The sequence below is a fragment of the Bartonella sp. W8122 genome (assembly GCF_016102485.1).
GTDB classification, from domain to species: Bacteria; Pseudomonadota; Alphaproteobacteria; order Rhizobiales; family Rhizobiaceae; genus Bartonella; species Bartonella apihabitans.
Genome location: NZ_JACFOO010000001.1, coordinates 403701 through 461371, shown reverse-complemented (window position 1 = coordinate 461371; position 57671 = coordinate 403701). Strand labels below are relative to the sequence as shown.

Here is a 57671-nt window from a genome sequence, read left to right as displayed (position 1 = left end):
ACGCAGAGTTATCTGAGGTTTCCGGCACGCTTTGTAAGTTCGGGAAATATTGCGCTCACCGAGCCTGTCGAAAAAGACTTGAAAAAATACAAAATAGGCATTGTCCATAAAAGTGCTCATGAAGCCCTTTTTGCCGCCTATTTCCCCGATGTCAAATGGCAACCGTTCGACAATGATGAAAGCTTGCGGGCGGCGTTAAAAGCCAAAACCATTGATCTTGCATTCGGCGATGGAATGGGATTTTCGCAATGGTTGAACGATCCCCGATCGGAAAATTGTTGTCGCTTCGTAGGAGATGCCTATATTGCTCCACAATTCTTACAAAGTGGCCTTAGAATTGCAGTTCAGAAAGATAATCCGCAACTGGTTGACGCACTAAATTACGCATTGAAATCGCTGGAACGCAAAGGAAAACTCACGGAACTTTATCTACGTTATTTTCCGATAGGTTTTTATTGAGAACTCTTCGAAAAGCCTTTGAAAAGTCCTCGAATAATGGTGCTGTTTGCCAGCACCATTATCAAGCTTAGAGCACCACTATAAGCGGATGATGACTTTACCGAAATTTTTACCCTGAAGAAGGCCGATAAAAGCTTCAGGTGCATTTTCCAAACCTTCGGTAATATCTTCACGATATTTAAGGTGCCCCTTTTTCAACCATTCTTGTGCCTGAACAATGAATTCGGGTCTTTGCTGTTCGAATTCCCGTTCGATAAAACCGCGAACAAGCAAACTTTTTATAAGGATCGCTCTCATCAATTGCGGTACGCGATCAACTTCGTGGCCCGTATTCTTGATGCCGTTATATTGGGCAATCAAACCGCAAACAGGTATACGGGCAAAAGGATTTAAAAGGGGAAACACTGCGTCCCATACCTTGCCGCCGACATTTTCATAATAAACGTCAATACCTTCCGGACAGGCCTTGGCGAGGCGTTCGGCAAAATCGGTGTTTCTATGGTCAAGCATGACATCAAATCCCAGCACATCACGACCAAAGGAACATTTTTCCGGCCCGCCAGCAATGCCGACTGCCTTGGCACCTGCGATTTTTGCGAGTTGCCCAACCATGGACCCGACAGTTCCGGTTGCTGCTGCAACAACCACTGTCTCGCCCTTTTTCGGTTTACCAATATTGCGCATTCCGGCATAGGCAGTGAAACCCGGCATACCAAGAATACCCAAAGCAGTTGATAATGGCGCGTCAAAATTGTCGAGTTTTTTCAGCTTTTCACCTTTTTCAATGCTGTAACTTTGCCAGCCACTTGCCGATAAAACCTTATCGCCTTTCTTGAAATCTTTGTGGTTCGAGCTGACGACTTCCCCCACAGTGCCACCGATCATAACATCACCGATCGCAACCGGCTCATCATAGGAAGGCTCATCCGACATACGCTGACGCATATAGGGATCCAATGAAAGATAAAGAATCTTTATCAACACTTCGCCACTCTTCGGCTCCGGAAGCTTCACTGTTTCGAATGCAAAATTTTCTTTGACAGGCACTCCATGTGGGCGGGACGCGAGTACAACTTGTGTTGAACGGATTTCTTCCATTACTGTTTTTCCTTTCATATTTTCTAATCAAAAGATGAACTGAAGAAAGCCGGCTGTCAACAAACGTCAAGTAGCGATATCCTCAAGCGTTACCGCACTATTTCGGACGATTTGGCGTTTTCAGTGTAATGGGAGGAAGATTGATCTGATAATGGATAGAGATAATGCGGATAAAGGTGCAAACCGCAATTGCCGTCCAGATTGCAATAACCGGAGAGATAAGCCGCGCCGAGCCCAAAAGAACGATGGCGGAACCGACAATAGAGGCGCTTGCATAAATTTCTTTACTGAAGATGATCGGCGTGCGACCGGTCAGAATGTCGCGTACGCATCCACCACCAACAGCGCTTGCACAGCCGAGAATGATTGCTATCTGGATGTTATCTGTTACCTGATAAGCTTTATCCGAACCGAAAGCAGCAAAAAAACCAAGCCCCAAAGCATCAAGCCAAAGAGTTGGTTTTTCCATCCTGATAATCAATCCCTGACAAAAAATGCCGAGCAAGACTGCACCTATTATTGCAATAAAATATTCGATATTGGTGAGGCCTACCGGTGGCGTTGCTCCCAAACAAAGGTCACGCATGATACCGCCACCGCAGGCAGTGGCCATTGCGACTACAAATACGCCAAAAAAATCAAAACCGCGCCTTATACCGGCACTGGTACCGCTTAATGCAAACACAAAAGTCCCGATAACGTCAATCGAATGAAGAAGCATATGTCTACCTTCTCAAATTCCGCAACTATTGGCAGGTTTTTTAAACCTTGTCATTTTAGTGCAAGCACTCCGAAAGTGGCAATTAAACACCGGCGAGCACTCGTAAGCCTTGTGGTCATTTAATCTTTTTAAAGTCAAATTGAATGATCGGGCTCTAAAAATTATCTCTGTTGGCTCCGAGCAGGATTATATTTATTGACGTTCTTCAAACTTCACAACCGGACTTTCTTAACCCGCCTTACAAAACGGTGTAACTTGTTGATGAAAGACACGTTTTCAAACAGAACAAGATTGCCAATAAGGTCATACAAAAAACCGGAATATTTTTAAAAAATAAACGTGTTCGCCGGTCAACACAATTTCCGGTGCGGATAACGGGAGAGATGAAACGGAGCCCTGATAAAAGCTGTTTTTAATGCGTTATACGGCGTCAAAACGTCGAGAACTGTAATGAATTGTCAGGACACAAGTGATCCATAACAAAATTTAGCAGGATTTCAGCTTTCTTCGCCAAACTTGTCGTTTACAAGTTTTTCCAAGGCATCAAGCACTTCTGCTGCCTGTTGCCCATGTGTTGTCACGTCTATGGTGCTCCCTTGCGAGGCTGCCAACATCATCAGCCCCATAATCGAATTGCCACCAACGGTCTGACCATCTTTTTCCACTTCGACAACAGCGTCAAAACCGTCGACAGTTTGTACAAACTTTGCCGATGCACGAGCATGGAGACCACGTTTGTTAGAAATAACCAATTGTCGTTTAAAGGAGCTGTCCATTTTCCCGCACAGAACCCATTATCTATTCATCTGACAACAACATACTGGGAACATTGATATATTTGCGTCCGGCATCCTGTGCAGCTTTCAAAGCGTCAACCAATTCGATATCATTCGATTGTCGCACCGAGGTGAGTTTGATAAGCATTGGCAAATTGACACCGGCGATCACCTCGATCTTGCCTTCCTGCATGATTGAAATGGCGAGATTGGACGGTGTGCCCCCGAACATATCGGTAAGGATAATGACGCCCTGTCCATCATCGACCGAACCGACGGCTGCAACAATATCCTTACGACGTTGATCCATATCATCTTCAGGGCCAATACACACAGTGGCAAATTTCTCCTGAGGACCTACAACATGCTCTACCGCATGCAAAAACTCTTCAGCCAATCTGCCGTGCGTTACAAGCACGAGTCCGATCATTCACAATGCTCCTGTCACCAGCGTCCCACCGGTCTTGTTCCTTGGCACTCAACAGTGGGTTTTATATTCTGGCAGGGGTTTTCTTCTGTGCCAAGAAAAATTTTCGCACTATATAAAAAAATATTGTTTTTCAACATGATTTGACAGGCGAATCCGGTCTTTGCCAAGGTTTTTTGAAAGCAAATGCTTCGATAGCCTGACAAATTGTCAAGCTGTCAGCAGTATTCAAATCAGGAAGAACATAAAGTGGTAGTTCAATGCCACAATAAGTTATTTTATCATCCTCGGGATAACGTTTCGCCTCTTTCGATAAGCTCACAACAAAGTTGATTACCACTTCAGGCTCGAACGCCATGCGATATAAGCCCGCCCCTCTGATCTCAATACCACCGCGGAGTGTTTCTGGTGCCCGCCCATAGAGTTTTTTCTGCTTTAGAAATAATTCCGTATAGTCATCACTGACGAGGCAAGCATAATTTCCGGCCGATGATGCACGCTCAACAAGTGCCAGAGTAAGCGCCGATTTACCGGAAGCCGACGCACCTTTAAGCAAAACGCCTTTATTACCGAGGATTAAACAGTTTGCGTGAAGTGTGAGGGAGTGTTCGACGCTTTCAGACACAGATTCTTCCTTGTTTTAAAAGCAAATTGCTATTTTTCGAGCGGTAAAACAATGATGAAACGGGCACCTAGCTTTTTATCCGGTTCCTTGTCGGAATAGATATTCTCTGCTGTCAAAGTACCATTATGGGCTTCGATAATCTGGCGGCTGATCGAAAGCCCGAGGCCCGAATTTTTCCCGAAGGATTCAGCACCTGGCCGATCAGTATAAAAACGTTCGAAAATCCGGTCTATCTTTTCGGCACGGATTCCGGGTCCGTTATCTTCGACCGTCAATACGAGTTTAGAACCTTCCGCATGCATGGCAAGTTTTATCTTCCCGTTTTCATGCGGAATAAACGAGCGGGCATTTTCGATCAAATTGGAAACGACTTGGCCAAGCCGCAGATCATGACCGGCAACAATATATTTTTTACCGCCACTGCGCGGCTTTATATCGAGTTCGATTGTTGCCGAAACCTTGTTGCGACGAACCTCTCGCGAGGCTCTCACAATATTTTCAAGCATAGCAACCATGTCCACCTTGTCGGATGTCTCGCGCGCAAGTTCCGCGTCAAGGCGTGATGCGTCCGAAATATCGGTAATGAGACGATCAAGGCGGCGCACATCCTGCTGGATAATATCAAAAAGCCGTTCGCGCGCTTCATGCGTTTTGGCAAGCGGCAAGGTTTCCACCGCACTTCTGAGCGACGTTAGCGGATTTTTCAATTCATGGCTGACGTCGGCTGCAAATTGTTCAATCGCCTCGATACGTGTATAGAGCGCATCGGTCATATCGCGGATTGATGTTGACAAATGCCCGACTTCATCTTGCCTGTCCGAAAAATCCGGAATTTCAACGCGCTTGTTGGTGCCATGACGGACACGATCGGCCGCAGCCGACAATTTGCGCAAGGGATTGGCGATCGTATAGGCAAGAAACAGCGAGAGAACGAGAAGCACAGCCGCAACCACCGCAAAAACTTTAAAAATTGCGAGCCGCTCCGCCGTGACAATATTGTCGATATCGGATCCGGCTGTCGACAATAATAAAACGCCAACCACAGAATGATAACGCTGCACCGGAACAGCGACAGAAACAACCAACTCGCCTTGTGAATTCCGCCTTTGGGCTGTTGCCAGAATTCCGTTCATAGCTTTGACAACTTCCGGATAGACAGCACCGTTTCCACCAAGCTGGTCTTTGTCAACAGCTATATCATTGCCGTAAATCGTGTTGGTGAGCCAGTTTCTGAACCGTTCGATAAGACCGGGCTTATCTTCAGCAATAGGAGGAAGGTTATAACTTAAAACCTGACCACTTGAATAGAGCACCATTGAATCAAGAAGCAGGTTGGCATCCCGATCGTAAATACGGGCACGTGTTGTCTCCGGCGAAATGACATTGCGCAATAGTGGCGCAACACGTTCCGGATTAATCGGAAAATCCCAATTATCTGTCGATTCCGCTTTCGGAGTGATACTCTGTCCGGCTTGCAACTCCATGAGTTTTTCCGGATCAATCAGAATTGAATTGGTGTCAACCGTTGCCGAAGCGGCAATGGCACCGGCAATAATCTTGCCTTGCGTGCGCAATGATTCGATCTTGGCATCGATCAAACCGTCCCGAAACTGGTTGAGATACATAATGCCGGCAACGAGCACACAAAGAGCTGCAAGGTTGAGAATAACTATACGGCGTGTCAGACTTGAAAAGAGAAGTTGTTCGAAAAGATAGTGGCCACGCCTGCGCAAGCGCCCGAAACGGGTTGTCTTGCGGGAATGTTGCCCCTTTTTCGTCTTTTCCTCTGTGCCCGCTGTTGCTTCCTCGGAAACCATCCGGTCGCCCGCACCTTTCAGAACAAAACCATATGCCAGAACATATGGTTTTGCCGACTGTTAAAAAACTGACCTATCCCGCTATTCACCAAATAACCGGCTTTGATGAGCGGGATAATCGTTACACTTTATTACCTGCTTTATACCTCGCGAAACCGGTAGCCAACTCCGTAAAGAGTTTCAATCATTTCAAAATCGTTATCAACCTGTTTGAACTTTTTACGCAGCCTTTTGATATGGCTGTCAATGGTGCGATCATCAACATAGACCTGATCGTCATAGGCAGCATCCATCAGCGAATCACGACTTTTGACAACGCCGGGGCGCTGGGCAAGCGCTTGTAAAATAAGAAACTCGGTCACTGTCAGAATAACCGGTTCGCCTTTCCATGTACACGTATGACGCTCTTGATCCATAACAAGGTCGCCGCGTTCAATAGAGGTTGCGGCCTGCGCATTGGCTTTAGCAGGTTCACCGCGCGCTGCCGCACGCCTTAGAACCGCCTTGACACGCTCGACAAGAAGGCGTTGTGAAAACGGCTTGGTAATGAAATCGTCAGCACCCATTTTCAAACCGAAAAGCTCGTCGATCTCGTCATCCTTCGAGGTAAGAAAGATCACCGGCAAATCCGATTTCTGTCGTAAGCGCCGCAACAATTCCATACCGTCCATACGGGGCATCTTGATATCGAAGATAGCAAGATTGGGCGGACGCGCCATCAAGCCTTCAAGGGCCGAAGCGCCATCTGTATAGGTCTCGACACGGTAGCCTTCCGATTCCAGGGCTATCGACACTGATGTCAGAATGTTGCGATCGTCATCGACAAGTGCAATTGTCTGTGTCGTGGTTGCAATATCTTTCATAGTTTTCCGACTCTTTCTTGCGGTTTTTATTTTTAGAACGTTTCTTTGAGAAGCTTCGAAACATCCACATTCGTTATTAAACATACATTTTCTTTATATGGGTGTTGAAAACGCTTTTGCAAAACAAATGTGGTACAAATTGTGGCAAAGCTCACGAAAGTCTTTGATTTACCGAGGAAAAACACCCTTTCCGTTTTTAATTTTGTAAACGCCAAACAGCGCTTGAAGTTTCATTAACCCAGTTTTTAAAAAAATTAAATTTTTTTAAATCGATTAAATATTTGATATTTAATGCGTTTTCTGATTTTTGGAGGGCACACTCACAATCGTGTGGGGCATTTTTGCTTCGAAAGGCAATAGCGGAGGTACTATGAAAGAGACTGGTATATTCAATCCAAAGGCTTCACTCAAAAGCTTCGGTTTTAAAGATCTGGGCAATGTTTATTATAATTTTAAACCGCCTTTTCTTTATGAAGAAGCAATTCGTCGCAATGAAGCGAAATTGACAGCCGAAGGAGCGCTTGTTGCCTATACAGGCCAATTTACGGGCCGATCAGCAAAAGACAAGTTCATCGTTCGCACAAAAGAGACCGAACCCAATATCTGGTGGGACAACAACAAGCCGATGAGTCAGGAACATTTCGACCAGTTGTTTGCCGATTTTGTCGAACATGCAAAAGGGCGCGATCTATTTGTCGAAGATCTTATTGGTGGTGCGGATCATGAAAACTCCATCAGGGCGCGCGTTGCCTCAGAATATGCATGGCATGCCGTTTTCATCCGCAACCTCCTCATCCGTCCGGATGACAAAGCTCTGGAATCCTATGTTCCGCAGATGACAATTATCAATCTGCCGTCTTTCCGTGCCGATCCGAAGCGCCATGGAACACGCTCCGAGACAGTGATTGCTTGCGATCTTACCCGTCTTATCGTTCTGATTGGCGGTACATCCTATGCCGGTGAAATGAAAAAATCGGTCTTCACCGCATTGAACTATATTCTGCCTGAAAAAGGCGTTATGCCGATGCATTCTTCAGCCAATGAAGGTCCAAAAGGTGATACCGCTGTTTTCTTCGGACTTTCGGGAACCGGCAAGACAACGCTTTCGGCCGATGCAAGCCGCACATTGATCGGCGATGACGAACATGGCTGGGGCAATGATGGCGTCTTCAACTTTGAAGGCGGTTGTTATGCCAAGGTCATCCGGCTCTCTGCCGAAGCGGAACCGGTTATCTATTCCACGACCCAGCGTTTCGGTACCATTCTTGAAAACGTCGTCCTCGACAAAGACCGTGAACCCGATTTCAATGACGGTTCTCTGACTGAAAATACCCGTGCCGCCTATCCGATCTATTTCGTTGATAACGCAAGTAAAACCGGTAAGGGTGGACAGCCTAAAAACATCATCATGCTGACGGCCGATGCTTTTGGCGTTATTCCGCCGATTGCCAAATTGACACCGGCACAAGCCATGTACCACTTCCTGTCCGGCTATACAGCCAAGGTTGCTGGTACCGAAAAAGGTGTAACCGAACCGGAGGCAACGTTCTCGACATGCTTTGGCGCACCATTCATGCCGCGTCATCCTTCTGTCTATGGCAATCTTTTACGCAAGAAAATTGCCGAACACCATGTTGATTGCTGGCTCATCAATACCGGTTGGACTGGTGGTCCTTACGGAGTTGGCAGCCGTATGCCGATCAAGGCAACCCGCGCATTGCTGAACGCTGCATTGGACGGTTCGCTCAAAAATGTCGAATTCCGCAAAGACGAGAATTTCGGCTTTATGGTACCGAAGGCCGTTGCCGGAGTGGATTCGAAAATTCTTGACCCGCGTTCGACCTGGAAAGACAAAGCTGCCTATGACGAACAGGTCAAGAAACTTGCTGGCATGTTCATCAAAAACTTCGAGAAATTCATTCCGCATGTTGACGATGAAGTGAAAAACGCAGCCCCTAAGGCCTGAGTTCAAAAATAATCAAATGAAAGCCCGGTCCTTGTAACCGGGCTTTTTTATTGGCGCATCCACGTTATAATTGCAAAAATGGATAGCGAAAAAGGCGAACTTTTTATCAACGCAAAAATCCGCATACGCGAAAGCGATATAGCGGAAAATTTTATTCGTGCTTCGGGACCTGGCGGGCAGAACGTTAACAAGGTTGCTACGGCTGTACAATTGCGCTATTTCGCTTATCGGGCAGGCCTTCCCCACGATATATTCACCCGCCTCATAAAATTGGCCGGTCAAAAAGCAACGAAAGATGGAGAAATCCTCATCGAAGCATCGCGTTTCCGCTTACAGGAAAAAAACCGGCAAGATGCGCGTGCAAGACTTGTTTCACTCGTCAAAAAAGCGGCTGAACCACCGCCACCAAAGCGACGGAAAACAAAACCGACCAAAGGCTCGATTGAACGAAGATTGAAAGCCAAAAACATTCGTTCAGAGGTGAAAAAGGCTCGTTCAAAAGTAACTCCTGATTGAAATTTAAATTCCTGCTCTATGTCTTTCATTGAAAGACGGAACACGGGTTTCCGCTCTAACAATGTGCCGCTCCCTCTTCAAAAGGGCAAGACGCGCATTTTCTTGAAAGGAGAATGCAATGGGACTTTTTAATTTCGTAAAATCGGTTGGTGAAAAACTTGGGCTCGGGGAACAAGCCCCTGACGCACAGAGCATTAAAACAGCTTTGGATGGACTTAATCTTGGAACAGAAAATGTTAAAGTCGCCGTCGAAAACGGCAAAGCAATTCTGACCGGCGCTGTCAAAGATCAGGCAACACTGGAAAAAGCTATTCTTGCGGTTGGCAACCTTCACAGCATTGAATCGGTCAATACCGATAATCTCAAAGTAGAGAATGGCCAAAAATCGGCAAGCAACCAAACGGCACAAGCGAGCACTTCGAATACCTCTTCGGCCTCTCAACCGTCAGGTTCACAACCGGCAGAACCACATTTTTACGAAGTGAAAAAGGGTGACACTTTGTGGAAGATTGCTGAAGAAGTTTATGGAAAAGGTCATGGCGATAAAAACAAGATTATTTTCGAGGCAAACAAGCCTATGTTGAAATCACCTGAAAAAATCTTCCCCGGTCAAAAGCTTCGCATTCCCGACCTTAATCAGGCCTGATTATTTTATTACACCACACACCACACCCCACGCATCCCGAAAAGTGTGAAACGGTTTTCGGGATTAGATGCGTGGGAACTCAAAAACCTATCCCGAAAAGTGTGAAACGGTTTTCGGCCAAGATGCGTGGGCACTCAAAAACCTATCCCGAAAAGTGTGAAACGGTTTTCGGGATTAGATGCGTGGGTACTCTAAAACCTATCCCGAAAAGTGTGAAACGGTTTTCGGGATTAGATGCGTGGGTATTTTTCTCCTCCCCGACAACTGCGTAAATCTTGTCGGTGAGGATAGCGGAAGGCTGCAGCGGAAGACCTGAAGCAATTTTCGAAAATGCTATTGGGAAATGAAACACCTCTCAAAAATTGACCAATGCAGGCTTTTAAAAACAGGAACCAATTCGTCTTGAAGATCGGGCAAGGCGAATGTTGCTCGGCATCTTGAAGAGCGGTCACAGTCTGTTTATTTTCAAAGAATGGATTTTTATGGCTTTGATTATTTCCCGAACTATTTCGATCGCACCGGTCAGGAAAAACTGGTTGACGAGGTGAGAGAAATCGTCCGGCAAGCGCCATTATTTGTTCCCAGAATGCCAAAATCCGGAAAGCCGATGAGTGTCCGGCAAACCAATTGCGGAAAACTGGGCTGGGTCACCGATAAAGATCGCGGCTATCGCTATCAGGAAACGCATCCTCAAACGCAAAAACCTTGGCCGGAAATTCCCCGACAACTCCAGGAATTATGGCAAAAATTATCCGGATTTGGCGCTCCGCCGGAAGCCTGCCTCATCAACTTTTATTCGCCGGATGCACGCATGGGAATGCATCAGGACAAGGATGAAGGAGAACTTGCTGCACCTGTTATCTCGATTTCTTTGGGCGACACGTGTCTCTTTCGTGTCGGAACGCCAGTCAAAGGCGGGAAAACCCATTCCTTACGGCTGAATAGCGGCGATGTTATTCTATTTGGCGGTGATATGCGTCTTGCATTTCATGGGGTTGACCGGATTTATCCTGAAACTTCTACACTTTTGAAAGTCCCCGGCCGTATCAACCTGACTTTGCGACGTATTACGCCTGTCGGGTAAAATAGAAATATTGCTGGCAAGGCATGCTTCCTGAAAGAAGCCCCTTGCCTATCATGGAATAGCGTTTCACGTGAAAACTTTTCTCTTGGTAATGTTTTTAAAAACTTGAATAAAAATCTTGATCAACAAAAATGCGTGACAGATTTTCGCCACGCATTTTATTTTTTCGTGAAAACTTTAATTCGAAAAGTAGTCTTTTAATGATGTTGATGTTCTTCATGATTGGCAGGCATTGAATCGGGTGCTTGTGCACCAATGCCCGAAACAGTAAAGACCACATCGACAGTGCCGGCTTTTTCAAAAACCATTTTTGCCTTGAACTCGTCACCCTTGTTCAAGGTTTTGTCGAGATCCATAAACATGACGTGGAAACTGCCCGGTTTGAATTCAACTGTTCCACCGGCCGGAATGACCACGCCATCCGCCTGATGACGCATTTTCATGACACCGTCAGCCATTTCCATTGAATGGATTTGTGCTTTATCGGATAATTCCGATGAGAGAGACACCAGCCTGTCAGCATCTTTACCATGGTTGACAATGGTAAAGAAACCACCGGCAACTTTTGCCCCGTTTGGCGTAGCACGTGCCCAAACATTGGTAATTTCAATATCACCAATTTTATAATCGTTGGCAAAAGCACTACCGAGCGACAAGGATAGAAACAAACAGGCAAAAGCTGCCAGAACAGCAAAGCTTGTCCTGATCAAAATCGAGCATTTTTGAAAAGCGTAAGACATATATAACTCCTGATATTTAAAATATGAATTCGTGTTGAAGATGTTTATGACCATTTGCCAAAGATCTTTTCTCAGTCTGATGAACGGAATTGAAAATTGGCAAATGATAGTAAATCGGCTCAGGAAATTATATGGGGCGGCGAGCGTGCATCATAAACAAATGATGGCCGCTCGCAGGGAAGCAACAAAACCCGAATGACAGCCATTGCCTCGCTTGAACACTTGGATATTTCAAGAACGACATTAACCGGTCCGGATATTTGAAGAGCGGCAGAAAGGATACACCCGCCGATGCAACAAGCAGGGACAGGGAAATGATCTTGGGATGAACGACCTTTTCCGGCTGCGGACGCGCAAATAATGCCGCCGTAAGCATCGCGAACAGCATATTCACCAAGCACACCGGCTTTTGCCATGACAACTGATTGAATTGTCATGACAGCAACGAGCACAAATATAAAAAATTGATGCTTTACCGACTGCATCAGCTGACCCGGTGTTTTCTCGCCATTTTCATGGTTAAGAGGTCTAGAATGCAGTAAAAGTGAGCGTTGTCAAAGACCGTGTGATACCGGGTATATCAAGAATATTGTCATTGATGAATTTACCGATATCCTTGCCTTCTTCGATGTAGATTTTTGCCAGAAGCTCGAATTCACCACTTGTGGAATAGAGTTCCGAAACGATCTCGCGCTCATAAAGTATGTCGGCAACATCGTAAGCTGTACCCGGCGCACACTGCAACTGGATAAATATTGGCTTCATGTTCATTCTCCTTTAGCCAAACAAACACATGAAATCGAGAAGAAATCAACACAGTTTCTTCATTCAGGGGATGAAAACATGTTCATCAAGCGTCTCCTGCTCTAAAATTCGTTTGTGTTGGCTTCAATTTGCGAAAGGATAATTTGTTAAACGATTTCGTCCGGCTTTTATTGGGTTAGATGGAAGAGAAAATAAATATTTTTACCTTTAAAAATTAACACAAATTCCAATATTCAATTTAACGTTTAAATTTTAAATTGAATATTGAACTCAAGAACAATGAATTGAAAAATTACAACGAGACATATTTTATATAAATATTATTATGTTAACCGATTTTGAATTCCCTATTCATTTCTTATATTGAACATTAATCTTTAAAATTAATTGCACCTATTCCCACAATCGTTTATTCTTCGGCTTTCCAATGCCGGATAGGGAATTGCCATGATACCACCCATTCCTGTGCAACTTTATGTCACGGTAGCAGCCGCCACAGAGCTGACCAACCGTCGTGCAAAAAATCTTGATGGTGATTCAAGTTCCGACACTCTTGCAGAAACATTCAATGCTGTAACACCGAGTACCTCTTCACAGGCCGAAAATGGCGCACGTCAAGTTGCCAATCGCTTCAAACCTCTGGATAACCAGAAAAGTGCCGAAGAGATTGAGGATGAAGAAGAAAAGCTTCTCTATGTGCTTTCGGAAAAATTCGGCCTTGAAAAACCGCATGGTTTGCCAATTCAGGAAGCCGCAGCCTATTTGAAAGAAATTTTATATTCTCCGCGAAATAGTTATGATCTTCGGACTGTTGAAAAAGACCTCGGATTTGACATTATCGGTATTTCATTGAAAGATTTTCTTGATGCTATGATTGATAGCGACAGCGATGCGGCTGCACGTGTAAGCACTGCTCTTAAAGCTTTTCTCAACTCGCAAGAAAAAGAGTTCAAGCAAATGCGTTTGAGCGATGACCTTACTGGCAATCCGGAAGATGATCAGGATCCGGGGATATATTCGCCATTCGTGAAATAATGTTTAGTGATTGAGTGAAATAAACAAATTGAAAAGCCCATTTCGCGATTCCAAATTAAAATTAGGTCAGTCTTGGCCGGAATGAATTTTAGGGGATCAGTTCTCTTTTTTCTTCGACTATGTATCTTCAAGCTTTTCTGAAACGGATTCTCGCTGAACGCTCAATTGCCGCGACAGTCAAATCCTCAAGCTCGAATTGCTCGCGTAAAATTTGCAAAAACACCAATTCTTCCTGCCTGACATCAAGATCGCCTGCGGCAACTTCAACGGCGAGAGCATAAGCAGTATCCCGAAGCTTTGGAGAAAGTGCCTTGCCGGTCACTTCAAGTATTTGTTCAATTCCATCTTCAAGAGCAAGATAAGAACAACATTTTGCAGCCAATTGATCAAGACGCTTCCGGTCGAACCCTTTAAAAACCGGAAAACGCGCAACAATTTCGCTCATCAATTCCAGTTCATCGTCGCTCACCGCCGCATCAGCGGCAGAGGTTGTGACCATGATATATATTAACGCTTCTTGTGCTGTCAGTTTTTCCATAAGTTCCTCCCTGAAAGTCATCCTTTGCCGTTTTTTCGGTTTTTTCTTACAATGTTTTTCTTACAATGATTGACGAAAAGCTGTTTGAGCCATAGAGCTTTCTTAAACGATTCAAATTCAGGATAAAACCCCATGGCAACAGACAATTTCGTGGCAGAAAATCTTAATCAGGATGTCATTGATGCGGCAGCCGAATCCAGAGCATGGCCGTTCGAAGAAGCGCGCAAGATTGTCAAACGTTACGAGAAAAAGGGCTACCCTGATACAGTGATGTTCGAAACCGGTTACGGTCCCTCCGGTTTGCCGCATATCGGAACTTTTGGTGAAGTTGCGCGCACAACAATGGTGCGCCACGCTTTTCATGTGTTGACGGAAAATAAAGTCAAAACCAAATTGTTATGTTTTTCCGACGACATGGACGGATTGCGCAAAGTACCCGAAAATGTCCCCAATCGTGCATTGATGGAAACCTATCTCGGGAAACCTTTAACGCGGGTGCCCGACCCGTTTACGAAAGATTATCCCTCTTTCGGCGCCGCCAATAATGCGCGCCTTCGCGCTTTTCTTGACCGTTTCGGCTTCAATTACGAATTTGCCAGCGCAACCGATTATTATACTTCGGGGCGTTTCGATGAAACGCTCCTTAAAATGCTTGGCAATTACGATAAGATCATGGCTGTCATTGTTCCCACATTGGGTGAAGAACGGCGCGCGACCTATTCGCCATTCTTGCCGATTTCTCCTGTCTCGGGTAAAGTTTTGCAAGTTGCGATGATTGCCCATGATGCCAAAAAGGGCACTGTTACCTATATAGAGCCGGAAACCGGTGAAAAAATTGAAACCGAAGTTACCGGTGGCAAGGTCAAATGCCAATGGAAAGCCGATTGGGCTATGCGCTGGACAGCTTTGGGCATCGACTATGAAATGGCTGGCAAAGATCTGATTGATTCTGTGGCTTTGTCTTCAAAAATTTGTCGTATCCTTGGCGGAACACCGCCGGAAGGCTTCAACTACGAGCTGTTTCTGGATGACAAAGGACAAAAGATTTCAAAATCGAAAGGTAATGGCCTGACAATTGACGAATGGCTCACCTATGCGCCCACGTCAAGCCTTGGCCTTTACATGTATCAGAAACCGAAAACTGCCAAGCGGCTTTATTTCGATGTGATACCGAAAGCTGTTGACGAATATTACAGTTTTCTTTCAGCCTATCCGAAGCAAAGCTGGAAAGACCGGCTTAACAATCCTGTCTGGCATATGCATAATGGCAATCCGCCCAAAGTGGATTTACCGGTGCCTTTTGCCATGTTGCTCAATCTCGTGAGTGCATCGAATGCCGAGAATGCCGATGTCTTATGGGGCTTTATTTCGCGTTATGCCAAGGGTGCTACACCTGAAAACCAGCCCGAACTTGACAGTCTTGTCGGTTTTGCAATCCGCTATTTCAATGATTTTGTCAAACCGACCAAAAAATTCCGTGCACCCGATGCTGTCGAGCGTGAAACTTTGGAAAAAATCGACCAAACGCTTGCAAACTTGCCGGCAGATGCCGATGCCCACACCATCCAGAATGCACTTCTCGACATTGGTCGTGTGACAGAGCGCTATCAGGACCACAACAAAAAAAGCCCTGACGGGGGGCCTGGCGTTTCTGTTTCATTTTTCCAAATGCTTTATGAAGTTCTGATCGGTCAGGAACGGGGACCGCGTTTTGGCTCCTTCATTGCTCTTTATGGCATTGATGAAACGCGGAGCTTGATTGCCGACGCGCTCGCCGGAAAACTTGTCAACGAATAAAAGAGGTCGAAACTCACCATGAAAGGGGCTTTTCACCCCTTTCATTATGATTTTGAAACAATCCGGTACAGTTCTCGAAGACAAACTTCAAGCTTGCCGCCAATTTGTTGAAAATTTTTAGATAAAGGACACAAATTCCTCACTCTTTTTTAAAAAAAGAGGTAAAAGAAGCGGAATTTTATTATCGACCGGCCGGTTATAAAAACAATCGGGTCGCTTGGATAACGAAGCAACAGGAGTGAGTTATGAACGAGGCACAAGAGGTCGCGCGGCGCCGCACATTTGCTATTATCGCGCACCCTGATGCCGGTAAGACAACCTTGACCGAAAAATTGTTATTGTTCGGCGGCGCCATCCAGCTTGCAGGTGAGGTCAAGGCCAAGAAAGACCGCATCCAGACCCGTTCCGACTGGATGAAAATCGAACGCGAACGCGGTATTTCGGTTGTCACCTCGGTTATGACGTTCGAATATGAAGATCATATATTCAATTTGCTTGATACACCCGGCCACGAAGACTTTGCCGATGATACCTACCGCACATTGACGGCTGTCGATAGCGCTGTCATGGTTCTTGACGGAGCCCGCGGCATCGAACCCAGAACATTGAAACTGTTCGAGGTCTGCCGCATGCGCGACATTCCGATTGTGACATTTGTTAACAAAATGGATCGGGAGGCACTCGACCCATTAGAGATATTGGACGAGATTGAAGACAAGCTCGCACTTGATACAGCCCCTGTGACATGGCCAATCGGATCGGGCAAAAATTTTGCAGGAAGTTTTGACCTTCATAACAATCTTGTACGCCAGAAAGACGAAGAAAAAACTCCGCGCCCTGTCAAAGGCCCCGAAGAAGCAGCCCTGTTGCTGCCGGAAAATGACCGTGCGGCTTTTGTTGAAGGCGTTGTTCTTGCACGTGACGCATGTAAAAAATTTGACCTGAAATCGTTCCGTGAAGGCCAAATGACCCCTGTCTATTTTGGTTCGGCGCTGAAGAATTACGGTGTGCGTGATCTTATCGACGCTCTTGTTGCCTATGGGCCAAGTCCGAGGGCGCAAGTTGCCGATACACGCATTGTCGAGGCGACAGAGCCGAAAATGACCGGTTTTGTTTTTAAAATACAAGCCAATATGGACCCCAACCACCGCGACCGCATCGCGTTTTTGCGTGTTTGTTCGGGAATTTTATCCCGCGGCATGAAAGCAAAACTGGTGCGCACCGGTAAACCCATGACATTATCAACGCCGCAATTTTTCTTTGCCCGCTCCCGCCAGATTGCCGACGAAGCCTATGCCGGCGATGTTGTGGGAATTCCGAACCACGGAACATTACGCATTGGCGATACGCTGACGGAAGGCGAAGACATCCTTTTCAAAGGCGTTCCGAATTTTGCTCCGGAAATTTTGCGCCGTGTTCGTCTGGGTGACCCGATGAAGGCAAAGAAACTTAAAGAAGCTTTGCAGCAAATGGCGGAAGAAGGCGTTGTTCAGCTCTTTATGCCTGACGATGGTTCGCCGTCGATTGTCGGTGTGATCGGTGCTTTGCAAATTGATGTTCTGACCGAGCGTCTCAAAGTCGAATATTCTCTTCCTGTCGGTTTTGAACCGGCACGCTTTACTGTATGCCGCTGGATTTCGGCCGATAACAAAGAGGATCTCGAGAAATTTGTTTCGACACACCGCGATGCAATTGCATCCGATCTCGACGGCGATCCGGTATTTCTCGCAGAAAACAACTTTTCGCTCAATTATGAAGCGGAACGATCACCAAAAATCAAGTTTGCAACAATCAAAGATTATCAGATACGGAGCGCCTGATCTAAATGGTCAAAATTTAAAGAACTGCCGCTTCCGATTTTTCGGGCACTCGCATAGCTCGCATTTCGGAATGTGCAAGCTTGCTTCGAGCTGCCCGATAATAATTTCGATAAATTTCTATTTCTTCATAATGTTCAACGAAGAAAATCAACGACAAAGGGGAAAAGCAACCGGACGTCGTTGATTATTTTGATCAAGATTGTTTAAGATTCTTCATCGCTTTGAAAAATTCTTCAAAATTGATATCCAGAAAATCGAGAAGCGTTATCAATCTTGACACAGCAATCCTGTCAGCCCCTTTTTCATATTTCTGTATTTGTTGGGGACTAATACCCGCAATTGATGCCAATTGCATCTGGGTAACGCCATTTTTCTTACGAAAATGACGCAACAAGCTTCCGATTTTCAGATCACTTTGTATTTCATTCTGCTTTAATGTTTGAATGTTATCTGAGGAAACGTTAAAGGCAATTTCCATATCAGTCATCATTAACTCATCCCGCAAAAATTGGGATTATGTAATTTTGATAAATCCATCGGATTATCACATACATAAGTGCCCAAGTTTGTTTAAATTCGAAATTCTATTAAAAGGAATTTACACGACCGCCCCCCAATTCGATCGTTCCGTATAATCCAGGCTCACCGGGCAAAGCTCATTATGCACCTGAAGTCTCTATCCTCATGGCAGAATAACTCCAGCCATAGAAGTAAGAGATATACTAAAAACGAGAAATAATACAATAATGAAAGAAAATAAACCTAAAATTCATGAATTTTCTTATTGAACCGCTTTCTTGCCCTCGCCTTTCTATCTCCGGTTGATTCACTTTCTTGATTTTTCTGAAATTGCGAGGGTTTTAACGATTAAAAGTGAGCCGGATTATGGTTTTGCGTGGTGGTTTTTATAAAATTTGTCTCAAAAAACAGGATTGGATAATGGCCAATCCTATTTTACGCTCTCTGCTTTATAAGTCGGGATACCGCAATTTTTTTGCTCCAAATCATTTGCATCGGAACAGTTTTTGCCGACAAGCCAACACGAAAATTGACAAGCCAAAACTATAAACGAGAAACGGATAGCAGAAATACAAAAACGGCACCAAATGAATTGGATGCCGTTTTTATTAAAATAAATTCTAAGGACTTATTTTACGCCGTCTTTAATCCAGTCTGCCAAACGGCTTTTGGGAGCAGCACCCACCATATTGGAGACGATTTCACCATTATTGAACAACAATAATGTGGGGATTGAACGGACACCGAACTGCGTTGCAAGTTCGGGATTTTCATCAATATTGATTTTGGCGACTTTGACCTTACCCTGTAATTCGGTAGCAATTTCTTCAAGCGAGGGGGCTATCATTTTACATGGACCGCACCATTCTGCCCAGAAGTCTACAACAACAGGTTCTGCCGACTTTAGCACGTCATTTTCAAAATTGCTTGTATCGACTTTTACAGTGCTCATTGATCTTTCCTTTGTGATTCCAATTTGCCTAAATTTGGCGTGCCAGACCGATTCCGTCAAGAGCAAGCTTTTTCACCCTTTATTGTTCCGGTGAATTAGTTTTTTCTTTATTGATAATGAAATCGAGTTTTTTGCCATCGAGTTCAAAAACTTTCGGTCCATCACTATAGATCAACAATGTTCTAACGGTCTTATCCGGATGGATGTTCATCAACAGCGTTCGGTAAAGTGCCATTTGCAACATGTAGCTGTCAGGAATTTGCTGCTCGCGTTTTGGCGCACGACCGGTTTTGAAATCTCCCAGAACAATCGTGTCATCGCCATCATTGAGGCGGTCTATTTGTCCGGAAACGACGTATTTTTTACCCCTTATTGTGACAGTTCCCATCAATGTCACTTCGGCACGAGCTTCTTTGGTAAACAAAGGGCGCAGTGCTTCATCATCCATAACCTTGAAGGTTTGTTCAAAAGCATCCTCTCTTTGTTCCTCGCTCCATTCAGGTGCTGCTTTTTCAAGATAGGCACGGGCAAGCCTTTGCCGGTCTTCCTCCTTTATTTGCGGCAAATACTGCAAAAGCCGGTGAATGATTGTCCCGCGTTCGATAGCAAATGAAGAATTTGCCGGTTTTTCTCCCAGAACCGGCGAAATCGTAACATTATTTTTTGCCGCCGGTGCATTTTCGTCAATATCAAGTGAAGCACCTGAAGGGGTAAGAGGCTTAGGTAAATCGGTTTCCGGTTCCATACGTTTATGAAAATAGGAAGGAAGCGGAAAAGCCGGACCGGCTCTTTCTTCTTCAGCGGTTTTTGTTTCGACACTTGCGCGGTTGTCATCCACGCAATAACGCCATGCCTTGATGTCAGGCGAAGGGCCGGCAACTTCTTTAGAAACCGGTATCAACGCTTCGCTGACAAGTTCACTCCACGTGCCGCCAACAACATTCTTTCCCCGATAGCCACACACAATGAGGCGGTCTTCTGCCCGCGTCATACCAACGTAAAGTAGCCGCCTATATTCTTCTTCGGCTTTCAATTTTAACGTATTGATATAATTGTCACCGAATGATGTTTTGAACTCTTTTGCGGGCTGCCACAAAAAGCTCTTCTTGCCATGATCATCAATTTCGATGAATTTCGGTTCATGTTGCGCGTTCCAGATACGCGAACCGGAATCAACCAGAAAGACAATCGCACTTTCAAGCCCCTTTGCCGCATGAACAGTCATAATACGGACTTCTTCACGGTTCTGGTCGAGTTCACGTTTGATTTCCGGATCGGAAAGCTTGATTGTTTCCAGAAAAGCCTGCAAACCGGGCAAACCGGTTTTCTGGATGGATAAGGTATAATCCATGAACGCATCAAGGACATCGCTTGCTTCCGAACCCAATCGGGCGAGAATTTTTGCCCGTCCCTGATCTTCGCTCAATATATGGCTATAAAATTCATAGACAGGCGTTTTATCGGCGAGGTTTCTATATTTTTTGAGTAAAGCCAGAACAGTTGCAAATTCGGGCTTCTCTTCACTATGAGCTTCAAGGCTATTAAACAGGCTTCCTTCACGGTTTATAGCAATATGATAAAGATCATCTTCATCAAGTCCGAAAAGCGGGCTTTTCAAAACGGATGCAAGAGAAAGGTCATCCTGCGGTTGCAGGACAAATCTGGCGAGCGCCGTTAAATCACGCACGGCAATATGGCTTGCCAGACGCAAGCGATCGGCACCGGCAACCGGAACATTGCGGTTTTTCAAAGCGCGCGCCAAAGCGGGAACAAACTGGTCCCGTTTTCTCACCAGCACCATAATATCACTGGCTTTGACTTCTCTTCCCTGACCCGGAAGCATTTCATGATGATAAAGCCAATGGCTGATCGTCGTTGCTATTTCTTCGGCAAGGCGAACAGCCGGTGCATGAAGCTGGTCAACAGGTTTGCGCCAATCTTCCGGCTCTTCCACATCGGTCGGCGCAATATTGTCCCAGATTACAACTTCACCGGGGTCATTGCGGCGAACCGGCTCATGCACGGTTTTGATATTTTCGGCTGAAAGACCTTTATAATTTTCAGGCTTTTCGAATACCCGATCAACACTTTTTAAAACATCGGCTGTCGAACGGAAGGAATAATTCAAACGTATGTGGCCGAAAGATTTGCCGACGGCTTCGGCTTTTCTTTCGATAATGCGACCATTCGTTGCAAAATCTTCCGGCACTGCCCCTTGGAAGGAATAGATCGACTGTTTTTCGTCACCAACGGCAAAAACAGTGCGATTGACCTCTCTTTGTCCTTCCCCGACAAAAAATTCCTGTGCAAGAAGCTGGATTATTTGCCACTGGGAAGGACTTGTATCCTGTGCTTCGTCAACCAGAATATGGTCAATGCCCCTATCCAGTTTATATTGCACCCATTGGCCCGCACCATCGCGTTTTAACAGATTAAGCGCCCGCTCGATCAAATCATCGAAATCAAGCAAACCTTCCGCTTTCTTCAAACTTTCATAACGCGCCAAAAGCCGGTAACAGAGCTTGAAGGCTGCCAAATTGAGCCGTACCAGTCGTACACGTCGCAACTTGTCGAGATAGGAAGCGAGCTTTTCCTGACGCTTTAACAAATCGTCTGCAAGCCATGGCAAAGCTGCAAGAAGTTTTTTTGATGCCAAATTGCTTATTTTTCGCGGATTTCCACGGGTAAAATAGGCAAGTTCGATAAATTTTATGCTCTCGCTATTATCCGCCTTTTCTACAAGCTCCAATCTTTCAACAAAATCTTGGGCGAAAGAGTGGCCGAGACTTTTGAATGCCTCAATAGTCTCCTCCGAATGAAGCGCCGTTTTACGGATTTCATCAGTGAGATTTTCCTCCGTATCTTCCGGAGATATTTGTAATGCTTTTTCCAGAATATGCTTGCCATCCGGTCCACTCACACGCGTGAGAAACGCCCTTAAAGCCTGCCGTTTTTCAATTGCTTCGTCTAACAGCGTAACAAGTCCATTTTCTCCTGCTGTTTTCAAAACCAGCATCAATGCGTCATGAAGAGAACTATTTTTTTGCAAATAAGCTTTTTCAAGCAGGTCACGGCGCGCATTTTTGAAAAACTCGTCACGCTTGAGATCGTCCATCATCTCGAAATGGCCAGCGATATTGGCTTCCAAAGGAAATTGGTGAAGCAGGCCTTCACAAAAAGCATGGATCGTCTGGATTTTTAACCCGCCCGGTGTTTCAAGAGCACGGGCAAAAAGTCTGCGCGCTTCGTCAAGCCTTTTTGAATCGGGTTTTCTACCCTCAAGGGCGATCAACACCTCTGTCAATTTGTCATCATCAAGCTCTGTCCAGCCGGAAAGAGTCTGGAAAATGCGCGTTTGCATGACAGCAGCGGCTGCTTTGGTATAAGTGAGGCATAAAATCCGCGCCGATTCGGTGCCATTCAATAAAAGTCTGATAACCCGAAACGTCAAAACATGGGTTTTGCCGGAACCGGCATTGGCAGACACCCACGCACTGCTTTGCGGATTTGAAGCGGCCGTCTGATTTTTAATGGCATCTTCAGGAATTTCGCGTTTGGTCATTCTTCACCTGCCGTATCAGAACCGGCCGACCATTCAAGAACCCGCGCCAAATGGTCAAAATCGCCTTCATAAGTGGTCAAAGGTGGCATTGCCCGCGACAAATAGCCATGGGCGGGATTTTGATAATATTCCACAAGTTCACCCAATCTTGCCCATGCTTCTTCGGAAAGTTCGGTTGCGGTTTTTTTGGCAGTGAAAGATATACGCTCTTCTTTTACTTCGCCGTGGGCATTCAAACGGATATAGGCAAGTTCCGTCGGTTTGATATTTTTAAGCGGAACAAAGGCATTGCGTGACAAAAGCGCTGCTTCCAACGCCAATTGCGGTGCCATGAGTGTTGCTGCCTGCTTCACGGAAGGGGTCGAACCGGTTTTGAAATCAAGAATTTCGGCGAAATGTCCATTCATCACATCAATGCGGTCGGCGCGCCCTGAAAGAGTCGCTCCTTCCGGCACAATATGAACCGGACGGGCTGAAATTTCGACATATCTCTCTCGTGGAGAAAGTCCTTTTTCCCACGCGATAATTGATGGCGCAAGAATTTCAAAACGCGGCCACCATATAGCTTCAACATCAAGTGGAAGTTGCATCCGGTCAAATTCGGCACGGGCAATTTCAAGAAATTTTTGCAGTGCATCCGGTTTTTCCGGATCAATTTTCAGCAATGAAAAGCCCGCAACAATTGCATGATAAAGTGTGCCACGTTCTGCTACCGACGGATCGTGGATTAGGTCATCAAGTGGCTTCAGGCGCAAAACTTTTCTAGCGTAAATTGCATAAGGGTCGCGGCGTAATGTTTCGATTTCGGTAACAGAAAAATGTTTCGGACGTTGCTTCAATGGGGGAATGGGGCATGGGCGCGCAATAAAATCGACATTTTTGCGACGATCGAGTTCCCGTGCCCAGTGGACAAAAACCCCGCCATGAGCACGCATATTAGCACTCGCTTTGGCGCCCACGACTGTTTCCAGCCTTTGTAACCAGCGCGACGGCACAGAAGGGGCATTATCAACTCTCAATGCCCTGCTCATAATGACTTTATCCATGCCCATAGCCATCTGGAAATCATGGGCAGCCAAACCGATCCGGCGCTCGGGAGGGTCAAGTGTCAAAGTCATCTTCATTGGCCGCGACATGAACGGGTCATTGCGTGCTGTTGCAGGCCAAGACCCTTCATTCAACCCCCCGATGACCATTGTATCAACCGTTTGCAAACGCGATTCCAGTGCACCCCAGATAAAAAGACGGGGATGACCACCGGCGGAGGGGCTCACCGAGCGTGCAGCCATTAAAGCTTCAAGAACGGCCGGCCATTCGGAAATATCGAATGTGAGGCCGGATTGATCGGCAACAAGATCACGCAGCAAAGATATAATGGCTTTTCCTGCTTCTCCTGCATAAAGCGCGTGAAAGGAGCCTTGCTCGTTTGCCCCGAAATTTTCCAAAACTTCCGTCGTAGCACGGGCAACTTCGTTCACCGACTGCGGTTCGCTTTTTGCCATCAATGTTACCAATGGCTGAACGGCTTTCACCAGTGAAGACGCAAGATTTCTTGCTTCTTCGATCATATCGGTATCAATACCGCTCGTTTCGTTTTCATCTGTTGTGAGAGCAATAAGACGCTCTTCAACAAACTGCTCAGAAGCTGCAATATTGATTCGTCCGGTTCCCCCTCTTAATGCAAAGAGCTCGAAACGTTCGGCAATTTTTCGTAAAGCTCCGCGTTCATATCCAAGCGATGTCAAAGGGTGTTTCAAAAGCGACAGAAAAGCCACCGGATCACCAGGTTGAAACAAAGTTTGCAAAATAAGCCGCAATAAAGTTGCCGGTAACACTTCGCTTAAAGGAACGCCGCCGGAATCATTGGCCTCGATGCCGAAACGTTTGAGTTCGGCCACAACACGTCGGGCAAGATTTCTGTCCCCCGTCACAAGTGCGGCCGTTTTCTTTTTGTCTTCAATTGCTTGCCTTAGCGCAACTGCAATCGCCAAAGCCTCTTCACGCTCATTGGCGGCCTCGATCAAAGAGACATCGGCAAAAATTTCATCAAAACCATCACGTTTCAATTGTGACCATGTGTCGGTGGTCACGGCCGGTCGCAATGCTTCGGATAAAATTGCAGCGCGTTTTTTCTTGTTTTCCGAAGGCGCTCCGATCTCGTCAACGACATTTCTTGTCAGTTTCATGCGGTCAAACAATTTTTTGAAGCTATATTGCGGATGGCCGAAAATGGAGGGGTCATCATGCGTTTCATCAAGTGCTGCCCATTGGGCGTCATCCATGGCAAGGTCAAGACCGGGCAGGACGACCGCACCATTTTCCAATCCGCTAACTACTTTCAGTAAATCGGCAATGGCCGGAATCGAGCCATTGGAACCGGCCACAATAACCGGATCACGCGGTTTGTTACGCAAAAGTCTTTCAGTTTCCGCCCGAATAGCCTGATTGCGCCATTCTGCCGGATTTATTTTTTGCCGTTCGGCAAGAATATCAGGCCAGGTTTTTGTTACAATTTCAAGAAAATCAAGTGTCACCTGCCACCATTCGGCGACCATATCGGGGGCAATATCTTTAAGCTTTGCCCAGTCGGCGGACTCTGTCTCGACCTCGTCCATCAGACGGGCAAGATCTTCGGCAAGCCAGATCGCATCGGCTGTATTGGCCGGTATGATAATATCTTCACTACCGAAGAGCGAGCGCACATGGGCAGGCAAATTCTCGCGCCACGGACGGATGAGACGCGCCAATAACAAGAGCCGTTCGACATCGCCAATCTTCGGATTGAGCGACAAAGCTGCCGCTCCATTATCAAGGAAAAAAGCGGTGTCTTCATCAACATCGCCCAAAGGGCGAATTGTCGGCAGGAAGCTTGAATGTGTCTTGCTCATCTCCACAAAGCAGGAGCGCAGTGCGCGCGCGGCACGACGCGTCGGAACATAAATAAGAGTATCTGCCAAAGCTTTCTGGATATTGCCGCCTTTGCCGAAATCTTTAATCAGGCGTCCCGAAAGAAGTGCATCAACAAAAGTTGGCAAAAACGGCGCACCGCTCGAAATCGAAAACAGCTTCGGCTTGTCTTTCACGCGATTTCCCCCCTTTGGCGCATCAGCTCCTCAACCTTGCTAATCATTGCAATTGTCCCGACAGTATACCAGTTGCCATCCAAAGGAAAACCATAAAGGCGACCACGGGCAATTGCTTCGTCAAAATAGAGGTTGAGCGATTGCGGTTCGATTTTTGCAAATGCAAATATTTTCGGATTTACAATAAGTGCACCACCATAAATAACCGCTTCCGGTGCATTTGCAGGTGCGCGAACAAGTTTTTGACCTTCACCAATCAGGAAATCACCTTTTTCCGGCCCTGCTGCCTGCACGCGTTTAACCGTCATAAGCAACATATCCATTCTATCGGGGTCAAAACGATTTGCCATTGCTTCAAGCGTTGGCGTGCCATGGTCGACCCAGAACGTATCGGCGTTAAGAACAAAAAACGGATTTTCTCCCAAAAGTGGCAAAGCTTTCACCACGCCTCCGGCAGAATCGAGAAGTTCCGCACGCTCGTCCGAAATGGTTACATGCGGTTTTTTACGGCTTTCGACATGACTTTCGATAGAATCGGCAAGATAATGGACATTAACCACCGCTTCCTCGACACCGGCTTGTTCAAGGGCGTCAAGAGCGCGGTTCAAAAGACTTCGACCGGCGATTTTTACCAGTGGTTTCGGTGTTTTGAAAGTCAATGGCCGCATGCGGGTGCCAAGCCCCGCAGCAAGCACCATAGCATGTGTTATTTTCATTTTTTCACTCTTCAACCAGTTTCGAGGCAATATAGAATTGACGCAATGATGAAAGGGCCGGATGTTCAAGATTGCGCTTCAGATAATCGTGGCAGTGCGGCAAATGTTTCAAATAAGCGGGCTTGCCATCACGCTTGTCAAGACGAACAAAAATGCCGAGAATTTTGGAAACGCGTTGCGCACCGGCAATAGCATAGATGAGTTTGAACTGTTCTTCATCAAAGATACGAGCGCCCTTTTTGCGTTCATCGCAATAAGCCTTGATGATACGCTCCTCAAGCGGGCGGCTAATAGCAACACGCGCATCCTGGGCGAGTGACACAACATCATAGGCTGTCGGGCCAATTTGCCCGTCCTGAAAATCAATGAGACCTATTTTTTTCAAGCCCTGCTCATTCTCCCGCCAGATAATATTTGGCGAATGATAATCGCGCATAACAAAACTTCGTTCTGCCTGTTCAAAAATTTCAAAAAACGGCTCCCATTGCCGATAGAATTCTTTCTTTATGGACTTACTCACCTCTGTTCCGGTAGAGTAAGGAAAATACCAGTCAAGAAGAAGAGAAACTTCAGCCTGCAAAACACCCCGATCATAAGCCGGTATATCAAGTGTCAGATCATCGAATTTTTGATGTTTTGGCCACTCTTTCTGGTGAAATGAAGAAAGCAATTTTCCCGATTCGATATAGCGGTTTTCAATCGGCTTCCGCTCTTCATCAAGCACGCCGTCCCGCCCGAGATCGTCGGTAATGAGCAAACCGTTTTTTAAATCTTGCGCTAGAATTTCTGGCGCTACAAAACCATTTTTCAAAATTAGCCGGTCAATGCCGACAAATTGGCTAACCGATGTCGCAAGATGGGCAATTTTCCCATAAGACTGGCCACTTTGTTCGGGCATTTCCATTGCCGGCGCATTCATCAAAATCTCATGACCATCCTTGCCATAAATAATCTCGTAGGAACGCGCCGAAGCATCACCGGTAAAATACCGGCGTTTGAAATTGCCACGGTGATTGGATTTTAAAAATTCTCTTATTTCAAGTGAACGCTTGAGCCTGTCGGCAGCACGGCCTTCCGCCTCAATCGTTATTTTTCGACCATTTCCTTGATGCTCAAGAAAAATGGCAAAATCTGCCTTTCCCAATTCTCCTTCCGCTTTTTCCGGCCATTCGACAAGAACAACTCCGGCCTCTCGCGCTTCTTCAAAGCCAAGCTCGTCAATCTCTTCCGGTTCGTTGATGCGATAAAGATCGGCATGGGTGAGGTTGAATTTTGGCAAGTCATAAACTTGAACAAGTGTGAAGGTTGGACTTGGAACATCCATCCCGTCATCATCTGCTAATGTGCGAACAATAGAACGGGAAAGCGACGTTTTCCCTGTTCCAAGGTCCCCTTCAAGCGTAACGAGATTACCCTTTTCAAGAGCGAGCGCAAAATCCTCGCCGAAGCGTTCGGTTGCCTTTTCATCTTCTAGAAATAAACTGAAAATCATTCTGTTTCCTCTGATTGAAGCAACGTTGCGGGCGAAGGGCGTTTGGCTGGAAAGCGGCAAAAAACGGTTGTTCCTTTTGCATTTCCGGTTTCTATCGCGACACTGCCACCATGAAGCTCGACAAAGCTTTTGACGATTGAAAGGCCAAGTCCTGCTCCGGCACGCGAACCATGATGGGCATGGGATGAAAATCGCTTGAAAACAGTATCAAGAATTTCTTCCGGAATTCCTGCTCCGTCATCGTGAACAGAAAAGACAATGTCATTTCCGTCCTTTTTGGCAAAAAAGGTTATGACACTATTGTCAGGAGCAAAATTGGCGGCATTGCTCAATACATTGACAAAAATCTGCCGTAGCCTTGCCTGATCTGCCGGAATCGTCGTGAGGCCGTCTTCAATTTTTTCTTCAATTTGTACTGGACGGGCGCCGAGGCGCTCTTTTGTGCGTTCTGTGGCAAAAGCCATTGAAGCGGCAATATCGACATCCTTAATATCAAGTTCCATAATGCCGGCATCAAGTTTGGCAAGGTCAAGAATATCATTGACAATATCAAGAAGTGCACCGGATTCGGAAGTGATGTGCTTGAGATATTCCTGTTGGCGGGAATTGAGAGTACCGAAAAGTCCGCTCTGTAAAATATCCGAAAAGCCGATAATATTGGTAAGAGGGGTGCGCAATTCATAAGATACATGGCGAACAAACTCGCTGCGCAACGCGTCGGCACTGCGCAATGCATCATTCTTTTCTTGCAATGCACGGGTGATATTGACTGTATCCGTTACATTGACAAAGGTCATCATGGTCTGCGCGTTTGGCAGGGGCACCAAGGCATAATCAAGAATAACGTCGTTTGTTAAATCCATTCGCCCCGAAATGGCATCCCGATTTTCACTAAAACCGGTGATAAATGCACCGAATGTATCCCAAGCATTGCTTGTTGTCTTTTTCGCGCAATTCTCCTGAAGTTTTGAAATATGCGTTCCTTCAACGGTCAATTCGGTGGGTAAAGACCATAATTTAGCCAGTGCCGGATTGGAAAGGCGCATACGCCCGTCCGGACCAAACAAAGCGACACCTTCGGAAAGATGGTCCAGCGTTTCACCTTGCATTTCAATGAGGCTGTTATAACGCCGTTCAAGATCGATTTTTTCAGTGAGATTTTCAAAAAGCCATGTCACGCCGCCTTGCGGATGAGGACTTGCGAGAACCCTGAGCGTACGCCCATCCGGCAAATTCCAGATTTGCTGGCTTGGTTCACCCGAACGATAAGCAGAAAAAAGCTCTTCCTTCCAACCCCTCCAATCCGGCTTTTCAGCAATAATGCCTTCTTCCCGCAAACGATCAAGAAGAAGAGTATGACTGGGTTCGCTTTCCAGAAAAACCGTATCCAACGGCCAGAGCGTTGCGAAGGCCTGATTGGCAAATTTCAGTTTTTGATCGGGACCGAAAATGGCAACTGCCGTTGAAATCTGGTCAAGTGTTTCGGAATGTCCGCGCGCCATGCGCTTCATTTCTTCCGACATTTCTTCCATGGCGCTGATATCGTGAGCAAATGTTGCAACACCATCTTCGGACGTCACTTGTGTGACTTCAAGGAGCCTCCGATCCCCTTCGACAATGGCATAGGCCGGCCCTTTGAAAAGCGGCTTATTTTCTAAGAGTTTCTGACGTGTTGCTTCATTAAACAGAGAGGTTTCTTGCGCTTTTTCGGGGTCGTAACCGCTTGCCTTCTGAAACGCACGATTGGCATAGATAATTCTGTTATCGCGATTGACGAGCCAGACAGGTTCATCAAGCGCTTCAAGAAGAACATTACGCATTGCAAGCATCGTCTTCGTAAAAGCGGCATGTTTTTCAAGCTTGGCAAGCTGTTCTTGTTGGCCGGAAAGATCCTGAAAACGCAAAATTGCAGATGTTCCTGCAATAAGGCCGGTTGCTTCAACCAATATTTTTTGTTTGGTATTCAGATAAAGATCGAAAGATTGCCCGTCATGTCGCAAATGATTGAGAGCTTCATCAAGGACACGGACTTCATTATCATCAAGCCACTGCCCGAAACGCAGTATATCTTTCGGCTTTACTTGCAGCCGATCTAAAGTAGCCATATGACCGATTATCTTAGGAAGAGCAGCAGGCGTTTTCCAGATAAGCGCACATTGTCCCGTATGCATGAGAAAGCGCTCATAATTGTCGATATCCTGAAATTTATCGGAATTGCTATTTTCCTGATCAGAAGAACTTTTTGAAAAATGGCGGAAAAATATGGCGAGGCAAATAATCAATGCCGCAACGATAACCCCGCCGATAATTGCTGTCTGAAGTGCGAGACTTCCGAAATCGGGAAGCACATCAGGGACTGCAGCATCGCTCTTCAAAGGATTTACAGAAAAACAGGCAAAAGCAGCCGGACTCGAGAAAATCCCCGACAATAATTTGCTCTTATATCCACCTCTAGCCTGCAAAGTTGACTTCTCGATCATATTTAGCCGAATCAGGCTTAACCATACATGTCTATGCTTTTCAGGTGAAGTATCTTCAAAAAACAAAGGCCGGACATTTTCTGTCCGACCTTTAAAAACAATATGGATTAGCTTCTTTCAGCCAAACCGGTTTTAGTAGCGATAGCGATCAGGCTTGAACGGACCTTCGACCGAAACACCAATATAGGCAGCCTGCTCTTCCGACAGCGTTGTCAGTTTGACGCCAAGACGATCAAGATGCAAACGGGCAACTTTTTCATCAAGATGTTTCGGCAAAACATAGACCTGATTTTTATAATTCTCGCCACGTGTGAACAATTCGATCTGGGCTAATGTCTGGTTGGTGAAAGACGCCGACATAACAAAAGAAGGATGCCCTGTTGCATTGCCGAGATTAAGCAGACGTCCTTCCGAAAGAAGAATAATGCGTTTTCCATCCGGAAATGTAATCATGTCGACTTGCGGCTTGATATTCGTCCATTTCAGGTTTTTCAGTGAAGCGACCTGAATTTCATTATCAAAATGTCCGATATTGCCGATAATGCACATATCCTTGACGGCCCGCATATGTTCAAGGCGGACAATGTCACGGTTTCCCGTTGCCGTAATGATAATGTCGGCAGTCGGTGCAGCATCCTCGAGTGTTACAACCTCATAGCCATCCATAGCTGCCTGCAAAGCGCAAATCGGGTCAACTTCGGTGACCTTGACACGTGCACCGGCACCAGAAAGGGAAGCGGCACAGCCTTTGCCAACATCGCCATAGCCGCAAACAATAGCAACTTTACCGGCCATCATCACGTCGGTACCGCGACGGATACCGTCAACCAGCGATTCTTTACAGCCATAACGGTTGTCGAATTTGGATTTTGTTACACTGTCATTGACGTTGATTGCGGGGAACGGAAGCAACCCTTGTTCCTGTAAATGATAGAGACGATGAACACCTGTCGTTGTCTCTTCGGTCACGCCTTTGATGGCATCACGTTGACGGGTAAAGAAACCGGGTGTTTCTTTCATGCGTTTCTTGATTTGGGCAAAGAAAATTGCCTCTTCTTCGGATTCCGGCTTGGAAAGAACATCTTCTCCATCTTCGGCACGGGCACCGGTCAGAATATAAGCTGTTGCATCACCGCCATCATCAAGAATCATATTTGAAGGCTTACCGTCCGGCCATTGGAAAATAGCATCGGTATAGCTCCAATATTGTTCAAGCGTTTCGCCCTTGACTGCAAAAACAGGTGTACCACCTGCAGCAATTGCTGCGGCAGCATGGTCCTGCGTTGAAAAAATATTGCATGAAGCCCAGCGCAGATCTGCACCGATCATTTTTAACGTTTCAATAAGAACGGCTGTCTGGATTGTCATGTGCAGCGAACCGGAAATGCGTGCGCCACGCAACGGTTGAGAGGAGCCGAATTCCTCACGGCAGGCCATTAGCCCCGGCATTTCAGTTTCGGCAATATCGAGTTCTCTGCGACCATAGTCGGCAAGGCCGATATCCTTGATAATATATTCTTTGGCAGCCATTATGCACTCCTTGAAGATTTTTAGCTTCCGGTGATTTAACAGATGTCGCACAATGGCGCAACAGGGATATAAAGAGATCTTTATGCCAATGTAATTTTGACAAGTGACTAAAAAACAGTCATAAGACGTAAAAATTGCTCTTATATCTTTGTTTTACAGATGCGCATTCATGCATTTTATGATAAGTTTGTTACAATAGATATAGGAATTTGTGACTTGATTTTTTCTCGAACTCTTTGTGGATTTATTTCGTGACACACCTAAATAGCATTTTACTTGTTTTCAAAAAAGCTATTCAAGTGAGGTTAAGCGTATGAAGGGGATTATTCTTGCTGGAGGGAGCGGAACGAGACTATATCCGGCAACTTTGGGAATTTCAAAGCAACTTTTGCCAATTTATGATAAGCCGATGATCTATTATCCGCTTGGCGTTCTTATGCTGGCAGGAATCCGTGATATTCTTATTATATCGACGCCGCGTGACCTCCCGTTATTCCATCAATTGCTGGGTGATGGCAGCGCTTATGGAATTAATTTTTCTTATGCCGAACAAGCCCATCCGAATGGCCTTGCCGAAGCCTTTATAATTGGCAAAGAATTCATAGGTGATGACCATGTGACACTTGTACTTGGCGATAATATTTTTTTTGGTCACGGCCTTGCGAACCAGCTTGAAAAAGCGAAATCATTCAAAAACGGCGCAACGGTATTTGCCTATCGTGTCGATGATCCCGAGCGATATGGCGTTGTAAGTTTTGATAAGCAAACAGGTATGGCAGAATCACTCGTTGAAAAGCCGGAAAAACCACGATCCAATTGGGCTGTTACCGGACTTTATTTTTATGACAATGATGTCGTTTCATTTGCACAAGATTTAAAACCTTCTGCTCGTGGAGAACTCGAGATAACCGATATCAATAGCTTATATCTTGCTGAAAAGCGTTTACAAGTTATCCGACTTGGGCGTGGATATGCATGGCTTGACACGGGCACTCATGATAGCCTTCACGACGCATCGTCTTATGTTAGAGCAATTGAAAAACGACAAGGCATCAAGGTGATGTGTCCAGAAGAAATCGCTTATAATAACGGCTATCTGACAGCTGATCAGGTTTTAAAACGGGCCGATCAGCTAGGCAAAACCGGCTATGCAGAGTATTTAAAACGTCTTGTTACGGAGATCGGTAATGATTGAAGTCAATAAAACGCCTATTCCCGATGTTTTTATAATTCAGCCTAAAAAATTCGGAGATAATCGCGGTTTTTTTTCAGAAACTTATAATGCCAAAGATTTTTCAGCTCACGGTATCAACGACATTTTCGTTCAAGACAACCAATCTTATTCTGCTAAAGCCGGTACTTTAAGAGGATTGCATTACCAACTTAGTCCACACGCGCAAACAAAACTCGTTCGCGTAACACGGGGACGTGTATTTGACGTTGCAGTTGATATAAGACACGGTTCGTCAACTTTTCTCAAATGGACAAGTGTTGAACTTTCACCCGACAAATGGAACGAGTTCTATATTCCTGCGGGGTTTGCACACGGGTTTCTAACGCTTGAGGACAATTGTGAATTTGTCTATAAAGTAACAGACTATTATGCTCCTGAATGCGATCGTTCTATTCGTTTTGATGATCCTGACATAGCGATCAAATGGCCGATCGACCTGGCCCATGTCGAGCTTTCGGAAAAAGACAAAAATGCACCATTTTTGAAAGATGCGGAGCTCTTCGATTTTGCGGAGATGACAAAGTGAAAATTCTTGTGACTGGCGGTGCAGGTTTTATCGGGTCGGCATTGTGCCGACATCTTGTTAATAAGGGATATGATGTTTTTAATGTTGATAAGCTGACCTATGCAGGAAATCTTCAATCTTTAAAAACATTGGCTGGTAAACAAAACTATCATTTCTATCAATTGGATATCTGTGACAGTGATGCTGTTTTTAAAATTTTGGAAAACGAACAAATCGACGCCATTATGCATCTTGCAGCTGAAAGTCATGTAGATCGATCAATTCTTGGGCCATCAGCGTTTATTGAGACAAATATCGTAGGCACTTTTCGTTTATTGGAAGCAGCGCGCCGTTATTTTGAAAAATTGGACCATAGCAAACAAAAGACATTCCGCTTTCACCATATCTCTACCGATGAAGTGTTCGGAGATCTGCCTTTCGACAGCGGTATTTTTACCGAACAAACACCGTATAACCCGTCTTCTCCCTATTCTGCCTCGAAAGCCTCGTCGGATCATCTGGTGCGCGCTTGGCATCATACCTATGGGTTGCCAACTGTTATTTCCAATTGTTCAAATAATTATGGTCCATACCATTTTCCCGAGAAACTTATTCCGCTTGTTATTCTCTCCGCGCTTGATGAAAAGCCACTGCCTATTTATGGAGAGGGAAAAAATATTCGCGACTGGCTTTATGTCGAGGATCACGCGCGGGCTTTGGAAACAATTGTCTGCCATGGCAAAATAGGCGAGAGCTATAATGTTGGCGGACATAATGAACGAACCAACCTTCAGGTCGTCGAATCTATCTGTGACATTCTTGATGGACTCAAGCCCCGTGCAAATAGAAAATCTTATCGGGAACTCATTACATTTGTTAAAGACCGGGCCGGACATGACAGGCGTTATGCGATTGATCCAACGAAAATCATGACAGAACTTCATTGGAAACCGCAGGAGACCTTTGACACAGGTTTGAAGAAAACCGTCCAGTGGTATCTTGACAATAAATGGTGGTGGCAGCCGTTAAAAGAACGCGCAAAAATCGCTTGAAAAGGGGGAACAACTGTGAAAATTCTGGTTACCGGAAGAAACGGTCAAGTTGCGCAATCCATGCTGCATTCGACACAAGAAGACGTTGAAATTGTTGCACTTGGTCGACCTGAACTTGATATCACCGATAAAACTTCAATTGCAAAGGCTGTTCAAGTTTATAAGCCTGACATCGTTGTCAACGCCGCTGCCTACACTGCTGTCGATAAGGCCGAAACCGAGATTCAGGAAGCATTTTCTGTCAACAGAGACGGTGCCAAAAATGTTGCTGAAGTCGCGCAAGACAATGGTTTGCCGATCATTCATATTTCGACAGACTATGTCTTTAATGGACAGAAAGAAAATGCCTATAAGGAAGATGATGCTCCCGGGCCACTGAACGTTTATGGCCTTTCCAAGCTCGAAGGCGAATGGGCTATAATAGAAGCCAATCCAAACCACATCATTTTGCGCACTGCCTGGGTTTATAGCCGATTTGGAAATAATTTTGTTAAAACGATGATCCGGCTGGCGCAAACGCATGATGAAATAAACGTCGTGTGCGACCAGTGGGGAACTCCGACAAGTGCCGATTTTATTGCTAACAATATCATTGCTATCAGCAAGCAAGTAACAGGTAAAATTCCACCACAAAACTGGCGTGGTATTTTTCATCTTGTGCCTGACGGAAAAACGAATTGGGCCGATTTTGCTCGTGAAGTGTTTAGCCTGTCAAAGAAAACAGTCGAAAAAATATGTAATATTCGTTCTATCAGCTCTTTAGAATACAGGACCTCTGCCACGAGACCAAAAAACTCATTGCTGAATAATGAGAAAATACGTTCAACATTCAACTTACAGATCGTTGGATGGAAAACATATATTACAGTGTAATATGGCATTCCTCTGGAACATAGGGAAAAAATATGCAGGATTTAAAGAAGATTTTTTGGGATCATGACAATAAATCGTCTGATAAATGGGAAAACTATATTGACGTATATACTCAGTTTTTTGATGTTTTTTTGAAGCAGAACAAACCTATAAGTTTACTTGAAATCGGCGTACAGAACGGCGGATCGCTTGAAATTTGGAAGAAATATTTTCCTGACGGCTCAACATTTGTCGGGCTTGATATAAATCCTGAATGTGCCAAATTGGATTTCGAAAGCGGCATTAACGTTTTCTGCTGCGATGCATCGAATGAAAAACAGCTTAATGACAAATTGAAGGATGATCAGTTTGACATTGTCATTGATGACGGGTCACACAAATCTAAGGATATTATTGCTGCTTTCAAAAATTGTTTTCTTCGTATGAAACCAGGGGGATTATTCATAATAGAAGATCTCCATTGCAGTTACGATGCAGCGTATCAAGGTGGTTTTCGTGCAAAAGGCGCAGCACAGGAATTTTTAAAAAACCTGACTGACGCATTAAATTATCAATATATACCGGCAAATGAAATCGCTAAGTTGAAAGATGGAGAGATATTTCATTTATACAGTCAACGTATCGAATCTATACATTTTTATGATTCAATTGTTGTAATAAAATTTCATAAGGTTTTCGCTGATCACAATTATAAACGATATTTGACCGGACATTATCAAAGTATTTATAATAATTTAAAGGATCTTGAACGCAACCTAAATGATACAAAACATCCGCTTGTTGTTTCACGTTCCATGTTTTTTGAAGTTAATCCGGATTATCGGTCTAAAGTTCTTGTAGAACCTCCAATGTTCACCTTGTTAAAAGATAATAATTCATATCTATTTAAATATACCAAGCTCTGGCAAGCTTCCAAGCCAATCGGTCAAGGAAAAAACGAAGCCGGCTTATTTATGCAGCAAAAAACGTCAAATAAAGAAACAAAAAGCAAGTTTAAACGCTTCTGCAAAAAATGGAAAAAGAGCATCAAAAAGCGCTTACACTATGTGGGATTAGGGCCAAAGCCACTGAAAAATTCCACCGGATCAGATAAGTTATCAACTCGTTTCATTGATATTCCGGTTGAAAAAAATTTTTCTATTGCTGCAAAAAATATACTTGACAGGTTTGACTATACAAATAATTATAATTTCATCCGTAATGGCGACATAAAATTCACTATACTTATAACGGTATTCGACACTCCTCCCCAATTTCTGGAACGTCTTTTTCAAACTTTACTTTTGCAAAGCTATCAAAATTTTGAAATTGTAGTGGTCGATGATTTTTCAAAACCACCTTATATACGGGAAATTCTAACGAGATTTTCTGATATCGATAATCGCATAAAAGTTATCTATAACGATGAAAATTTAGGAATTGCCGGATCCAGTAATGTGGGATTGCAGATCGCCTCGGGCGATTACATCGCATTTGTCGATCACGACGATGAATTGACTTGGGATGCACTACAATCTGTCGCCGAGTGTATAAAGGAGCATCCTCAGGCTGATGTTGTCTATTCGGATGAGTGCATTATTGACGAGAATGGCTGTCCGTTGCAAATTTTCGCAAAGCCGGATTGGAGCCCTGTGCTTCTAACCAATAACATGTATATCGGGCATCTGACAGTTTGCCGCACTTCTCTCGTAAAAGAGATCGGTGGTTTTCGTAGCCGATATGATTTTTCACAGGACTATGATCTTGCTTTACGTATGACAGAGAAAACCGATAACATCTATCATATAGCAAAACCGCTATATGGCTGGCGCGCGATTGCTACTTCCGGGGCGGCAGGGGGTAAGGATTATGCCAGGGTTACCAACATTCTGGCTTTGCAATCTGCAGCTGATCGAAGAAATTGGAATGGTAAAGCAAAGCCGTTATCTTTTGGCAATCGTATCGAGTGGGATGAAGCCGGTAAAGAACCAATGGTATCGATTATTATACCATCGGATAACATTGAAAATATTCGTGCTTCACTCAATTCTATCCTAACTCATACAGATTATACCAATTATGAAATCTTGGTCGTTACAAACTCGAAAATTATCGACCAGTTAAAGAGTGAAAATAAGACCATAAGTTTTGTGAGCTACGATAAGCCCTTCAACTTTTCTGATAAGTGTAATCAAGGGGCGATGCAAGCGAAAGGCCAATTTCTGGCATTTTTCAATGACGATGTTAGAATCATAAATGATGATTGGTTGAAACAGCTCGTTCACGTGGCTCTGATCAAGGGAGTTGGCGCCGTAGCTCCCAAAATGCTTTATTCAAATGGCACTATTCAACACGCCGGCATGGTCACCGGGGTGCGTCGTTTGGTTGGTACTGCATTTCATGCAGTTCCAGACATTCAACATCCGTACTTCAATATGGCAGATCAAATACGGGAAGTTTCGCTTCTTTGCGGAGCGTGTTTACTTGTTTCTGCAAAAACATTTTCACAAGTCGGTGGATTTGACAGCAAACACACACCAATTGCTCATTCCGACGTGGATTTATGCTTTAAAATACGTGAATTAGGGCAAACATGCATATATCAACCAGATTCAAAATTAACTCATTTAGGGCATCTATCAATCGGTAAATCTGAAACGAATGTTTCTCCAAAAATTGATAAATCGGATATTTATCTTTTGAAACGTTGGCCCGAACAAGTCGCAAATGACCCATATTTCACTCCGTTAATGCGATCATTATTATATCATGACTCGCCCGAAGATTTCTCTATCTATCCAGGAAGACGATATGACAAAAAATCGAAGGGCGATATATTGATCGTGAGTCATGATCTGACAAATAGCGGTGCGCCGCGAGTTGTTGTCGAAATGGCAAAGACGTTGGAAAAAGAGGGGTATTTTGTTGTTATAACCAGTCCCGAGGACGGTCCTTTAGCAAAAGAACTACAATCATTAGGCTTCAACGTTATCATAGATAGTTTGTTGCTAAAAATGCACGAAAGTGTACTATCTTTCGCACGCAATTTTGATCTCGTGATTGCAAACACAGTTGTAACATGGCCAATTGTTAAACAGCTTGATTCCGTTGTTCCGGTTTTATGGTACATCCATGAAGTGGAACTCGTCTCGGATTTGGCTGATAAATTTCCGGATTGTGCAAAAATATTACATGATGCAGAAAATATTGTTGGTGTAAGCGACTATGCAATTGCGCATATAAAAAAATATCGAAGTAATAAGATTGGACGATTGGAAACCGGTTTTCCTCAACTTCAACGCAAAAACCATAAGGGAGACCAACTCCTATTATCTACTTTCGGATCATATGAATATCGGAAAGGTCAAGACCTTCTTTTAGCAGCAATGCAATATCTCGCACCGGAATATCGCAAAAAATTCAAACTTCGTTTTTTTGGTCGAACATTATCAAAAGAACTCAAAGCAAAGTTGGAAGTTGATGCAAAAAGTTACGAGAATGTCTCGGTAAATGGTGAACTATCTCACGAAGATTGTGTCATCGAAACGGAAACTTCCGATCTTGTAATTGTTCCATCTCGAAGCGATACACTGCCAATAGTTTCGATAGATGCTTTAGGTGCCGGTGTGCCTATTATGTGCACAAAGGAAACCGGAACAAGTCAATATTTAGAAAATGACAAATCCGGATTTATAATTGAGCAGTCGACTCCCGAAGGTATCGCAAAGGCGTTACAACACGCATTAGAATTAAGCGATAAATGGCATAACATCGGGCTTGAAGGGCAGAAAATCTTTAAAAAATATTTTTCATTGGATGTTTTTGAAAAGAATCTGTCTACTGCTGTAGAAAACCTTTTGGCTCAGAAACGCTCTTAAGTTCGTTCAACAGTAATTGAGTTAACATGCTTTATTTTTCATAACCACATATTTTATTTATGAATATGTGGTTATGTTGTGTTATATGACGTCGTTTTAAATTTATTTATAAATAAATAATATAATGATTTATAATTTTATTTAAAATTTAAAACAGAATTATTATATTTTTACCTTTCCTCGGCAAACAATTTTGTACGGCGCTAACACAGACTTGAAAATAGTTAATTGCGTCAAATGACAACGATTAGGGCGAAAAAGCTACCTATCGGAAGAAAAACAGAACAAACGGTGTAACTAAAAGACAAAAGAACGAGACGTGCAGGTGGAAAATTTCCCATCTTCAGGCAAATGAAACGCAATAAAAACATCCACGCTTTTCACCTCTCGAAGGTGGCATTGAAGCTTCAGATCATTATACGACAATCAATCAAACCTGTTTCTATTGTCTGAAAGCGTTTTGATGTTTAAAATATTTTATCCTCAACAGAGGAACAGTTCAGAAGCTTTTGCCAGAAAACGTCATCGCCTCTATGTGGTTGAGAAATTAGCTTAACAGCAAAACGGCATATTGTATTGTGCCACTCCAATTATAACCCTGAAGAGTCGTTCCATCTCCATCTCAAAGAATATGAATAGTGCGGCAATAACCGACCACGAAACAATCTCAAAAAAGATTTATCACAAGGATAGAGAAATTTTACCCCTTAACCACGTAACCTCTTTCTTTTTAATATTCGCTTTGGCAAAAACAATAATTCATTAATATAATATATATCAATTAAATATTTTTCTTTATTGTTATTTTTAATTAATTTTAAGTTATTTAAATATTGAATATATGTTTATATTTTGTGATTAAAAATATATTTATTGATTCATTTGCATGATATAACAAACGACCACTTTTGATTGTATCGCCGATACGAGCATTTCAATTTCCAAACAAATTTATATATTTTATTTCTACACAGACGACGTTTTGTTTTTCTAATGAAAATACATATATATTGTAAATATAAAACTATGAAATTACTGTACTGAAAAATACTTTTTATTTTTTATGTATATTACCAAACAATAAATATGTTTTATGGAAAATTGATTAACTAAATTAATATTTAAAAAATATCTTTTTAATAGTTCTTTCTATTTTAATCTTTAATACAGCGCGTTTCAGCTTACGTCGGACAGGCCCTCTTAATCTTGTTTTTTGTGAAATAACGTCAATGAATTGGTCTAATAATGAAATAATTTCATCGCGGTGTTCAAACATCTTGATTTGTTGAGGTGTCTTTGGCTTTTTTACGGCCTGTCTCGCTTCTTTAATGAAAGTACCCATAAAACGTGGTACGAGACAATCCCTTATATAACGATGCCCGTAGCCGGAAACTTCGTCAAAATTATCACATATCTTCTTTACATAACGCAAACGACTACGACTCATTTTGATACTAAAAGATGTACTATTATTATTGATACACCACACTGTCACAGCTTTCGGTAAATAATAATTAGTCCATCCTTTGCGGAATAACCTGAGAAAAAAATCATCATCCTCATAGCCTGTAAACTGTGGATCGAACCCACCGACATCTTCAAAAGCCCGGCGACTAATTAAAGAGGCTGATGGGAGAACATACATATCGTACCTTAGCATGGTCAATATACTTGTTTTAGGATGAGAATCTTTTGTACTCCGGACGACAACATTCGTTTGAACGATATTCCCTTCCTCATCCGCTTCACATAAATCGCCGTAGACCCAACCAAATTTCGGATCTTGCAATTCGACCGCATCCATTAATTGCTTTATATGATTTGGCAAAAAGAAATCATCTTGATCAAGAAAACAGATAAATTTAGATTTTGTATGTGCAACACCGAAATTTCGCGCTGACCCCTGCCCACCGTTTTCTTTACGAAGAACAGAAAATCCCATTTTCTTTGCAATAATATTTAAGAAATCTGACTCTTCTTGAATTGATCCATCATCGATGACTAACAATTCATTCGGTTTAACAGTTTGATCAAGTACGCTTTGTACACTTCGTTCTATATATTTTGATCCATTGTAATATGGAATAATAACAGAAACAGTGCGATCATGTTCGTTTAACGAGGATTTAATCAACTCTCACTCACTTTGAAACAAATAATATATTGCCCACTCAAACTCATCATGAAAAACCGGTAAAATTGATTCAATTAATATGAAAAATATCCCGATAGATCAATGACTCGTAGCTATATTGCGTTAGACCTCCTTTTTGACGTGATATCATAACTCCAAATACCTAGACGAAGATTATTAACACACGCGGTAGTTAGCATTGCAATCACGTTCAGCTTTAAATTGTACCCGGACAATCCTCTATGGTTCGCTTACGGAAATATTGATAGTTTCCAAAACAATTCATTAATATCTATAATATGCAGGACATATCCGAAATTATTTTATTTTTAGTGCCCATTTGTCTTCAATAATATATGGCCCACCGCCAATTGACTCGTGCGATGACATCAACACAAAGCGGTTAACCGGAAAATATCCCGTTTCAAAGTGGCCATGTGAAGAAAGATAGGGCAATAGATCATCAAGCTTCACCTGTTTCAGGCGAGCAACTGTCACATGTGGAATATATTTCCCTTTATCCGATTTGAGGCCAAGTCTTTTGGCAATACGATCAATATCACTTTGCAAAAGCAGCAGCTCCTCACATGGTTCTACGCTTGCATAAATCGAATGGGGCGTTTTTGAACCGAAGACATCAATGCCTTTCAGTCGCAAATTGAACGGCTTTCTTTCAATGTGATCAAGTGCGTGAACAAGTTCATCAGCCATCTCGTTGTTCATGTCACCGAAAAAACGCAGGGTGATATGATAATCCTCGACTTCGATGAAACGTGCACCAGGTAAACCGCCTCGCAAAAGTGACAAGGACAATGCGGCATCATGCGGCACTTCCAATGCGGCAAAAAGTCGGGGCATCATTATTCCTTACGCGTTGTGGGTGACGATGAAATGAACGCCGGAAGGTGATTTCCGGCAAAAACAATATTCCTCGTTTTAATAATCTTTTTCATAGAAAACACCAACACTTGAATCACCTTGTGCGCCAAGTGCGCCTTTGGCTTTCAAGTTTTTGGAAATATCCAGATTAACAGTGCCTTTCGTGTTGCCACCGGAGCCGGCTTCGACACCGAGATAAATATTATCGCGGATATAGCGCCCCGCTTTAACACCGGTATTCCCCTGTTTATCTGTCACAACATCAAGATCATCAAGGCCGGTGGTCGACCGTAAGGAACCGAGAAGCGACGTGTTGGTAACACCGGCAAGTTCGGCAGCAGCAGACGCAAGCTGGGCAATCTGGAAGGGCGAGAGTTCGCTGATTGAACGATTGAAAATCAAACGGGCGAGAACTTCGTCCTGAGGCAAGACAGGAACCGAAGTGAAGGAAACACTCAATGCATTGATCGTACCGCTTACAGTTACCGTTACTGTAATATCGCTTCCTTGCGTGGTTGCAACAAAATTGACTTCAGGGTTGAGATTGCCGACAAGTGTTACCGTTCCTTCAGTGAAGGTAAGGCGTTGAGAAAGAATTTCAAACCGGCCCCGCAACATCTGGAACCCGCCGACGGGATGAATTTCATTCACCGGACCGAACAAACCGATTTCGCCACCCAATTCGACATCAAGCCCCATACCGCGAACAAAAATCTGGTTCGGTGCACGGATATGCAATTTCAACTGGACGACAGAAGGTTTTGCCGGAGCCGTTGCAGCTTTATTCCTGCCAGTATCGATTTTCGCCCGCTCAAGCGTTGTTTCAATATCTTTTGTAAGATTCTTGTGTTTGACATCTATAAGAGCAGCCCCTCCGAAACGATCCGGAACGGTAATTTCTGCCTTTTCGATTGTAAGATCACCGCCAATCACCGGATTATTCAACAGACCGCCCGTTACTGTTAAAGTGCCATCAACGGTCGCAACAACCATTTCGCCATCGCTATAGCGTGTATGATTGAGGCGAACGGTCATATCGGCGGGCATTCCGGCAGAAAAATCTGTCGAAATAGAACCGTTGGCGGAAATTGTACCTCCAGCAGATGATGAAGCGCTGGCACGATTGAGCACAATGCGCTCGCCACTCAAACCGGCATCAACGACAATATTGTTCAGGCGCAAATTGCTTTGCGGATCAATAAAAGTACCATTTGCAAGAGCAAAATGACCATTCAATTCCGGTTTTGTGAAGGAACCTCTGACTGTTGCATCAACATTTGCCGAGCCGGAAATTTGCGTTCCACGTTCGGCAAGGAATTGATTGGCAATTGCCATAGGAGCCGAACCTTTGACATGAAGATCAATGCCATCACCTTTTACCGGAATGCGGCCATTTGCCGACATATTAAGCCCTTGCGCACCATTTGCGGTAAATTGTTCAAGATTAAGAACATTATTGTCATAATGGCCCTCAGCATTCAAACTGATTGGCGTAAGACCATTTTTTGCCAATAAATCGGCTCTCAAGCCTTGGCCTGAAAGATTGAATGTTGCCGTCGGTGCTTTCAATTGTCCACCGATGTGGGCGTGACCGGAGATGGTGCCGCCAAGATTCTGATTGGCCACAAAACCGTTTGCGAGAGTAACCGGCAAATTTTTCAAGCTTATGTCAAGATCGAGATTTCCTGCATCCAGCGGTACTTTGCCATTGGCTTCAACATCAAGACCGGAACCGGAAATCCTTGTATCAACATTGACCGATTTGCCATTGGTTCTCCCCTTTGCATCAAGTGCAAAAGGCGCGATCTTTTTGTCTTTGAGAAGGCCGATTGATAGACCTTCACCTTTCATATCAAAGGCAACATCAGGTTTATCCGGCGTTCCTTTTATATCGGCTTGACCGGTTAAAGCACCGGTTGCACGAAGATCCGGTTTTATCAGATTGGCAAGTGAAACGGGCAAATGGTCCATTTGCAAATCCAAATCGAGTTTTGACCCGCCATCGCCTTTAACCGAAAATTTCCCGCCATTCACATCCAATGTCAGAGGCGAAATGTGATAGCTATTATCAAACAAAATCACAGAAGCCGGATTTAATAGTTTCGCATGCAATGTATCCTGCGAAACGTTCATAGAATCAAACTCGACTGTCAGCCGCTGATTATCCCCTTGCCCATCTTGCGATTCATCCCCGTTTGTTGCAGGGTAGATCAAGCGACCGGCAAGATCGGCCTTGATATTATTCTGGACATCGGCAGAAACCTGAAAAGCGGTTTTTCCATCCATATCTTTTGCTGTTGCTTTTATGGTATTGACGACAAAATTCGCAACGCGAATATCGGAAGCATTGACAAAGCCATTGACACGGAAAGCGCCTTTCGGGTCATCGAGCGTCAAATTCATATCAAGGCTTTCAACATGATTTTCGCCAAAAACCAGTTTGTCGATATGGGCTTTCAGACGACCGCTCTGCTTTCCTTCACTTTCGCTTAAATTAAAGTCACCTGTCATAGTGCCATGACCGTCGGTGAGCAAAAGCGCACTCAATGTTGAAATATCACGTGCATCAATATGGATATTGCCGTCAATCAGCCCTTCCAGATTTTGTTTCAGATTGCCGTTCACATGCGTTTCGCCGACGAGAATGTCGAGATTGTTCAGACTTTTAAACTGGTCATTATCGGAAAAACTTCCGCTTAGTTTCAGTTTTTCACCCCCGAAGAGGCCGCTACCGTCTACATAACCACTCAAATAGGTCGCAATCGGTGACGTATTGTCGAGAATGGCATTGGCAAAAATTGCCGTATCCTGCATTTTCTGACCCGACAAAGTTGCTTCTTTTATCTTTGCGCCAAGACTTAAAGCAACAAGACGGTTATGGCCACGGGCGGCACCCTGCAATTGGACTGCCCCATGCATACGGGGATTGACGAGATTAAGGTCGGAAAGATCAAGCTGATAGTCCATATCGGCTTCATCACTCGAGAAGCTGCCATTCGCTTCAAGCTTGATATGGTCGTTACCAAGCAGGAATTGGCGTGTTGTAATTCCGGTTTCGTCGCGTTTTATTCCACCCGATAATTTTACATTGCCAGCCAGCAAACGATCCAGCGTTTCATTACCGGTTTTCAAAGCCACGGTTTTTCCGGAAAGATCAAGATCGAAAGAACCACCGACAAGGCCGATTGAGCCATTTGCCTCGATATCGGCTGCACCCGAAAGCGGTTTTCCGCTTAACATTGCCAAAGGTTCCAATGTATCGGCTTGAATGCCGAGATTTCCTTTGAATTGAAACTTCTCGATTTGCCCCTTCAGCCATAAAGTGAGCCCGTTAGCGGAAAGATTGACAGTGCGTAGTGTAACCGGCTGATGGGCGAGAATATCGGCATCGACTTTCAAATTAACCGATTTTCCCAAGGCATCCGAAATCTTGCTCTTCGGCGTTGCCATGCCGTTTATTGCGCCGGTAATCTGCAAACCGACATGACGATTATTGACGTCATCCAGATTTTCCGAGTCGCCCCCCATATCGACAGTTATATCGTGGGCAATGAAATTTTCGTTTGAAAAGTTATTGACGATAAATTGGCCACTCCACATCGACCTCTCATTCTGTCCATAATCGATATTAAGAGCAATATTATCGGCACGTGTTTTGCCTCCGGCGACAGGCAAAATAATTGACTGACCGGTTTGCGCTTTGACCGATGCTTTTACCGCCAATCGGCGTAAAAAGCCGTCTGACAATGTTTCTGCATTCGCAGCTATATGAACACCATCACCATTGATCGAAAATTTGTCCAGTCGAAAGCCGCCGCCCTTTTTCAGCAAAGCTGCCAGTTCAAGCTCCGTTCTTGCCCCGAAAAATGCCCGATATTCGTCAGGCATCAAAAGAACAATCGGTCCCGACAGATTAACATTTATCGATTTTCCACTTTCTGTGCCCTGAAGCTTGAATTTGCCATTCAGTACCGGATCGGCACCGGCTTTCATCGCAAGGCCGAGCTCGAAATTATCAAGCGGTCCTTCGCCTTTTGCAATCAAAGCAACGGCGGGGCGATTCTTTATTTTTAAAAGATTGGCAACAATGCCGTTTTCCGGCTCCGACACTTCAATATCGATTTTTGCCTTGTTGGTGCTGTTTGAAATATTGGCCAACACATCGAAATTGCCGGCTTTATCCAGACGTTTCATGACGAGTTGAGCCGCGAGATCACCATCGGCAAGAGTTATACCGCCTTGCAACGAAACTTCGGAAGGAAGATTAAATAGCGGCTCCCCGAATGCGACTTCCTTTGCATCAAGTGATTTGATGCTTATCGCAACTGGCAAGTCCGGTATAGAAAAACCCTTGGATTGGGGGCTTGGTGCCGAAGAATCAGGCAAAGGTTTCCTGAAAATATCAATCTTCTCGGCAGACAATTCGTTAATAGACACTTGTCCGCGCAATAGTGCCAAACGATTCCAGTCAAGTTTGGCATTGGTGATTTTGAGCCAAACACCTTGTCGATCGGCAATCGTAATCGAGCCGATTGTAGCGTTCGACGATAAAGCCCCTTCAATGCCGGCAAAACGGATTTGCCGGTTGGGCGAAGAAATTTTGCTTTCAATGAATGACAAAACCCACGACTTTTCAGCCGCAGCCATATCGTGACCGGCGGGTGAAGAAGTGTCGGCAAAGCTTGCTGTCAAACCTGTAAAGATCAGGAACAATGCGGTTATAAAAGCTGAAAGTGAAAATTTTTTCATCATCAGAACGCCTGCCCTATGCCGATATAGAAACCTAAATCAGGGTCGCCCACTGCACCATCGAGAGGTGCTGCCACATCAAAACGCAATGGTCCAAGCCCTGTCATATAACGGACACCGATACCGGCACCGACTTTTGTGTTTTCCGAAAAATCCGGAGTGGAATCAGCCCCCACAACACCGGCATCGACAAAACCGACGAGACCGATTGTATCGGTCACCATTGTGCGCAACTCCGCCGAACCTTCGACGAGTGAACGGCCGCCAATTGTATCGCCGGTATCGGTTCTAATACCGATATTACGATAGCCATAACCGCGCACAGAACCACCGCCACCGGCAAAGAAGAGCATATCGGAAGGAATTTCGCGCGCTTCCGGACCGGTAATCGAACCGATCTTTGCACGTGTTGCAATAACATAGCGATCTTTCGCATCAAGCGAAAAATAGGAACGGCCTTCCAATGTCATCTTGCCGATAAAGTTTCCATAATGAATTTCGTAAATCGGCTCCAGAACCGCTTCGCCATAAAGGCCGTGTTTAGGATTGGACTTGTTGTCACGACTATCATAAAGCAATCCTCCCAAAAAACCGACCGGTGTAAAATCGCGATTGCCGAAATAGTCGTCTTCCGATTTGGTTTGGGCGGCATTGAAATAAATCCGCCCTGAGAGCTCATCGGTGAATATATGTGTCAAACCGAGCTGTCCGGTAATGCCTGTGGTTGTATAATTATCAAGAACCTCACGCTGCCCTTTAAGGCTTGCAACAAAATCGGTGTCGGGCGTGATAACACCGGGACGGGTGAAAGTGGTTCCCAGAAGATAGCCGAAGTTTTTCGGATTATAGGAGTCATCCTGACTGCCGCCAATGCCGCTAATCTTTGCGTCAAATCGCAAGCGTTCCGCATGGCCGAAAAGGTCGCGATGCATCCAGTAAGCTTCAAGACCGGCGCCATCAAGTGTCGAATAGCTTCCACCAACGCCAAACCGGTGAAGCGGACGTTCCTGTACTGTAAGATTGAGTGGCAAACTGCCATCATCCTTGATCTTGTCTGCCTCCCTCACATTGGCCGCACGAAATACATCAAGCCGTGCGAGGCGCTTGTTGGCTTTGGCAATATCATCGGGGTCATATTCCTGCCCCTCTTTTAATCCGGTCATCCAGGCGACATAGGCTGAATCCATGCGGGGCTTGTCGCTGACGTTTTTAACTGTCAAGGGACCATAACTGGCTTTTCGACCGGGCTGAACCTCTATATTGGAATCGATAGTGCGGCTGGCATGATCGGCAACAACATCACGGTTTTTTACGCTTGCCTTGGCATAACCTTGTTGCCGCCACCCTTCGATGGCAAGTTGTTCCGCCTTGAAAACAGAACCGGATTTTGCAACATCCCCTGACGCATATCCAGAATCGGCCGGAAGAGGAACTTTGTCTTTCTTGTCGTCGGTTTTTGGAGCGAGATCATGAACGCTTGCAACACCGAAATGATATTGCGGTCCGGTATCGATTGTAATGAGGATATCGGATTGGTCGGGCAATTCTGTATCGGGACGGATATTGGCTGCCTCCGCACCGTTCACCTGAATACTGATTGTGCCGCCGTAATAACCTTCGGCATAAAGGGCAGCCAGAATTTTCCTGTAATCACCGCGTGCTTTGGCCAAAAGTCCTGCAGAACCGGAGGCCGGCTTATCATCATCTTCAACGAGAGATGACGCTGCCTTGACAATTTTTACGCCCCCTTCCGGTGCATTCGGAGCATTGTTAACTTTGACCTTATAATGTTTTGGAACACCGATAACATCGGCATTTTTATCGTTCTGATCTTTTTTACCCCATAAATGGATACCAAAAAGATCGAAAGCATTTGCTTCTTGTGGTTGATAAAAAGTCAGCGCAACGCAGGTCATGAGAGCGACAAGAGCACTCTCTGCCTTCAACCTCGATTTTGTAACTGACATTACCAAAACACTTAACTCTTAACCGTCAAACTCTTTGTTTACCTGCTTATTTACCAAATATAACGCTCCAAAATTCCAAACCCACAATTTACTTCGCACTTTAACTTCGCGCTCATTAAAATTGCTGCTTGTTCATGCGTTAGCATAGGCCAGCGTTTAATCATATACTGACGAACATGATTTTGCTTCATTTTCATCAATGAAGTGTTAACCGGCAATTTGTGCCTTACCGTGGCGAACACCATAAAAATACTTGATGTTCATGAAATGTTCTTGATTTTCGGTAAAAATAATGATTGTCTCATTTTGATACAACTCACATGAGAACAAGACAAATGGTTGCACGTATTACGACTGTTGCCTTTTCGGGCATTGACGCTTTACCTGTGGATGTACAGGTTATGATTGCCAATGGCAAAATGGGAATGTCCATTGTAGGCCTTGCCGATAAGGCGGTTGCAGAAAGTCGCGAACGTGTGCAGGCAGCACTTCACGCCTGTGGATTGTCCATGCCGATCAAACGGATTACGGTCAATCTAGCACCGGCCGATCTACCCAAGGAAGGTTCCCATTATGATCTACCGATCGCTGTCGGGCTTATGGTCGGAATGGGGCTTTTACCCCCTGAAATCGGGCAAAAATACGTTGTTATGGGTGAATTGGGACTGGATGGTTCAATTGCACCGGTAAGTGGTGTTCTGCCCGCAGCCATGGCGGCCGTTGCTTCCGATAAAGGGCTGATTTGTCCGGAACAATGTGGTCCTGAAGCCGCCTGGGCAGGTTCCGACATCGACATTCTCGCCCCTTCGAGTTTGCTTGCTCTCGTCAACCATTTCAAAGGTTCGCAATTTTTGTCGCCGCCACAGCCACGCCAATATATTGTTCAGGATAATTTGCCCGATCTTGCCGACATAAAGGGGCAAAGTGCCGCCAAACGGGCACTTGAAGTGGCAGCCGCGGGTCGTCATAATTTGTTGTTTGTCGGCCCTCCCGGAGCTGGCAAATCCATGCTGGCCGAGCGGTTACCTTCCATATTGCCGCCGCTTGATGCCCGCGAACTTCTTGATGTTTCGCTCATTGCCTCGATTGCCGGAGAAACAACGAACGGATCTGTTTCCATTCATCGACCTTTCCGTGCACCCCATCATTCGGCATCCATGGCAGCTATGGTCGGCGGCGGCATTAAAGCACGCCCCGGCGAAGTTTCACTTGCCCATAATGGGGTATTGTTTCTCGACGAGTTTCCAGAATTTTCACCGCAAGTTCTCGATTCTTTGCGTCAACCGCTTGAAAGCGGGGAATGCGTTGTTGCGCGTGCCAACCGGCATGTCAGTTATCCCGCACGTATCCAGCTTGTTGCCGCCATGAACCCTTGTCGCTGCGGCATGGCAGGCGAACCGGGGCATGTTTGTGCCAAAGGCCCGAAATGCCAGCTTGATTATCAGGCACGTATTTCCGGCCCCCTGCTTGACCGCATAGATTTACGAATTGATGTGCCGGCCTTATCGGCACTTGATCTCATCAAACCGGCAGAAGCAGAACCAAGCCGCGTTGTCGCCGAACGCGTTAGAAAAGCAAGAGATATTCAGGTTAAAAGATATGCAGAACTGGGAATGCCCCAAATCCGCACCAATGGTGATTGTCCTGCAAATCTGATCGAAAAAGTTGCCGTTCTTGATGGTGCTGCCACAATATTATTACAAACGATAAGCGAAAAAATGCGCCTTTCAGCACGCGCTTACCATCGTGTCCTGAAAGTTGCTCGTACGATTGCCGATCTTGAGGGGGAGACGCATCTTACCAGACACCATCTTGCCGAAGCGGTTTCCTATCGTCTGGGCAATGAACGCCTGAAAGCCGTAGCTTGAATGGTAGTGCTCAAAGCGTGAAAAATGACGTTCTATGCGCGTTTTTTTGCGCCATTCGAAATTTCCACAACAAAGCTCGCATAATTCATAGTTACCTCACACAATTTATAATAATTCGCGAAAATGAAATATGGAGTTTGTTGTCGGAACGAAATGAACTTCCGAATGGTCTTCAAGCTTTTTCAAAACCGGTTGATCGAACATAATGCGGTTTTATCCGCGGCCTCACACCTTTACCTGCGGGTGAATGTTATGAAAGTCAGGCTTCCGGATTTTATTGTCGCTGTTTATTTTCAAAAACAACCGACAATCGATGCATTCAAATGCTTTTTTAAAACACGAATATTTTTCAAATTTCCGATTTCAAAAAATATACCTGAGCAAATGGATTCATGGACTTTTAGATCACCCTGACACAGGGGCAAGCTTCGGCTTTCAGACCCGTTCTTTTGCTTGATCAACCCTCTATTTCCTTATTCATTTTTGACAGGATTTTGTTTTTCTTAAAAGATTGAAACAACAGTTTTAAAAATACTGAACAACTGCCGACCACGTGATGAAGCTTTCACAGGCTCCTACATTTTTCAGCTTGTCATCAAACGGTTCGAGATATGCAAAATAAAAAGTTGAAAGGCATAAAAGTCTTCATTCATGGCAAATATTTCAATGGAAATCGCGGGATTTCGGCAAAGCACGGAACTGACGGGGATGGCGGGCCACAGGTTCGCTTTCAATCGCCGCAAAATGTTCGGGAATTTCGCTCAGATTGATAATGTCCATACTTCTATCTTCAATATAAGAGGCAACAAGGTGGGTAACACCGGAAGAATCCCGTTGTATTTTACCTGTTATCAATAGGAGTTTACCCCCCATGACCTCGCGGCGAAAGCGCAACATTATTTTTGGCCAAACAACAATATTGGCAATGCCGCTTTCATCTTCCATTGTCAAAAAGACTACACCTTTGGCACTGCCGGGCTTTTGCCGGACTGTAACAATACCGGCAATTGTTGCAGAAGATCCACCGGCAATTTCCATTGCTTCATGACAGGTAAGCACTCCCTTTTTTGCCAGATCTTTTCGCAAAAAACTGACCGGATGGGCTTTGAGCGACAAGCGCGTTGTTTCATAATCGGTAATGACATGTTCGCTCAATTTCATCGGCGTAAAAATAAGCGGCTCTTCTTCACCGAGATCGGATTGTTGTGCTGCCGCAAATAATGGCAAGTTTCCATGATCGGGCAAACGGCGCACCGCCCATAAAGCCGAACGCCGCTCTTTATCGATACTTAAGAAACAATCGGCATCGGCAAGAAGCTCGAAGGCGCGTTTTGGTAACATCACCCGACGATGCAATTCTTCAATAGAAGAAAACGGCCCTTCGGCTTGTTGAAGTTCGATTCTTTTTCCCCATTCAATGGCAAAACCGTTGATTTGGCGAAATCCCAATCGCAATGAAAAACCATTGCCGTTTTTTTCCAGACAATGGTCATAATGGCTATGATTGACATCGACCGGCAAAACCTCGACACCATGATTGCGGGCATCCCGAATAATCTGGGCGGGGGCATAAAACCCCATAGGTTGGGAATTAAGAAGAGCGGTCGCGAAAATTTCCGGATGATGACATTTGAGCCAAGCCGAAACATAGACAAGGTGGGCAAAGCTTGCCGCATGGCTTTCAGGAAAACCATATTCGCCGAAACCTTCAATCTGCTTGAAACAATTTTCGGCAAAATCGCGCTTGTAACCTCGCCTCACCATTCCCTCGACCATTTTTGCCTGCATGGTATGAATGGTTCCAACCCGCCGGAATGTTGCCATGGCACGGCGCAAAAGATTGGCTTCATCGGGAGTAAATTTGGCGGCTTCTATGGCAATGCGCATTGCCTGTTCCTGAAAGAGCGGAACGCCCAAGGTTTTTCCCAGAACACGCTGCAATTCGTCAGGCGGGCCGAATTGTGGTGACGGTGAGGGATAAACCACTTTTTCCATATGGTTGCGACGGCGTAAATACGGGTGCACCATATCGCCCTGTATCGGGCCGGGGCGGACAATAGCCACTTCAATGACCAGATCGTAGAATTGTTTCGGTTTCAATCGCGGCAACATGTTCATTTGTGCCCGGCTTTCAACCTGAAAAACTCCGATCGAATCACCTTTCGACAACATTTTATAGACGTGCTCGTCTTCCCGCGGAACATCATGCAAGCCATGGCTGATATTTTTATGACGTTTCAAAAGATCAAAAGCTTTGCGGATCAAGGTCAACATCCCCAAAGACAAAATATCGACCTTCATCAATTTGACAGTGTCGATATCATCTTTATCCCACTCGATGAAGCTGCGGTCTTTCATGGCAGCAGGGCCGATCGGCACGGTTTCATCAAGCCTTTGCTCGGTCAAAACAAAACCGCCGACATGCTGTGACAAATGTCTTGGAAAGCCGACCAATTCATGAGCAAGACGTAGTGTCAAACCAATCATCCGGTTTGTCGGGTCGAGTCCTCTTTGAGCAATCTCCTCATCGCTTACTTTTTTGCCGGATGTGCCCCATACAGTCGAGGCAATCGCTCCTATAATATCTTCGCTCAAGCCCAAAGCTTTGCCGACATCACGAATAGCACTGCGACTGCGATAACAGATGACCGTTGCAACAATGGCAGCTCTATGGCGACCATAACGGCGATAGATATATTGCATCACTTCTTCGCGCCGCTCATGCTCGAAATCGACATCAATATCGGGTGGTTCATTACGTTCTTCGGAAATAAAACGCTCGAACAACAGATCAATCTGTTGTGGATTGACATTGGTAATGCCCAAACAGAAACATACTGCCGAATTGGCAGCCGAACCGCGCCCCTGACAAAGAATGCCTTGTGATTTTGCAAAACTGACAATGTCATAAACAGTCAGAAAATAGGGAGCATAGCGAAGCTTCTTGATAAGCTTCAATTCTTTTTCCAGAAGTGGTTTTACGCTGTCATAAGCTGTTTTTGGAAACCTTTCAGCCATGCCTTTCCAGGTCAATTCTTCCAGATAGGATTGGGGCGTTTTACCGGCAGGAACCGGCTCGTCCGGATAGGAATAGGAAAGATCATCAAGTGAAAAGGAAATGGGGGCTACAAAATCCTGTTGCGCTTTGATTGCACCGGAAAAATTCCGATAAAGCCGTTCTATTTCTTTCACCGGCTTCAGATATTTCTCGCTATTGGCTTGAAGCGCAAAGCCTGCTTCGTCAATTGTTTTATGAAGACGGATTGCTGTCAGAATATCTTGTAAAATGCGCCTTTCTTCACTGTGATAGAGAATATCGGCAGCAGCAATGAGACCGACATTAAAGTTTTTGGCCATTCTTGCCAGATATTCACTATAACGGGCATCCTTGCCGGTAAAATTCATCGGCAAACCAAGAAAAACTTGTCCCTTTGCCACCTGTTGCAAGTTTTTCAATGTGTCTTCCAGTTTTTCGCCATCTGTGACAATGATCTGGAAACCGCGCGCACGAAATAAAAAATCTTCAAACTTTAATTGGCAGGCTCCTTTTTCGCCGGATTTTGCTTTTCCTTCGCTTAGCATCCGGCACAACATGCCATAAGCTTTTCTGTCTCTTGGATAGACAACAAGGTCCGGCGTTCCATCCGAAAACACCAGCCGACAACCGACAAGATAGCGGAAAGAAGGGGCAAGTTTTAAAACTTCCCGTGCCATGGCAAAGCCGCGAACCACGCCGGCCAATGTGTTTTCGTCGGCAATGCCGATACCGGCATAGTGAAGGCACGCCGCCTCGCCCACCAGCTCTTCGGGATGGGAAGCCCCTTTTAAAAAGGAAAAATTGCTTCTTACAGACAATGCAAACATGTTGTCGCCTTATTTTGTCCGGTCGTTTCCTTGCTGGTAGATTCTTCAACCGGACGAAAAGACATGTTTTTCAAAAAACCGGACTTTCTGGTTGAGAACAAAAACCAACGCATAATGCGTAAACTTGCCTTTAGAGCTTCTGGAAACTGAAAGATTTCAGGCAAATAAGCCATGTAGAAACCATTTGGTTTTCGGATATTCGCCATAACGGAATATCCAGAAACGTTCGCCATTTTCATCTTCCACGCGATAATAATCACGATTAGGGCTTGACTGTTTCCACCATTCGGCACTGATACGTTCAGGCCCTTCGGCAAGGCGAATTTTATGGATAATCCGTCGCCAGCGAAAAGAAGCTGGCGGATCATCCGGCAAAGCAGCAATGACATCAATGGGCTGTGGCGGGCAAAAAAGCCTGATAGGCCGTTCTGGCGGATTGGGATGAAGAGAGGAAAATCCTTGTGCCTTCAATTGTGCATCCAAAGCTTTCAAAGCTTCAGTATGCGGTTTATGGTGCTGGGCTATTCCCCAAAAAGCTGCATATTCGGGAATATGACTTTCTTTTGTACCGGCAACCAGAACATGATCTGCCCCTAAACGGGTTGACAGCCGATCAACCAGTTGCCCGATTTCTGCCGGTTCCAGATCATCATTGACAAGCTCTGTCTGAAGGGGACGAAGGGGAGCGGAACGGCTTACCGAAAGTGCCAATGTATCATAGCCATATCCCGCATCGAGCGGTGTTTTCAAGCTTTTCAGCCGTTCCTCGAGAAGCGACAGGAATTGTACAGGATCGCTCAAAGGGCGACCGGTCTCAATGCCTATCCGGTCAATATGTCCATCAACCCGATAAAGGATGATGTTTATCATCAGACACCCCAGACCGAGTTTCGTTAAACGCTTGAAAAATTCTTTTGCCAGAACAAAAAACTGTTTTTCAACCATTGTTACATCAATCAATGGCTCTTCCAAACGTAATGACAAATAAAGGGACGGGGGTGGATTTATGAATGAAAGCGGCTCCTGTCTTTTTCCATAAAGCGCATCAAGTCGGGCAGGCAAAACTTCGCCGAAGCGCGCAGCCAGTGCTTTTGGCGAAACCGCCTGAATATCTTTGAGACAATAAAATCCGGCACGGCGAAGTGCCATTTGGACATCCGGCTTTGCTTCAAGTGCCGGTAATTTCAACCTATCCAATGTTAAAACAAAATCTTCTTTTGTGACAAAACGGTTGACACCAAAACGGGCAAAAGCCCGCGCGGCTGCCGGTGTTATTGTCAGTGCCGAGAGTGTTTCAAGCCCCAACCCCTTATAATAAGCGGTCACTTTTTCGAGCATTTTTTGTGGCCCCCCGAAAAGATGATCGCAACCTGTCACATCAAGTATCAAACCAAAGGGAAGGCTATAGGCTACAAGTGGGGTAAACCGGCCGGCATTTCGGGCGAGATATTGAAGATAGTTCTTGTCGGCCTCTTCTGCTTCATTGACTGTTTCTATTCTTTCACAAAGGCTGCGTGCATGAACCAGAGAAAGCCCCGGATAAAGGCCGGCATGTGTCGCCGCCTCATTGACATGAGCGAGCCTCAGTCCGTGGACAGAACGGCCAACCACTGCAAAAGGTTTTGTGAAATCCGGTGCTTTTTCAGGCGGCAAAACCGTCTTCAGACGGTCTATCGGCAGGCGAGGAAAAGCGAGTGCCAGATAGAGCCGGTCGTTTAAGCCGTATTTCTTGGGGTTTTGTAAAAATCTGGTCATGGATGTTCCATTGCATCAACCAATGTCCGGTATATCCGGCCCTATTTCGCAAAAGTGTGACATCGTAATTTGTTAGCCCCGGTGCTTTTGCACCCGAACTTTCGGAAGGCGCTGCTTTGACTTGCCAACGTGTAGCAGCATTGCTGTTTTTCAAAGCTTCTTTGCCAAGCACCAGAACAACCGGCGAATGTGCTTTTTCTGCTGCCAGATGCAAACGTCGGGTGGCTGTAAAATCAAGCGCCCGACAGGCACCCGAAAGGCTCAATAATAAACCGCCCACTCTGGACGTTGCCAATGCATCATCAGCCGCTTTCAAAACATCTTCGGCCTTTTGACAACGCACCAGAATAAATCGCGCCGGATCAAGCCCGAAAGCAGAAATTCCAACAGGATAAGGAATGCCATATTCTATTTCTGTACTTTCTTCTTCCAGCCAGATGAATGGGCAGTTTGCCTTTTCATTGCGTTTGAGAAGACCGAGAGAAAAACCGGTTGCACTATTCATGGCGGCAGGACCGGAAATAACTTCATGCAAGGCATAAGAGGGAAATGGACCAGCCGCAAAATCCACCTCTTCGTGACCGAGATAGAAATAGCCTTCAGGAAGGGAATGTTTTTCCTTGCCCTTTCTATTGTCATCCATAGAAAAAGCGACAGGTTTTCCTTCCATGCGGGCAACAAGGCGACGTAATTGGGCTATATCCGGCATAAAAGACTCACAACAATGTTCTTGTTTTGTTCCATTATGGAATCGAATATAAATCAGAGTCAAGTGGGAGATTTTATAAAAGAAACTGCCTCTTCAATTCTGAAATATCCTTTAAAAAATCAATTTCAGGATGCTCATGAAAAGGATTCCTGAAACCGGAAACTTGTAAAATTATCACGACTTCCTACTTCTATCATT

General features: G+C 44.9%; 40 protein-coding genes (1 of these 40 only partly in view). 14 read left to right on the top strand and 26 right to left on the bottom strand.

What is annotated here, in order from left to right; genetic code table 11:
- Window positions 1-459, top strand: the 3' portion of a protein-coding gene (locus H3S83_RS02090) for a transporter substrate-binding domain-containing protein (RefSeq protein WP_198238778.1). The gene continues 396 nt to the left of window position 1, outside the view; the window shows 459 of its 855 coding nt (coding positions 397-855); its start codon lies beyond the left edge, outside the window; it ends in the stop codon at window positions 457-459.
- A 78-nt stretch (window positions 460-537) separates the two neighbouring features.
- On the opposite strand, the gene H3S83_RS02085 is transcribed toward H3S83_RS02090, so the two are convergent.
- From H3S83_RS02085 to H3S83_RS02055, 7 genes are all read right to left on the bottom strand, one after another.
- A complete protein-coding gene (locus tag H3S83_RS02085; protein WP_198238777.1) occupies window positions 538-1557 on the bottom strand; it encodes an NADP-dependent oxidoreductase in 1020 nt (339 codons plus the stop codon).
- Between the two features lie 97 nt (window positions 1558-1654).
- On the bottom strand, window positions 1655-2278 hold the full coding sequence (locus H3S83_RS02080; protein ID WP_198238776.1) for a trimeric intracellular cation channel family protein: 624 nt from the start codon (window positions 2276-2278) through the stop codon (window positions 1655-1657).
- A gap of 497 nt (window positions 2279-2775) precedes the next feature.
- The gene (locus H3S83_RS02075) at window positions 2776-3054 is read right to left on the bottom strand and encodes an HPr family phosphocarrier protein (RefSeq protein ID WP_198225441.1); all 279 of its coding nucleotides are present in this window, start codon (window positions 3052-3054) and stop codon (window positions 2776-2778) included.
- A gap of 22 nt (window positions 3055-3076) precedes the next feature.
- On the bottom strand, window positions 3077-3484 hold the full coding sequence (locus H3S83_RS02070) for a PTS sugar transporter subunit IIA (RefSeq protein WP_077969909.1): 408 nt from the start codon (window positions 3482-3484) through the stop codon (window positions 3077-3079).
- 130 nt (window positions 3485-3614) lie between these two features.
- Window positions 3615-4106 (bottom strand): HPr kinase/phosphatase C-terminal domain-containing protein, encoded by a 492-nt coding sequence (locus H3S83_RS02065; protein ID WP_198238775.1) that lies wholly within the window; start codon window positions 4104-4106, stop codon window positions 3615-3617.
- Window positions 4107-4135: 29 nt separating this feature from the next.
- Complete coding sequence (locus H3S83_RS02060; RefSeq protein WP_198238774.1) at window positions 4136-5923, bottom strand: sensor histidine kinase; 1788 nt, start codon at window positions 5921-5923, stop codon at window positions 4136-4138.
- Window positions 5924-6063: 140 nt separating this feature from the next.
- Window positions 6064-6786 (bottom strand): response regulator transcription factor, encoded by a 723-nt coding sequence (locus H3S83_RS02055; RefSeq protein ID WP_198225445.1) that lies wholly within the window; start codon window positions 6784-6786, stop codon window positions 6064-6066.
- Between the two features lie 370 nt (window positions 6787-7156).
- Between H3S83_RS02055 and H3S83_RS02050 the strand changes: the two genes are divergently transcribed.
- The 4 genes from H3S83_RS02050 (at window position 7157) to H3S83_RS02035 (ending at window position 10998) form a co-directional block, all read left to right on the top strand.
- Window positions 7157-8752: a phosphoenolpyruvate carboxykinase gene (locus tag H3S83_RS02050; protein ID WP_077969905.1), complete on the top strand. Its 1596-nt coding sequence runs from the start codon at window positions 7157-7159 to the stop codon at window positions 8750-8752.
- A 78-nt stretch (window positions 8753-8830) separates the two neighbouring features.
- Complete coding sequence (gene arfB, locus H3S83_RS02045) at window positions 8831-9268, top strand: alternative ribosome rescue aminoacyl-tRNA hydrolase ArfB (RefSeq protein WP_078038856.1); 438 nt, start codon at window positions 8831-8833, stop codon at window positions 9266-9268.
- A 118-nt stretch (window positions 9269-9386) separates the two neighbouring features.
- The gene (gene lysM / locus H3S83_RS02040) at window positions 9387-9914 is read left to right on the top strand and encodes a peptidoglycan-binding protein LysM (RefSeq protein ID WP_198238773.1); all 528 of its coding nucleotides are present in this window, start codon (window positions 9387-9389) and stop codon (window positions 9912-9914) included.
- 472 nt (window positions 9915-10386) lie between these two features.
- Complete coding sequence (locus H3S83_RS02035) at window positions 10387-10998, top strand: alpha-ketoglutarate-dependent dioxygenase AlkB (RefSeq protein ID WP_198238772.1); 612 nt, start codon at window positions 10387-10389, stop codon at window positions 10996-10998.
- 197 nt (window positions 10999-11195) lie between these two features.
- Here the strand turns inward: H3S83_RS02035 and H3S83_RS02030 are convergent, their stop codons facing one another.
- From H3S83_RS02030 to H3S83_RS02020, 3 genes are all read right to left on the bottom strand, one after another.
- Complete coding sequence (locus H3S83_RS02030; protein WP_198238771.1) at window positions 11196-11738, bottom strand: copper chaperone PCu(A)C; 543 nt, start codon at window positions 11736-11738, stop codon at window positions 11196-11198.
- Window positions 11739-11857: 119 nt separating this feature from the next.
- Window positions 11858-12223 (bottom strand): hypothetical protein, encoded by a 366-nt coding sequence (locus H3S83_RS02025; protein ID WP_198238770.1) that lies wholly within the window; start codon window positions 12221-12223, stop codon window positions 11858-11860.
- Window positions 12224-12266: 43 nt separating this feature from the next.
- Complete coding sequence (locus tag H3S83_RS02020) at window positions 12267-12503, bottom strand: Lrp/AsnC ligand binding domain-containing protein (RefSeq protein WP_075869935.1); 237 nt, start codon at window positions 12501-12503, stop codon at window positions 12267-12269.
- A gap of 447 nt (window positions 12504-12950) precedes the next feature.
- On the opposite strand from H3S83_RS02020, the gene H3S83_RS02015 reads away from it, so the two are divergent.
- Window positions 12951-13538: a hypothetical protein gene (locus H3S83_RS02015; RefSeq protein ID WP_198238769.1), complete on the top strand. Its 588-nt coding sequence runs from the start codon at window positions 12951-12953 to the stop codon at window positions 13536-13538.
- A 127-nt stretch (window positions 13539-13665) separates the two neighbouring features.
- Here H3S83_RS02015 and H3S83_RS02010 read toward each other — a convergent pair whose 3' ends face one another.
- Window positions 13666-14076: a tellurite resistance TerB family protein gene (locus tag H3S83_RS02010; protein WP_198238768.1), complete on the bottom strand. Its 411-nt coding sequence runs from the start codon at window positions 14074-14076 to the stop codon at window positions 13666-13668.
- A gap of 132 nt (window positions 14077-14208) precedes the next feature.
- Between H3S83_RS02010 and H3S83_RS02005 the strand changes: the two genes are divergently transcribed.
- Together H3S83_RS02005 and H3S83_RS02000 are read left to right on the top strand one after the other, a co-directional pair.
- Window positions 14209-15873 carry a lysine--tRNA ligase gene (locus tag H3S83_RS02005; RefSeq protein ID WP_198238767.1) on the top strand — a complete coding sequence of 555 codons (1665 nt, stop codon included), beginning with the start codon at window positions 14209-14211 and terminating at the stop codon, window positions 15871-15873.
- Window positions 15874-16118: 245 nt separating this feature from the next.
- Window positions 16119-17693 (top strand): peptide chain release factor 3, encoded by a 1575-nt coding sequence (locus H3S83_RS02000; RefSeq protein ID WP_077969893.1) that lies wholly within the window; start codon window positions 16119-16121, stop codon window positions 17691-17693.
- A 193-nt stretch (window positions 17694-17886) separates the two neighbouring features.
- On the opposite strand, the gene H3S83_RS01995 is transcribed toward H3S83_RS02000, so the two are convergent.
- From H3S83_RS01995 to ahcY, 8 genes are all read right to left on the bottom strand, one after another.
- Entirely contained in the window at window positions 17887-18183 is a 297-nt protein-coding gene (locus H3S83_RS01995) for a helix-turn-helix domain-containing protein (RefSeq protein ID WP_198238766.1), read from the bottom strand.
- Window positions 18184-18840: 657 nt separating this feature from the next.
- Window positions 18841-19164 carry a thioredoxin gene (trxA, locus tag H3S83_RS01990; RefSeq protein WP_077969890.1) on the bottom strand — a complete coding sequence of 108 codons (324 nt, stop codon included), beginning with the start codon at window positions 19162-19164 and terminating at the stop codon, window positions 18841-18843.
- A 79-nt stretch (window positions 19165-19243) separates the two neighbouring features.
- Window positions 19244-22726, bottom strand: a complete 3483-nt coding sequence (addA, locus tag H3S83_RS01985) for a double-strand break repair helicase AddA (RefSeq protein WP_198238765.1) — start codon at window positions 22724-22726, stop codon at window positions 19244-19246.
- Complete coding sequence (addB, locus tag H3S83_RS01980) at window positions 22723-25809, bottom strand: double-strand break repair protein AddB (protein WP_198238764.1); 3087 nt, start codon at window positions 25807-25809, stop codon at window positions 22723-22725. The genes addA and addB overlap by 4 nt, the downstream gene beginning before the upstream one ends.
- Window positions 25806-26525, bottom strand: coding sequence for a nucleotidyltransferase family protein (locus H3S83_RS01975; protein ID WP_198237996.1), 720 nt, complete (start codon window positions 26523-26525; stop codon window positions 25806-25808). The genes addB and H3S83_RS01975 overlap by 4 nt, the downstream gene beginning before the upstream one ends.
- 4 nt (window positions 26526-26529) lie before the next feature.
- A complete protein-coding gene (tsaE, locus tag H3S83_RS01970) occupies window positions 26530-28017 on the bottom strand; it encodes a tRNA (adenosine(37)-N6)-threonylcarbamoyltransferase complex ATPase subunit type 1 TsaE (RefSeq protein ID WP_198238763.1) in 1488 nt (495 codons plus the stop codon).
- A complete protein-coding gene (locus H3S83_RS01965) occupies window positions 28014-30497 on the bottom strand; it encodes an ATP-binding protein (protein ID WP_198238762.1) in 2484 nt (827 codons plus the stop codon). The genes tsaE and H3S83_RS01965 overlap by 4 nt, the downstream gene beginning before the upstream one ends.
- 132 nt (window positions 30498-30629) lie before the next feature.
- On the bottom strand, window positions 30630-32027 hold the full coding sequence (gene ahcY / locus H3S83_RS01960) for an adenosylhomocysteinase (protein ID WP_075869610.1): 1398 nt from the start codon (window positions 32025-32027) through the stop codon (window positions 30630-30632).
- Window positions 32028-32340: 313 nt separating this feature from the next.
- Between ahcY and rfbA the strand changes: the two genes are divergently transcribed.
- Genes rfbA through H3S83_RS01935 form a run of 5 tightly spaced genes read left to right on the top strand, consistent with a single transcriptional unit; the run spans window position 32341 to window position 39548 of the window.
- Window positions 32341-33222, top strand: a complete 882-nt coding sequence (gene rfbA, locus H3S83_RS01955; RefSeq protein WP_198238761.1) for a glucose-1-phosphate thymidylyltransferase RfbA — start codon at window positions 32341-32343, stop codon at window positions 33220-33222.
- Window positions 33215-33787: a dTDP-4-dehydrorhamnose 3,5-epimerase gene (gene rfbC, locus H3S83_RS01950; protein ID WP_198238760.1), complete on the top strand. Its 573-nt coding sequence runs from the start codon at window positions 33215-33217 to the stop codon at window positions 33785-33787. The genes rfbA and rfbC overlap by 8 nt, the downstream gene beginning before the upstream one ends.
- Entirely contained in the window at window positions 33784-34818 is a 1035-nt protein-coding gene (gene rfbB / locus H3S83_RS01945) for a dTDP-glucose 4,6-dehydratase (protein WP_198225463.1), read from the top strand. Before rfbC ends, rfbB begins: the two co-directional genes overlap by 4 nt.
- Window positions 34819-34833: 15 nt before the next feature.
- The gene (gene rfbD / locus H3S83_RS01940) at window positions 34834-35691 is read left to right on the top strand and encodes a dTDP-4-dehydrorhamnose reductase (protein ID WP_198238759.1); all 858 of its coding nucleotides are present in this window, start codon (window positions 34834-34836) and stop codon (window positions 35689-35691) included.
- Window positions 35692-35723: 32 nt separating this feature from the next.
- The gene (locus tag H3S83_RS01935) at window positions 35724-39548 is read left to right on the top strand and encodes a glycosyltransferase (RefSeq protein ID WP_198238758.1); all 3825 of its coding nucleotides are present in this window, start codon (window positions 35724-35726) and stop codon (window positions 39546-39548) included.
- 1114 nt (window positions 39549-40662) lie between these two features.
- Here H3S83_RS01935 and H3S83_RS01930 read toward each other — a convergent pair.
- The 4 genes from H3S83_RS01930 to H3S83_RS01915 all read right to left on the bottom strand — a co-directional run bounded on the left by H3S83_RS01930 (window position 40663) and on the right by H3S83_RS01915 (window position 49277).
- Window positions 40663-41682, bottom strand: a complete 1020-nt coding sequence (locus H3S83_RS01930) for a glycosyltransferase family 2 protein (RefSeq protein ID WP_198238757.1) — start codon at window positions 41680-41682, stop codon at window positions 40663-40665.
- A 318-nt stretch (window positions 41683-42000) separates the two neighbouring features.
- Window positions 42001-42540: an RNA 2',3'-cyclic phosphodiesterase gene (gene thpR, locus H3S83_RS01925; RefSeq protein ID WP_198239635.1), complete on the bottom strand. Its 540-nt coding sequence runs from the start codon at window positions 42538-42540 to the stop codon at window positions 42001-42003.
- A 78-nt stretch (window positions 42541-42618) separates the two neighbouring features.
- Window positions 42619-47313 (bottom strand): translocation/assembly module TamB domain-containing protein, encoded by a 4695-nt coding sequence (locus H3S83_RS01920; RefSeq protein ID WP_198238756.1) that lies wholly within the window; start codon window positions 47311-47313, stop codon window positions 42619-42621.
- On the bottom strand, window positions 47313-49277 hold the full coding sequence (locus tag H3S83_RS01915; RefSeq protein WP_198238755.1) for an autotransporter assembly complex family protein: 1965 nt from the start codon (window positions 49275-49277) through the stop codon (window positions 47313-47315). The genes H3S83_RS01920 and H3S83_RS01915 overlap by 1 nt, the downstream gene beginning before the upstream one ends.
- Window positions 49278-49612: 335 nt before the next feature.
- Here H3S83_RS01915 and H3S83_RS01910 point away from each other — a divergent pair, with 335 nt between their 5' ends.
- Window positions 49613-51145 carry a YifB family Mg chelatase-like AAA ATPase gene (locus H3S83_RS01910; RefSeq protein ID WP_198238754.1) on the top strand — a complete coding sequence of 511 codons (1533 nt, stop codon included), beginning with the start codon at window positions 49613-49615 and terminating at the stop codon, window positions 51143-51145.
- 663 nt (window positions 51146-51808) lie between these two features.
- Here the strand turns inward: H3S83_RS01910 and H3S83_RS01905 are convergent.
- From H3S83_RS01905 to H3S83_RS01895, 3 genes are all read right to left on the bottom strand, one after another.
- Entirely contained in the window at window positions 51809-55009 is a 3201-nt protein-coding gene (locus H3S83_RS01905) for an error-prone DNA polymerase (RefSeq protein ID WP_198238753.1), read from the bottom strand.
- 156 nt (window positions 55010-55165) lie between these two features.
- Window positions 55166-56764, bottom strand: coding sequence for a DNA polymerase Y family protein (locus H3S83_RS01900; protein WP_198238752.1), 1599 nt, complete (start codon window positions 56762-56764; stop codon window positions 55166-55168).
- Window positions 56652-57473, bottom strand: a complete 822-nt coding sequence (locus H3S83_RS01895) for an ImuA family protein (protein WP_198225473.1) — start codon at window positions 57471-57473, stop codon at window positions 56652-56654. The genes H3S83_RS01900 and H3S83_RS01895 overlap by 113 nt, the downstream gene beginning before the upstream one ends.
- Between the last annotated feature and the right edge of the window lie 198 nt (window positions 57474-57671).

Coding starts and splice junctions, on each gene's coding strand:
- ahcY (WP_075869610.1), bottom strand. CDS start 32,027: ATGGCTGCCAAAGAATATATTATCAAGGATATCGGCCTTGCCGACTAT.
- rfbA (WP_198238761.1), top strand. CDS start 32,341: ATGAAGGGGATTATTCTTGCTGGAGGGAGCGGAACGAGACTATATCCG.
- H3S83_RS02035 (WP_198238772.1), top strand. CDS start 10,387: ATGGATTTTTATGGCTTTGATTATTTCCCGAACTATTTCGATCGCACC.
- trxA (WP_077969890.1), bottom strand. CDS start 19,164: ATGAGCACTGTAAAAGTCGATACAAGCAATTTTGAAAATGACGTGCTA.
- H3S83_RS02060 (WP_198238774.1), bottom strand. CDS start 5,923: ATGGTTTCCGAGGAAGCAACAGCGGGCACAGAGGAAAAGACGAAAAAG.
- H3S83_RS01910 (WP_198238754.1), top strand. CDS start 49,613: ATGGTTGCACGTATTACGACTGTTGCCTTTTCGGGCATTGACGCTTTA.
- H3S83_RS01905 (WP_198238753.1), bottom strand. CDS start 55,009: ATGTTTGCATTGTCTGTAAGAAGCAATTTTTCCTTTTTAAAAGGGGCT.
- lysM (WP_198238773.1), top strand. CDS start 9,387: ATGGGACTTTTTAATTTCGTAAAATCGGTTGGTGAAAAACTTGGGCTC.
- H3S83_RS01995 (WP_198238766.1), bottom strand. CDS start 18,183: ATGATGACTGATATGGAAATTGCCTTTAACGTTTCCTCAGATAACATT.
- H3S83_RS02000 (WP_077969893.1), top strand. CDS start 16,119: ATGAACGAGGCACAAGAGGTCGCGCGGCGCCGCACATTTGCTATTATC.
- H3S83_RS02055 (WP_198225445.1), bottom strand. CDS start 6,786: ATGAAAGATATTGCAACCACGACACAGACAATTGCACTTGTCGATGAC.
- H3S83_RS02015 (WP_198238769.1), top strand. CDS start 12,951: ATGATACCACCCATTCCTGTGCAACTTTATGTCACGGTAGCAGCCGCC.
- H3S83_RS02070 (WP_077969909.1), bottom strand. CDS start 3,484: ATGATCGGACTCGTGCTTGTAACGCACGGCAGATTGGCTGAAGAGTTT.
- tsaE (WP_198238763.1), bottom strand. CDS start 28,017: ATGATTTTCAGTTTATTTCTAGAAGATGAAAAGGCAACCGAACGCTTC.
- H3S83_RS02030 (WP_198238771.1), bottom strand. CDS start 11,738: ATGTCTTACGCTTTTCAAAAATGCTCGATTTTGATCAGGACAAGCTTT.
- H3S83_RS01895 (WP_198225473.1), bottom strand. CDS start 57,473: ATGCCGGATATAGCCCAATTACGTCGCCTTGTTGCCCGCATGGAAGGA.
- H3S83_RS01935 (WP_198238758.1), top strand. CDS start 35,724: ATGCAGGATTTAAAGAAGATTTTTTGGGATCATGACAATAAATCGTCT.
- H3S83_RS02005 (WP_198238767.1), top strand. CDS start 14,209: ATGGCAACAGACAATTTCGTGGCAGAAAATCTTAATCAGGATGTCATT.
- thpR (WP_198239635.1), bottom strand. CDS start 42,540: ATGCCCCGACTTTTTGCCGCATTGGAAGTGCCGCATGATGCCGCATTG.
- H3S83_RS02075 (WP_198225441.1), bottom strand. CDS start 3,054: ATGGACAGCTCCTTTAAACGACAATTGGTTATTTCTAACAAACGTGGT.
- H3S83_RS01975 (WP_198237996.1), bottom strand. CDS start 26,525: ATGAAAATAACACATGCTATGGTGCTTGCTGCGGGGCTTGGCACCCGC.
- H3S83_RS01900 (WP_198238752.1), bottom strand. CDS start 56,764: ATGACCAGATTTTTACAAAACCCCAAGAAATACGGCTTAAACGACCGG.
- arfB (WP_078038856.1), top strand. CDS start 8,831: ATGGATAGCGAAAAAGGCGAACTTTTTATCAACGCAAAAATCCGCATA.
- H3S83_RS02020 (WP_075869935.1), bottom strand. CDS start 12,503: ATGAAGCCAATATTTATCCAGTTGCAGTGTGCGCCGGGTACAGCTTAC.
- H3S83_RS01920 (WP_198238756.1), bottom strand. CDS start 47,313: ATGATGAAAAAATTTTCACTTTCAGCTTTTATAACCGCATTGTTCCTG.
- H3S83_RS02010 (WP_198238768.1), bottom strand. CDS start 14,076: ATGGAAAAACTGACAGCACAAGAAGCGTTAATATATATCATGGTCACA.
- H3S83_RS02050 (WP_077969905.1), top strand. CDS start 7,157: ATGAAAGAGACTGGTATATTCAATCCAAAGGCTTCACTCAAAAGCTTC.
- H3S83_RS02025 (WP_198238770.1), bottom strand. CDS start 12,223: ATGCAGTCGGTAAAGCATCAATTTTTTATATTTGTGCTCGTTGCTGTC.
- H3S83_RS01965 (WP_198238762.1), bottom strand. CDS start 30,497: ATGATCGAGAAGTCAACTTTGCAGGCTAGAGGTGGATATAAGAGCAAA.
- addA (WP_198238765.1), bottom strand. CDS start 22,726: ATGACCAAACGCGAAATTCCTGAAGATGCCATTAAAAATCAGACGGCC.
- H3S83_RS02080 (WP_198238776.1), bottom strand. CDS start 2,278: ATGCTTCTTCATTCGATTGACGTTATCGGGACTTTTGTGTTTGCATTA.
- H3S83_RS01915 (WP_198238755.1), bottom strand. CDS start 49,277: ATGTCAGTTACAAAATCGAGGTTGAAGGCAGAGAGTGCTCTTGTCGCT.
- H3S83_RS02085 (WP_198238777.1), bottom strand. CDS start 1,557: ATGGAAGAAATCCGTTCAACACAAGTTGTACTCGCGTCCCGCCCACAT.
- rfbC (WP_198238760.1), top strand. CDS start 33,215: ATGATTGAAGTCAATAAAACGCCTATTCCCGATGTTTTTATAATTCAG.